The 54550-nt window shown below is 63.3% G+C and carries 63 protein-coding genes and 2 riboswitches (1 of these 65 cut by a window edge); of the genes, 31 read left to right on the top strand and 32 right to left on the bottom strand.

The annotated features are described in order from the left end of the window. From A3840_RS00295 to A3840_RS19530, 10 genes are all read left to right on the top strand, one after another. A protein-coding gene (locus A3840_RS00295; RefSeq protein WP_067450111.1) for a RelA/SpoT family protein crosses the window boundary here: on the top strand, positions 1-1934 show its 3' portion. Its footprint begins 352 nt before the window's first position; the window shows 1934 of its 2286 coding nt (coding positions 353-2286); its start codon lies off the left edge, out of view; its stop codon occupies positions 1932-1934. Beyond that, complete coding sequence (pyrE, locus tag A3840_RS00290; protein WP_067450108.1) at positions 1921-2511, top strand: orotate phosphoribosyltransferase; 591 nt, start codon at positions 1921-1923, stop codon at positions 2509-2511. The genes A3840_RS00295 and pyrE overlap by 14 nt, the downstream gene beginning before the upstream one ends. Positions 2512-2659: 148 nt before the next feature. Continuing rightward, a complete protein-coding gene (gene acpS / locus A3840_RS00285; RefSeq protein ID WP_067450105.1) occupies positions 2660-3088 on the top strand; it encodes a holo-ACP synthase in 429 nt (142 codons plus the stop codon). 29 nt (positions 3089-3117) lie between these two features. After that, positions 3118-3939: a signal peptidase I gene (lepB, locus tag A3840_RS00280; protein ID WP_067450102.1), complete on the top strand. Its 822-nt coding sequence runs from the start codon at positions 3118-3120 to the stop codon at positions 3937-3939. Beyond that, on the top strand, positions 3936-4643 hold the full coding sequence (gene rnc, locus A3840_RS00275; protein WP_067450099.1) for a ribonuclease III: 708 nt from the start codon (positions 3936-3938) through the stop codon (positions 4641-4643). Before lepB ends, rnc begins: the two co-directional genes overlap by 4 nt. Further along, positions 4640-5563 carry a GTPase Era gene (gene era / locus A3840_RS00270; protein WP_067450096.1) on the top strand — a complete coding sequence of 308 codons (924 nt, stop codon included), beginning with the start codon at positions 4640-4642 and terminating at the stop codon, positions 5561-5563. Before rnc ends, era begins: the two co-directional genes overlap by 4 nt. A gap of 193 nt (positions 5564-5756) precedes the next feature. Further along, positions 5757-6461, top strand: a complete 705-nt coding sequence (gene recO, locus A3840_RS00265; protein WP_067450093.1) for a DNA repair protein RecO — start codon at positions 5757-5759, stop codon at positions 6459-6461. Positions 6462-6600: 139 nt separating this feature from the next. After that, complete coding sequence (gene parC, locus A3840_RS00260) at positions 6601-8901, top strand: DNA topoisomerase IV subunit A (protein WP_067450090.1); 2301 nt, start codon at positions 6601-6603, stop codon at positions 8899-8901. A 151-nt stretch (positions 8902-9052) separates the two neighbouring features. Next, positions 9053-9307 (top strand): Dabb family protein, encoded by a 255-nt coding sequence (locus A3840_RS00255; RefSeq protein WP_425388826.1) that lies wholly within the window; start codon positions 9053-9055, stop codon positions 9305-9307. 49 nt (positions 9308-9356) lie between these two features. Further along, a complete protein-coding gene (locus A3840_RS19530) occupies positions 9357-9500 on the top strand; it encodes a hypothetical protein (protein WP_165603095.1) in 144 nt (47 codons plus the stop codon). Between the two features lie 35 nt (positions 9501-9535). Here A3840_RS19530 and A3840_RS00250 read toward each other — a convergent pair whose 3' ends face one another. Both A3840_RS00250 and A3840_RS00245 read right to left on the bottom strand, forming a co-directional pair. Beyond that, positions 9536-10267, bottom strand: a complete 732-nt coding sequence (locus A3840_RS00250; protein WP_067450086.1) for an arginyltransferase — start codon at positions 10265-10267, stop codon at positions 9536-9538. A gap of 62 nt (positions 10268-10329) precedes the next feature. Next, positions 10330-10854: an RDD family protein gene (locus A3840_RS00245; protein WP_067450084.1), complete on the bottom strand. Its 525-nt coding sequence runs from the start codon at positions 10852-10854 to the stop codon at positions 10330-10332. 154 nt (positions 10855-11008) lie between these two features. Between A3840_RS00245 and A3840_RS00240 the strand changes: the two genes are divergently transcribed. Continuing rightward, a complete protein-coding gene (locus A3840_RS00240; protein WP_067450373.1) occupies positions 11009-11947 on the top strand; it encodes a DMT family transporter in 939 nt (312 codons plus the stop codon). A gap of 312 nt (positions 11948-12259) precedes the next feature. On the opposite strand, the gene hemB is transcribed toward A3840_RS00240, so the two are convergent. Beyond that, positions 12260-13273 carry a porphobilinogen synthase gene (gene hemB / locus A3840_RS00235; protein WP_067450371.1) on the bottom strand — a complete coding sequence of 338 codons (1014 nt, stop codon included), beginning with the start codon at positions 13271-13273 and terminating at the stop codon, positions 12260-12262. 118 nt (positions 13274-13391) lie between these two features. Between hemB and A3840_RS00230 the strand changes: the two genes are divergently transcribed. Continuing rightward, positions 13392-13778 (top strand): DUF6163 family protein, encoded by a 387-nt coding sequence (locus A3840_RS00230; RefSeq protein ID WP_067450081.1) that lies wholly within the window; start codon positions 13392-13394, stop codon positions 13776-13778. Here the strand turns inward: A3840_RS00230 and A3840_RS00225 are convergent. Next, complete coding sequence (locus A3840_RS00225; RefSeq protein WP_067450077.1) at positions 13775-14515, bottom strand: MmyB family transcriptional regulator; 741 nt, start codon at positions 14513-14515, stop codon at positions 13775-13777. The two genes, A3840_RS00230 and A3840_RS00225, sit on opposite strands and share 4 nt — an antisense overlap. Before the next feature lie 125 nt (positions 14516-14640). Between A3840_RS00225 and A3840_RS00220 the strand changes: the two genes are divergently transcribed. The 9 genes from A3840_RS00220 (at position 14641) to A3840_RS00180 (ending at position 22351) form a co-directional block, all read left to right on the top strand. Next, the gene (locus A3840_RS00220) at positions 14641-15051 is read left to right on the top strand and encodes a hypothetical protein (protein WP_067450368.1); all 411 of its coding nucleotides are present in this window, start codon (positions 14641-14643) and stop codon (positions 15049-15051) included. Between the two features lie 191 nt (positions 15052-15242). Further along, positions 15243-15752, top strand: coding sequence for a transcriptional regulator LdtR (gene ldtR, locus A3840_RS00215; protein ID WP_067450074.1), 510 nt, complete (start codon positions 15243-15245; stop codon positions 15750-15752). Between the two features lie 265 nt (positions 15753-16017). Beyond that, positions 16018-17274, top strand: a complete 1257-nt coding sequence (locus A3840_RS00210; RefSeq protein ID WP_165603094.1) for a L,D-transpeptidase family protein — start codon at positions 16018-16020, stop codon at positions 17272-17274. A gap of 260 nt (positions 17275-17534) precedes the next feature. Continuing rightward, the gene (locus A3840_RS00205; protein WP_067450071.1) at positions 17535-17747 is read left to right on the top strand and encodes a DUF6898 family protein; all 213 of its coding nucleotides are present in this window, start codon (positions 17535-17537) and stop codon (positions 17745-17747) included. 278 nt (positions 17748-18025) lie between these two features. Then, positions 18026-18108: riboswitch (ZMP/ZTP riboswitch) on the top strand. 120 nt (positions 18109-18228) lie between these two features. Then, positions 18229-19527 carry a serine hydroxymethyltransferase gene (glyA, locus tag A3840_RS00200; protein ID WP_067450068.1) on the top strand — a complete coding sequence of 433 codons (1299 nt, stop codon included), beginning with the start codon at positions 18229-18231 and terminating at the stop codon, positions 19525-19527. A gap of 21 nt (positions 19528-19548) precedes the next feature. Beyond that, positions 19549-20028 carry a transcriptional regulator NrdR gene (nrdR, locus tag A3840_RS00195; RefSeq protein ID WP_067450066.1) on the top strand — a complete coding sequence of 160 codons (480 nt, stop codon included), beginning with the start codon at positions 19549-19551 and terminating at the stop codon, positions 20026-20028. 115 nt (positions 20029-20143) lie between these two features. Beyond that, positions 20144-20617 carry a 6,7-dimethyl-8-ribityllumazine synthase gene (gene ribH, locus A3840_RS00190; RefSeq protein WP_067450063.1) on the top strand — a complete coding sequence of 158 codons (474 nt, stop codon included), beginning with the start codon at positions 20144-20146 and terminating at the stop codon, positions 20615-20617. After that, on the top strand, positions 20610-21095 hold the full coding sequence (nusB, locus tag A3840_RS00185; protein ID WP_067450060.1) for a transcription antitermination factor NusB: 486 nt from the start codon (positions 20610-20612) through the stop codon (positions 21093-21095). The genes ribH and nusB overlap by 8 nt, the downstream gene beginning before the upstream one ends. 65 nt (positions 21096-21160) lie before the next feature. Beyond that, positions 21161-22351 (top strand): MFS transporter, encoded by a 1191-nt coding sequence (locus tag A3840_RS00180; protein ID WP_067450058.1) that lies wholly within the window; start codon positions 21161-21163, stop codon positions 22349-22351. 55 nt (positions 22352-22406) lie between these two features. Here the strand turns inward: A3840_RS00180 and A3840_RS00175 are convergent, their stop codons facing one another. Continuing rightward, positions 22407-22844: an outer membrane protein assembly factor BamE gene (locus A3840_RS00175; RefSeq protein WP_067450055.1), complete on the bottom strand. Its 438-nt coding sequence runs from the start codon at positions 22842-22844 to the stop codon at positions 22407-22409. A 165-nt stretch (positions 22845-23009) separates the two neighbouring features. Between A3840_RS00175 and A3840_RS00170 the strand changes: the two genes are divergently transcribed. The 8 genes from A3840_RS00170 to A3840_RS00135 all read left to right on the top strand — a co-directional run bounded on the left by A3840_RS00170 (position 23010) and on the right by A3840_RS00135 (position 29485). After that, positions 23010-23537 carry a ubiquinol-cytochrome C chaperone family protein gene (locus tag A3840_RS00170; RefSeq protein WP_067450052.1) on the top strand — a complete coding sequence of 176 codons (528 nt, stop codon included), beginning with the start codon at positions 23010-23012 and terminating at the stop codon, positions 23535-23537. Further along, the gene (locus A3840_RS00165) at positions 23534-24085 is read left to right on the top strand and encodes a YceD family protein (protein ID WP_082903525.1); all 552 of its coding nucleotides are present in this window, start codon (positions 23534-23536) and stop codon (positions 24083-24085) included. The genes A3840_RS00170 and A3840_RS00165 overlap by 4 nt, the downstream gene beginning before the upstream one ends. Positions 24086-24160: 75 nt before the next feature. Beyond that, positions 24161-25231 (top strand): phosphate acyltransferase PlsX, encoded by a 1071-nt coding sequence (gene plsX / locus A3840_RS00160; protein WP_067450049.1) that lies wholly within the window; start codon positions 24161-24163, stop codon positions 25229-25231. A 5-nt stretch (positions 25232-25236) separates the two neighbouring features. Continuing rightward, positions 25237-26205, top strand: a complete 969-nt coding sequence (locus A3840_RS00155; protein WP_067450359.1) for a beta-ketoacyl-ACP synthase III — start codon at positions 25237-25239, stop codon at positions 26203-26205. Positions 26206-26392: 187 nt separating this feature from the next. Then, positions 26393-26704, top strand: a complete 312-nt coding sequence (locus A3840_RS00150) for an integration host factor subunit alpha (protein WP_067450356.1) — start codon at positions 26393-26395, stop codon at positions 26702-26704. 27 nt (positions 26705-26731) lie between these two features. Beyond that, positions 26732-27187 carry a MerR family transcriptional regulator gene (locus A3840_RS00145; RefSeq protein ID WP_067450033.1) on the top strand — a complete coding sequence of 152 codons (456 nt, stop codon included), beginning with the start codon at positions 26732-26734 and terminating at the stop codon, positions 27185-27187. A gap of 700 nt (positions 27188-27887) precedes the next feature. Continuing rightward, on the top strand, positions 27888-28925 hold the full coding sequence (iolG, locus tag A3840_RS00140) for an inositol 2-dehydrogenase (protein ID WP_067450353.1): 1038 nt from the start codon (positions 27888-27890) through the stop codon (positions 28923-28925). Positions 28926-29014: 89 nt separating this feature from the next. Continuing rightward, positions 29015-29485: a hypothetical protein gene (locus tag A3840_RS00135; RefSeq protein WP_131798194.1), complete on the top strand. Its 471-nt coding sequence runs from the start codon at positions 29015-29017 to the stop codon at positions 29483-29485. Here the strand turns inward: A3840_RS00135 and iolB are convergent, their stop codons facing one another. The 7 genes from iolB to A3840_RS00100 all read right to left on the bottom strand — a co-directional run bounded on the left by iolB (position 29486) and on the right by A3840_RS00100 (position 37664). Then, the gene (gene iolB, locus A3840_RS00130) at positions 29486-30286 is read right to left on the bottom strand and encodes a 5-deoxy-glucuronate isomerase (protein WP_067450026.1); all 801 of its coding nucleotides are present in this window, start codon (positions 30284-30286) and stop codon (positions 29486-29488) included. After that, positions 30231-30482 carry a hypothetical protein gene (locus A3840_RS00125; RefSeq protein WP_067450023.1) on the bottom strand — a complete coding sequence of 84 codons (252 nt, stop codon included), beginning with the start codon at positions 30480-30482 and terminating at the stop codon, positions 30231-30233. The genes iolB and A3840_RS00125 overlap by 56 nt, the downstream gene beginning before the upstream one ends. Before the next feature lie 59 nt (positions 30483-30541). Then, entirely contained in the window at positions 30542-31459 is a 918-nt protein-coding gene (gene iolE, locus A3840_RS00120) for a myo-inosose-2 dehydratase (protein ID WP_067450020.1), read from the bottom strand. 168 nt (positions 31460-31627) lie between these two features. Next, the gene (gene iolD / locus A3840_RS00115) at positions 31628-33475 is read right to left on the bottom strand and encodes a 3D-(3,5/4)-trihydroxycyclohexane-1,2-dione acylhydrolase (decyclizing) (protein WP_067450017.1); all 1848 of its coding nucleotides are present in this window, start codon (positions 33473-33475) and stop codon (positions 31628-31630) included. A gap of 247 nt (positions 33476-33722) precedes the next feature. Further along, on the bottom strand, positions 33723-35642 hold the full coding sequence (locus tag A3840_RS00110) for a bifunctional 5-dehydro-2-deoxygluconokinase/5-dehydro-2-deoxyphosphogluconate aldolase (RefSeq protein ID WP_245676523.1): 1920 nt from the start codon (positions 35640-35642) through the stop codon (positions 33723-33725). 97 nt (positions 35643-35739) lie between these two features. Beyond that, positions 35740-36576 carry a MurR/RpiR family transcriptional regulator gene (locus A3840_RS00105; RefSeq protein ID WP_067450350.1) on the bottom strand — a complete coding sequence of 279 codons (837 nt, stop codon included), beginning with the start codon at positions 36574-36576 and terminating at the stop codon, positions 35740-35742. 137 nt (positions 36577-36713) lie between these two features. Then, on the bottom strand, positions 36714-37664 hold the full coding sequence (locus A3840_RS00100; RefSeq protein ID WP_067450010.1) for a DMT family transporter: 951 nt from the start codon (positions 37662-37664) through the stop codon (positions 36714-36716). 96 nt (positions 37665-37760) lie between these two features. Then, positions 37761-37902: riboswitch (FMN riboswitch) on the bottom strand. A gap of 223 nt (positions 37903-38125) precedes the next feature. Here A3840_RS00100 and A3840_RS00095 point away from each other — a divergent pair. Next, a complete protein-coding gene (locus tag A3840_RS00095; protein ID WP_067450007.1) occupies positions 38126-39544 on the top strand; it encodes an MFS transporter in 1419 nt (472 codons plus the stop codon). A gap of 256 nt (positions 39545-39800) precedes the next feature. Here A3840_RS00095 and A3840_RS00090 read toward each other — a convergent pair whose 3' ends face one another. The 5 genes from A3840_RS00090 to A3840_RS00070 all read right to left on the bottom strand — a co-directional run bounded on the left by A3840_RS00090 (position 39801) and on the right by A3840_RS00070 (position 46030). After that, positions 39801-41804 (bottom strand): aldo/keto reductase, encoded by a 2004-nt coding sequence (locus A3840_RS00090; protein WP_067450004.1) that lies wholly within the window; start codon positions 41802-41804, stop codon positions 39801-39803. A gap of 26 nt (positions 41805-41830) precedes the next feature. Further along, entirely contained in the window at positions 41831-42910 is a 1080-nt protein-coding gene (locus A3840_RS00085) for an ABC transporter ATP-binding protein (RefSeq protein WP_067449997.1), read from the bottom strand. 12 nt (positions 42911-42922) lie between these two features. Then, complete coding sequence (locus A3840_RS00080; protein ID WP_067449994.1) at positions 42923-43741, bottom strand: carbohydrate ABC transporter permease; 819 nt, start codon at positions 43739-43741, stop codon at positions 42923-42925. Next, positions 43738-44568, bottom strand: coding sequence for a carbohydrate ABC transporter permease (locus tag A3840_RS00075; protein ID WP_067450347.1), 831 nt, complete (start codon positions 44566-44568; stop codon positions 43738-43740). The genes A3840_RS00080 and A3840_RS00075 overlap by 4 nt, the downstream gene beginning before the upstream one ends. Positions 44569-44755: 187 nt before the next feature. Continuing rightward, complete coding sequence (locus A3840_RS00070; protein ID WP_067449990.1) at positions 44756-46030, bottom strand: ABC transporter substrate-binding protein; 1275 nt, start codon at positions 46028-46030, stop codon at positions 44756-44758. Between the two features lie 167 nt (positions 46031-46197). Between A3840_RS00070 and A3840_RS00065 the strand changes: the two genes are divergently transcribed. After that, positions 46198-47046: a helix-turn-helix domain-containing protein gene (locus A3840_RS00065; RefSeq protein WP_082903523.1), complete on the top strand. Its 849-nt coding sequence runs from the start codon at positions 46198-46200 to the stop codon at positions 47044-47046. A gap of 71 nt (positions 47047-47117) precedes the next feature. Here the strand turns inward: A3840_RS00065 and A3840_RS20090 are convergent, their stop codons facing one another. From A3840_RS20090 to A3840_RS00005, 15 genes are all read right to left on the bottom strand, one after another. Continuing rightward, positions 47118-47243, bottom strand: a complete 126-nt coding sequence (locus A3840_RS20090; RefSeq protein ID WP_281180520.1) for a hypothetical protein — start codon at positions 47241-47243, stop codon at positions 47118-47120. 313 nt (positions 47244-47556) lie between these two features. Beyond that, entirely contained in the window at positions 47557-48678 is a 1122-nt protein-coding gene (locus A3840_RS00060; RefSeq protein ID WP_067449983.1) for a tyrosine-type recombinase/integrase, read from the bottom strand. Further along, complete coding sequence (locus A3840_RS20220) at positions 48564-48860, bottom strand: helix-turn-helix domain-containing protein (protein ID WP_165603093.1); 297 nt, start codon at positions 48858-48860, stop codon at positions 48564-48566. The genes A3840_RS00060 and A3840_RS20220 overlap by 115 nt, the downstream gene beginning before the upstream one ends. 250 nt (positions 48861-49110) lie before the next feature. After that, complete coding sequence (locus A3840_RS20085; RefSeq protein WP_281180518.1) at positions 49111-49242, bottom strand: hypothetical protein; 132 nt, start codon at positions 49240-49242, stop codon at positions 49111-49113. Beyond that, the gene (locus tag A3840_RS00050; RefSeq protein ID WP_067449977.1) at positions 49239-49568 is read right to left on the bottom strand and encodes a hypothetical protein; all 330 of its coding nucleotides are present in this window, start codon (positions 49566-49568) and stop codon (positions 49239-49241) included. The genes A3840_RS20085 and A3840_RS00050 overlap by 4 nt, the downstream gene beginning before the upstream one ends. Before the next feature lie 203 nt (positions 49569-49771). Next, entirely contained in the window at positions 49772-50542 is a 771-nt protein-coding gene (locus A3840_RS00045) for a nucleotidyl transferase family protein (RefSeq protein ID WP_067449974.1), read from the bottom strand. After that, on the bottom strand, positions 50539-51255 hold the full coding sequence (locus A3840_RS00040) for a hypothetical protein (protein ID WP_067449971.1): 717 nt from the start codon (positions 51253-51255) through the stop codon (positions 50539-50541). The genes A3840_RS00045 and A3840_RS00040 overlap by 4 nt, the downstream gene beginning before the upstream one ends. Next, on the bottom strand, positions 51252-51695 hold the full coding sequence (locus tag A3840_RS18905; RefSeq protein WP_082903520.1) for an HNH endonuclease: 444 nt from the start codon (positions 51693-51695) through the stop codon (positions 51252-51254). Before A3840_RS18905 ends, A3840_RS00040 begins: the two co-directional genes overlap by 4 nt. Beyond that, a complete protein-coding gene (locus tag A3840_RS00035) occupies positions 51692-52117 on the bottom strand; it encodes an HNH endonuclease (RefSeq protein ID WP_131798193.1) in 426 nt (141 codons plus the stop codon). The genes A3840_RS18905 and A3840_RS00035 overlap by 4 nt, the downstream gene beginning before the upstream one ends. Beyond that, a complete protein-coding gene (locus tag A3840_RS00030) occupies positions 52110-52346 on the bottom strand; it encodes a hypothetical protein (RefSeq protein ID WP_067449965.1) in 237 nt (78 codons plus the stop codon). The genes A3840_RS00035 and A3840_RS00030 overlap by 8 nt, the downstream gene beginning before the upstream one ends. Then, entirely contained in the window at positions 52343-52765 is a 423-nt protein-coding gene (locus tag A3840_RS00025; protein WP_131798192.1) for a hypothetical protein, read from the bottom strand. Before A3840_RS00025 ends, A3840_RS00030 begins: the two co-directional genes overlap by 4 nt. Before the next feature lie 38 nt (positions 52766-52803). After that, complete coding sequence (locus tag A3840_RS00020) at positions 52804-52989, bottom strand: hypothetical protein (RefSeq protein ID WP_067449959.1); 186 nt, start codon at positions 52987-52989, stop codon at positions 52804-52806. Next, positions 52986-53318, bottom strand: a complete 333-nt coding sequence (locus tag A3840_RS00015; RefSeq protein WP_067449956.1) for a hypothetical protein — start codon at positions 53316-53318, stop codon at positions 52986-52988. Before A3840_RS00015 ends, A3840_RS00020 begins: the two co-directional genes overlap by 4 nt. A 70-nt stretch (positions 53319-53388) precedes the next feature. Then, positions 53389-54030: a lambda exonuclease family protein gene (locus A3840_RS00010; protein ID WP_067449953.1), complete on the bottom strand. Its 642-nt coding sequence runs from the start codon at positions 54028-54030 to the stop codon at positions 53389-53391. Next, the gene (locus tag A3840_RS00005; RefSeq protein WP_067449950.1) at positions 54027-54485 is read right to left on the bottom strand and encodes an ERF family protein; all 459 of its coding nucleotides are present in this window, start codon (positions 54483-54485) and stop codon (positions 54027-54029) included. The genes A3840_RS00010 and A3840_RS00005 overlap by 4 nt, the downstream gene beginning before the upstream one ends. Positions 54486-54550: the final 65 nt, after the last annotated feature.

The raw sequence follows: 54550 nt of genomic DNA, 5'->3' as shown, positions 1-54550 counted from the left end.
ACCTGCGCAAGCTGCTGCTCGCCATCAGCCAGGACGTGCGCGTGCTGCTGGTCAAGCTGGCCGACCGCCTGCACAATATGCGCACCCTGCAATTCATGGCGCCCGAGAAGCAGCGCCGCATCGCGCAGGAGACCATGGATATCTATGCCCCGCTGGCCGGACGCATGGGTATGCAGGATATGCGCAACGAACTGGAAGATTTGTCCTTCCGCATTCTCCAGCCCGATCATTACCAGGCCATCATCGACCGCCTCGAGCAGATGCAGGCGGACAACCAGGAAACCATAGAGACCATCACCAGCGAATTGACCGAGCGCCTGGCCGATGCCGGCATCACCGCGCGGGTCAAGGCGCGGGTGAAGTCGCCCTATTCGATCTTCTCCAAGATCGAGCGCAAGTCGATTGCCCTCGAACAGCTCTCCGACATGATCGGCTTCCGCGTCGTCGTCGGTTCGGTGGAGCAATGCTATCGTACGGTCGGCCTCATCCATACCCAGTGGAAGGTCGTGCCCGGCCGCTTCAAGGACTATATCTCGGTCCCCAAGCACAACGATTACCAGTCGATCCACACCACCATTGTCGGGCCCGGCCGCCAGCGCGTCGAGCTGCAGATCCGCACCGAGGACATGGACCGCATCGCCGAATTCGGCATCGCCGCCCATGCGCTCTACAAGGATGGCGCCTCGGCCAATCTGGGCCGCATCGAGATGGAATCGCACGCCTATGGCTCGCTGCGGCAGACCATTTCCCACCTGACCTCCGGCATCGCCTCGGAGGATTTCCTCGAATATACCAAGCTTGAGCTCTTCCAGGACCAGGTCTTCTGCTTCACCCCGCGCGGGCGCCTTATCGCCCTGCCGCGCGGCGCGACCCCCATCGATTTCGCCTATGCCCTGCATACCGATATCGGCGACACCTGCGTCGGCGCCAAGATCAACGGCCTCATCCTGCCGCTTGTCACCCAATTGCGCTCGGGCGACGAGGTGGAAATCCTCCGCGATCAGAACCATCGGCCGCCCTCCAACTGGATCGGCATCGCCGCTACCGGCAAGGCCCGCGCCGCCATTCGCCGCGCCGTGCGCCAGGCCGCCGCGCAGCGTGCCTATGCCCTGGGCGAACACGTGCTCAACATGATGCTGGAGCGCGAAGGCGTCATGCTGGATGAGGCCGAAGCCAAGATGCTGGCCGAGGCGCTGGAACAGCCCAGCAAGCGCGAGCTGCTGATCGCCCTGGGCGAGGGCAAGGTCGGCTCCGAGCCGCTGGGCAATGCGCTCGCCCAGGTCAAGGGCCTGCGCAAGCGCCGCCGCAAGCTCGACCTGCCGGTGGCCGACACCGCCGATGGCTGGTTTGCCCTGCGCGCCACCGATCAGTTCCGTTTCCGCGTGCCGGGCGGCCAGCGCTCCGGCAATCAGGCCAAGGCCGCTTTGGCCCAGCTCGATTTCCACACCCCGGTCAATCTCTCCGGCGAAGGCGTCGTGCCAGGCGACCGGCTCGTGGGCATCCTGGAAGCCGGCATGCCGCTCACCGTCTATCCCATCCATTCCGATGCGCTGATCGCCAAGCATGACAGCGATGTCGCCTGGGTCGATGTGCGCTGGAACCTGGCTGGCAGGGAGGACAAGCTCTATTCGACCGTGATCTCCATGGAATCGGTCAACCGGCCCGGTTCGTTGGCGCAGATTTCCTCGGCCATCGCCGCCTGCGATGCCAATATCAACAATCTGGTCATGCGCATGATTTCGCCGGACTTCCACCAGATGATCTTCGAAATCGAGGTGCGCGATCTTGCGCAACTCACCGATGTCCTGCAAACGCTCAAGCGCAGCCCGGGGCTTTCCGCCGTCCAGCGGGCTGGCCTTCGAGAGGCCGGGATGATTTCCACTCTCGAATGGGACGGCAGGGTCGACAGGAGTTTGCGCGATGACGAGAGATGAGGTCCTGGATATCTTCCGCGAATGCGGCGCCATGTTGGAGGGGCATTTCATCCTTTCCTCGGGCCTGCGCTCGCCGATCTTCCTGCAGAAGGCCCGGGTATTCCAATATGCCCACCAGACCGAAAAGCTCTGCAAGGCCCTGGCCGAGCGCATCCGCGCCGAAGTACCCGGCGTCACCAAGGTCGTGTCCCCCGCCATCGGCGGCATCATTCCCGGCTACGAGACGGCCCGCCAGCTCGGCGTTCCGGCGCTCTATACCGAGCGTGTCGACGGCCAGTTCGAACTGCGCCGAGGCTTCGAGATCGCGCCCGATGACGTGGTCGTCGTGGTGGAAGACATTGTCTCCACCGGCCTCTCCATCCGCGAATGCGTCGCCGCCCTCCAGAAGATCGGCGCCAATGTCGCCGCTGCCGCCTGCCTCATCGACCGCTCCGCCGGCGAAGCCGAAGTCGGCGTGCCGCTGGTGAGCCTCATCGAATTCAAGGTCCCCGCCTATCCTGCAGATCAGCTCCCCCCCGAACTCGCCGCCATCCCGGCCGTAAAGCCCGGCAGCCGCGGCATTCAGGGGGTGAAGTGATCAATTTCGTTGCCACACACGCGATGCTCCCTTCTCCCCTTGTGGGAGAAGGTGCCCCGAAGGGGCGGATGAGGGGTGGGGACAGTGCGGTATTCCCCTCATCCGACGGCTTCGCCGCCACCTTCTCCCACAAGGGGAGAAGGGAAGAATGATCATCGGCCTTGGCTCCGACCTCATCCAGATCGACCGCGTCGAACAGACCCTTGCCAAATATGGCGAGCGCTTCACCCAGCGCTGCTTCACCGAGATCGAGCGGAAGAAGTCCGATCGCCGCGCCCAGCGCGCCGCGTCCTATGCCAAGCGCTTCGCCGCCAAGGAGGCCTGCTCCAAGGCCCTGGGCACCGGCATTTCCTGGGGCGTCTATTGGCGTGACATGGGCGTGGTCAATCTGCCCTCCGGCAAGCCGACCATGCACCTGACCAATGGGGCGGCCAGGGCTTTGGCCCGCCTTGTTCCCGCCGGGCACGAACCCCATATCCACCTGACCATCACGGACGATGCCGGGCTCGCTCAGGCCTTCGTGATCATCGAGGCCCTGCCTATCAAGTCCGTTGACCCGGCTGGGACAAACGCCTAACCCTTCCGCACCGCCAACCGGGGAAGATCATGACCCAGCCTGCCGACAAGACCGCCAAGAAATCCGCCGCCAATGAGTGGGTCGAAACCTTCGTGGTCATCGTCGAAGCGCTGCTCATCGCCATCGTCATCCGCTTCTTCCTCTATCAGCCCTTTTCCATCCCTACCGCCTCCATGCAGCAGACGTTGATGATCGGCGACTATTTCGTCGCCAACAAATATGTCTGGGGCTACGGCAAGCATTCCTTCTCGCTCGGCCGCTATGGCGATTTCGCCCTGCTCGATTTCGAACTGCCGATCAATAACCGCATCCTGGGGCGCGATCCCAATCGCGGCGACATTGCCGTCTTCCGGCCCGTCCCGCAGAACATGGAATATATCAAGCGTATCGTCGGCCTGCCCGGAGACCGCATCCAGATGCGCGAAGGGCGCCTCTACATCAACGATGTCATGGTCGAGCGCGAGGAGATCGGCCGCAAGCTGGATACCGACAGCAATGGCGACACCCGCGAGGTCATCGTCTATCGCGAGACCTTCCCCGAGGGCACGACCCACATCATCCAGGAGATCGGGGACAATCTCTCGCTCGACAATACCCCTGAATACCAGGTGCCGGCCGGCCATTACTTCATGATGGGCGACAATCGCGACCGCTCCGCCGATAGCCGCGTGCTGAGCCAGGTCGGCTATGTGCCTGCCGTCAACCTTATCGCCAAGGCCGAGGCGCGCTTCTTCTCCATCAAGGACAATCTGCCGCCCTGGCAGATCTGGCAATGGCCCGCCAATGTGCGCTGGGACCGCATGTTCCAGTCGGTCTATGGCGACACGCCGTACGACACGGAAGCGCCGTGAGCCGCCGCGACAAGACCCACGAAAAGCTCCAGTTTCGTCTCGGCTACCGCTTTGCCGACCTCGACCTCCTGGAGCGGGCGCTGACCCATTCCAGCGCCATCTCGCCGGCAAAGCGTATCGATCGCTCCTATCAGCGGCTGGAATTTCTGGGCGACCGTGTCCTGGGGCTCGTCGTCGCCGACATGCTCTATCGCCGCTATCCCAAGTCCAATGAGGGCGATCTCAGCCGCACCCTCAATACGCTCGTGCGCAAGGAAACCTGCGCCGAAATCGCCCGCCAGCTCGATCTGGGCCGGGAGATGATCCTGGGCGACAGCGAGGCCCGCTCCGGCGGCGCCGACAAGGATGCCATTCTCGGCGACATTACCGAGGCGATCATTGGCGCCATCTATCTCGATGGCGGCCTGGAGCCCGCCCGGGCCTTCATCGAGCGCAATTTCGAGGACGTCTTGGCCGGCGGCCAAGCCAGCCGCGCCGATGCCAAGACCACCTTGCAGGAATGGGCCCAGGCGCGCGGTCTCGAGCCGCCCGCCTATGTGCTGGTCGGGCGCACCGGTCCCGATCATGCGCCCGAATTCACCATCGCCGTCGACCTTTCCGGATACGATCGGCTGGAAGCCACCGGTTCCTCCAAGAAGATCGCCGAACACAAGGCCGCCCAACTCTTCCTGGTCCGCCAGAAGGTCTGGAAGGAAATGCCATGAACACGCCCGACGAACGTACCGACACTTCCTGCGGCTTCATCGCCCTGGTCGGCGCCCCCAATGCCGGCAAGTCGACGCTGCTCAATTCTCTCGTGGGCACCAAGGTCTCCATCGTCACCCACAAGGCGCAGACCACCCGCAGCCAGGTGCGCGGCGTGCTGACGCTCGATTCCGCCCAGCTCGTCTTTGTCGATACCCCCGGCATTTTCGCGCCCAAGCGCCGGCTGGATCGCGCCATGGTGGAAAGCGCCTGGGGCGGGGCAGGGGATGCCGATCTGGTCGCCTTCATCCTCGATGCCGAGCGCGGCATCACGCCCGATATCGAAACCCTGCTCGAAGGCCTCGAAAATATCCGCCAGCCCAAGGTGCTGATCCTCAACAAGATCGATGCGGTCAAGCATGAGAGCCTGCTGGCCCTGTCCCAGACGCTCAATGAGCGCCTGCGCTTCGAGGCCACTTTCATGCTCTCCGCGCTCAAGGGCCATGGCGTCAAGGACTTCATCGATTGGTGCGTCAAGCACATCCCGCCCGGTCCCTGGCATTTCCCCGAGGATCATCTCACCGATCTCACCATGGCCATCACCGCCGCCGAGATCACGCGCGAAAAGCTGTTCCTGCGCGTCCACGACGAAATCCCCTACAATTCCACCGTCGAAACCGAGAGCTTCAAGATCCAGAAGGACGGCTCCTACAAGATCGATCAGGTCGTGTACGTCGCCCGCGACAGCCACAAGAAGATCGTCCTGGGCGCCGGAGGCCAGACCATCAAGGCCATCGGCGCCGAGGCCCGAAAGGAATTGATGGAGATGTACGAGGTGCCCATCCACCTCTTTCTCTTCGTCAAGGTCCGCGAAAAATGGGCCGAGGACCCCGAGCGCTATCGTGAGATGGGGCTGGAGTTTCCGAGTGGGAAGAACTAGCGGCTCGCTCTTCCCTTCTCCCCTTGAGGGAGAAGGTGCCCGAAGGGCGGATGAAGGGTTCTTTTTTCGGTTCTATCGTCATTACCCGGCTCGTCCGGGTAATCCATGCGATGCGGTAGATGGATTGCCGGGACAAGCCCGGCAATGACGTGGTGGACGGACTGCGTTATGGTCCTTCCACGGCGAGGTGCTCATGGAATGGACCGGTGAAGCCCTGCTGATCGGCGTGCGCCGCCATGGCGAATCCGGCGTCATTGCCGAGGCCATGGTGGCTGGTCGCGGCCGCTGCCTTGGCCTGGTGCGCGGTGGGCGCTCGACCAGGCTCGCCGCCACGCTCCAGCCCGGCAATATTGTCCAGCTCACCTGGCGCGCACGCCTCGAAGACCATCTGGGCACCTTCACCATCGAATTGCTGCGCGGTCGCGCTGCCGAGCTTATCACCGACCGCAAGCGGCTCTATCTTTCCCAGCTCGTCTGCGAGCACCTGCATCTGCTGCCCGAGCGCGATCCGCACGATCGTCTCCTCGGCATGGCCATCGATCTCATCGACCATGCTCCGGATGGTGCCGCGCTCGCCCGCTTCGAACTCGCTCTGCTCGACGAGCTTGGTTTCGGTCTCGATCTCGAAAGCTGCGCCGCCACCGGCGTCACCGAGGACTTGACCCATGTGTCGCCCAAATCCGGCCGCGCCGTCTCCCGCGCCGCCGCCGAGCCCTACAAGGACCGCCTCCTGCCGCTCCCCAGTTTCCTCCACGCCCGCGGCAATGCCTCCCCCGACGACATCCGTGCCGCCCTCCACCTCACCGCCCATTTCCTTCGCCAGCATGTCTGGCAAGCCCGCGACGTCGACCCGCCCACGGTTCGGGAGCCGCTGATCGACATGCTGAGCAAGGTGTAATCGACAAAAGGCCCCTCGCGACCGGTCCGATATGCCGCCATAGCCCGGAACTCCTGGGCAAAACACGATTCTGCAACCTGATTAAGTACCCTCGCCGCTATACTCTGCTCCTGATTCGTTCTCATGATTTGAGCCGCCCATGTCCGACGCCGATACTCTCCCGCCGCCAGACGATCAGCGCATCGTCGATCTCAAGCAGGCGCTCGAAGAGCGGTATCTGTCCTATGCGCTCTCCACCATCACCCAGCGGGCGCTGCCCGATGCGCGGGACGGCCTCAAGCCGGTTCACCGCCGCATTCTCCACGCCATGCGCCTGCTCAAGCTCGATCCCAATCAGGGCTACAAGAAAAGCGCCCGCATCGTCGGCGACGTCATCGGTAAGTTCCACCCCCATGGCGATCAGTCGATCTACGACGCCCTGGTGCGCCTCGCCCAGGATTTCGCCCTGCGCTACCCGCTGGTCGACGGCCAGGGCAATTTCGGCAATATCGACGGCGATAGCCCGGCCGCCATGCGCTATACCGAAAGCCGCATGACCGATGTGGCCACGCGCCTGCTCGAGGGCATCACCGAGAACGCCATCGACTTCAAGCCGACCTATGACGGCGAGGACGAAGAGCCGGTCGTGCTCCCGTCCAACTTCCCCAATCTGCTCGCCAATGGCTCCACCGGCATCGCCGTGGGCATGGCCACCTCGGTGCCGCCGCACAATCTGGTCGAGCTCTGCAACGCCGCGCTCAAGCTCATCTACAATCCCGCCGCCACCACCGATGACCTCGTTCATCCCGATCCGTCCGCGCCGCCGAGCATGGACGATCTGGTGCGCGGCCCCGATTTCCCCACGGGCGGCCAATTGGTCGAAAGCCGCGCCTCCATCGTCCATTCCTATGAGACAGGACGGGGCTCCTTCCGCCTGCGCTCTATCTGGGAAAAGGAGGAAAAGGGCAGGGGCGTCTATCAGATCGTCGTCACCCAGATCCCCTATGGCGTGCAGAAATCGCGCCTGGTGGAAAAGATCGCCGAACTGCTGCTGGCCAAGAAGTTGCCCCTGCTCAAGGACGTTCGCGACGAGAGCGCCGACGATATCCGCCTCGTGCTCGAGCCACGCGCCGGCACGGTCGATGCCGTCATCCTCATGGAGCAGCTCTTCAAGCTGACCGAGCTCGAAGTCCGTTTCAGCTTGAATCTCAACGTCTTGGACCACGGCACGGTCCCGCGCGTCATGAGCCTGGCCGATACGCTTCGCGCCTGGCTCGATCATCGCAAGGTGGTGCTGGTCCGCCGTTCCGAGCACCGCCTCGAACAGATCGCCAATCGCCTCGAAGTGCTCGAAGGCTATATCATCGCCTATCTCAATCTCGACGAGGTGATCCGCATCATCCGCGAGGAGGACGATGCCAAGGCCAGCCTCATCGCTGCCTTCAATCTCACCGACAATCAGGCCGAAGCCATCCTCAACATGCGCCTGCGCTCCCTGCGCAAGCTCGAGGAAATCGAGCTGCGCCAGGAACATGCCAAGCTGACCGAGGAAAAGGGCCGGCTCGAGGCCCTGCTTGGCTCCGACAAGCGCCAATGGGGCGAGATCGCCAAGCAGGTCGAAGCGCTGAAAAAAGCCTATCCGCTGTTCGAGGCCGATGGCGTGACGCCCCATGCCCTGGGCGCCCGCCGCACCATTTTCGGCAATGCGCCGGTGGCCGACGCCGCCGAAATCACCGAAGCCTTCATCGAGCGCGAGCCGATCACCGTCATTCTCTCCGAAAAAGGCTGGATTCGCGCGCCCAAGGGCCACAATGCCACGATCGACGAGAAGGGCTTCAAGACCGGCGACCGGCTGAAACTCGCCATCAATTGCGAGACCACGGACAAGCTGCTGATGCTCACCACCGGCGGCAAGGTCTATACCCTGGGCGCCGACAAGCTCCCCGGCGGCCGCGGCCAGGGCGAGCCCGTCCGCATCATGGTCGATATCGAGGAGGGACAGGACATCGTCGATCTCTTCGTCTTCTCGCCCGGCAAGCAGCGCATCATCGCCTCGTCGGCGGGCTACGGCTTCATCGTCAACGAGGATGACCTGATCGCCAATACCCGCAAGGGCAAGCAGATCCTCAACGTGTCCGCCCCCGAGGAAGCTCGGCTCATCGTGCCCTGCGAGGGCGACCGCGTGGCCGTCATCGGGCAGAACCGCAAGCTGCTCGTCTTCCCCATGGCCCAGCTCGCCACCATGGGCCGGGGCAAGGGCGTGCGCCTGCAGCGCTACAAGGATGGCGGCATTTCCGACATCAAGACCTTCTACGCCGCCGATGGCCTCACCTGGACCGACAGTTCCGGCCGCACCTATTCCAAGCCCACCGAGGAACTGGTCGACTGGCTCGGCGACCGCGCCGCCGCCGGCCGGCAACCGCCGACCGGCTTCCCGCGAAACAACAGGTTTGTTGGGTGACGACGGACCGCGCAGCGGAAAAACGCTCGCGTGGAACCGCCTCTTTACCTCTCCCTTGGGGGAGAGGGCGGCGCGCAGCGACGGGTGAGAGGGCCTTTTGATGAATCAAGATATCAAACCTTCCCGCTAACCAACTCGAGCGACTCGCAAAATGATCCGCCACTGCGTCTTCGTCCGCTTCCGCTCCGACATCCCCGATGCCGAGCGCAGCGCCATCTATCTGCAGCTTGCCGATCTGAAAAATGTGATCGAAGGCTTCCTCGCCATCGCCTATGGCCCCAATGTCTCGCCCGAAGGGCTGCATCAGGGTTTCACCGATGGCTTCATCATCGACTTCGTCGATGAAACGGCCCGCGACGCCTATCTCGTGCACCCCGATCACAAGGCGGCCGGTGCCGTCTCGTAGCCGCCCTGGATGGCGGCCGCGATGGCCTCGTCGTCTTCGATATCGTGGTGTGAGCGCTGCCTTCCGCTTCACCATTGAGCTGAGAGGGCTGTCTATCCATCCCATCGTCACCACCGGGCTTGTCCCGGTGGTCCATGCCCACGGCAAGATGGATTGCCGGGATAAACCCGGCAATGACGACAAGCTCAGGTGAGAGCGGACGCCGTTTTAATCAATGAGTGAAATGTTCTATTCCGCCAGCCGCTTCCAGCCCTGCGGCCCGCATTGCACTTCGAGCGGCCGATAATCGCCCTTATAGGCCATTTTCGGCGAATCCGGCACCCAATAGCCCAGATAGACATAGCTCAGCCCGGCCGAGCGAACCTGGGCGATATGGTCGAGAATGAGGAAAGTGCCGAGGCTCCGATGGGCAAAATCGGGGTCGTAGAAGGAATAGACCATGGAAAGCCCGTCGGGCATCACGTCGGTCAGCGCCACGGCCACCAGCTTCTGGTCCGGCGTGTCCCGCAGCCGGTATTCCACCAGCACCGACTGCACCGGCGTATCCTCGACCATGTATTCATAGTCCTGATAGCTCATCTGCGTCATGCCGCCGCCATCGTGGCGGGCCTCGAGATAGCGCTTGAACAGGTCGTATTGCTCCAGCGTCGCCGCCGTCGGCCGCACGGCGATCCCGATATCGTCATTGCTCCGCTGCACCCGGCGGAAGCGCCGGGAGGCGGTGAATTCGCGCGTGACGATCCGCACCGATTGGCAGGCATTGCAGCCCTCGCACGCCGGGCGATAGATCAGGTTCTGGCTGCGGCGGAAGCCGTTGTCGCTGAGCAATTGATGCAGCATGGAAGCCCGCCGCCCGGATAGGTGCGTGAAGAGCTTGCGCTCCATGCGGCCCGGCAGATAGGGGCACGGCATGGCGGCGGTCAGGAAGAGCTGGGTGGTTTCCGGCGTCTGGTCGGTCATCGAGGACCTAAGCTGAAGCGAACGCCCCCAGTCTAGCGCCGAGTCCCGGGCCGGGCAACGCCTCACTCGCCGTCGTGATAATCGTCCGGCTGGCGGCTCCGCCGCCAGTGCCGCATCATCGGCGAACGGCGCACCATCAGCGTGCCCATGATCAGGTCATGGATCATCTGCCGGCGCGGCGTGAACAGCGCGAACAGGATCGTGACCGGCCAGGAAATCCAGAAGGTCAGCCAGAACAGCAGCGCATGAAAGATCGCCATCCAGCCGTCGAGCGGCTGCGCGCGCGTCGGCGTCAGCACGATATCCATCATCTGCATGCCCACGGTCGCGCGCTTCGGCGAGCCCAGGGTCAGCGCGTAATAGATGACGATCGCCGCCGGCACCACGAAGAGGAGGGTCAGCCAGGCCAGTCCGAAGGTGAGGAAGCCCAGGATCAGGCCCAATATGGCCAGTGCCAGCGTCAGCACGCCGATCAGCACGAGGTCGATGAGATAGGCGGTCACCCGCCGCGTCAGCAGCCCGTCGAACAATTCGGGGGCGGTCGAAGGGTCGGGCAGATAGGGGCGTGCGGCAAAATCCTGGCTCATGGCCCACAAATTGTCACGGCATCCGGCCATTGCAAGAGGGACGGGCACAGATTTGTCACTGCATCTGTCCCCGCGCGCCCGAGGGGACTACACTGGCCTATTGTAAGCCTTGCCCGAGTCGCCGTATCTGCCCGGCGCCCTTCCGGAATTGTTCATGTCTATTGCCGCTTCCCCCGCGCCGCTGACGCATCAGCCTTTGCGCGGTCTCGTCCTCATCTTGGGCGCGACATTGCTCTTTGCCTATAACGACACCACCAACAAGCTGCTCATCACGGAGTACAATGTGCCCATGGTGACGGCCATTCGCTATATCGGCCACTGCCTGTTGATGCTGGCCATCGTCGCCCCGCTCCATGGTCGCGAAATGGTGCGCACGCAGCGCACCGGGCTCGTCCTGCTCCGCGCCGGCAGCCTGGCGTTCGGCTCCTTCCTCGTCAGCCTGGCCTTGCAGCGCATGCCCGTCGCCGAAACCACGGCCATCGTCTATCTCTGCCCCGTCCTCGTCGTGCTGCTCTCGGGCCCGATCTTGAAGGAAAAGGTCGGCCCGGCGGCCTGGATCGCGGCTCTCGTCGGCTTTTCCGGCGTGCTGCTGATCGCCCGGCCCGGTGGCGGGCTCGATCCCTGGGGCGTTGCCTTCGTGCTGGGCAATGTCGTCCTCGCCACCGCCTATAATCTATTGTCCCGCGTGCTCGCCCATACCGAGCGCACCATGGCCATGCTGTTCTATTCGGCGCTGATCGGCGCCATCGCCTTCGGCATTTTCCTGCCCTGGACGCTGCATGGCGCGGCGCCCACGCCGCTGCAGGTCGTGCTGTTCATCGGCCTGGGCGTCTCCGCCTGGCTTGGGCACTACCTCTTCACCCAGTCCTATCGCTATGCGCCGGCGGCCCTGGTAGCCCCCATGACCTATATGCACCTGGTTTGGGCGGGCATTCTGGGCTGGCTGGTCTTCGGTCACGCCCCCGAGCCGATCGCCTTGGCAGGCATGGTGCTGGTGGCCTGCGCCGGCATCATCAGCGCCATTCGTCCGCGCCGGGGCAAGCGCCCCGCCCAGCTCGCCGCCGAAGATGGCACCACCGAGCGCGCCGGCTAGAGCGGTTCAGGTTTTGAGGGAAGCGGCCCTATCGCCCCCTCCCCCTTGAGGGGAGGGATGGGGAGGGGTGGTTTGGCGAGCCACTGATGACCCCCTCCCTCAACCGCTCTTAAGGGTGAGCAAAGCAAAAGAGCCGTGATTCCAACGCAATGTGGATTGCTTTAAGGGCATCTAACCCAATCCGGATCGTCACCCTCGGGCCTGACCCGAGGGGTCTTTGTTTTGGGTCTATCGCAACCGCTTTTGGTCGAGCCCGAGGGTGACGAGCGGTGGGTGAGGGTGGTTCGGTTATCCAGCCAAATGTGCACCGCCCTAGCCGCCCAGCTTGCGGGCCATTTCCAGCGCGTAATAGGTGAGCACGCCATTCGCCCCGGCGCGCTTGAAGGCCCAGAGGCTTTCCAGCACCGCCGCATCGCGATTGATGGCGCCCGCCGCGCCCGCCATCTCGATCATCGCGTATTCCCCGCTCACCTGATAGGCGTAGATCGGCACGTTGAACGCATCCCGGGCCCGGCGCACCACGTCGAGATAGGGCAGGCCCGGCTTGATCATGATGCTGTCCGCGCCCTCTTCGATATCCTGTTCGATCTCGCGCAGCGCCTCGTCGGAATTGGCATAATCCATCTGATAGGTCAGCTTGTCGCCCTTGAGCCGGCTGCCCGAGCCGACCGCCTCCCGGAACGGCCCGTAGAAGCACGAGGCATATTTGGCCGCATAGGACATGATCTGCACGTGGTCGAACCCCTCGGCATCGAGCGCGGCGCGGATCGCGGCCACGCGCCCATCCATCATGTCCGATGGCGCGATGACATCTGCGCCAGCCCGCGCCTGCACCAGCGCCGACTTCACCATCACGGCCACGGTCTCGTCGTTGAGGATTTGCCCGTCGCGCACCAATCCGTCCTGCCCGTCGCTGGAATATTCGTCCAGCGCCACATCGGCGATCAGCCCGATTTCCGGCACCGCCGCCTTGATCGCGCTCAGCGCCTGGCACATCAGGTTGTCGGGATTATACGCTTCCTCGGCATTCTCGCCGCGCAGATGGTCCGGCGTATTGGGGAACAGCGCCAGCGCCGGAATGCCGGCATCCCGCGCTTGTCTCGCCGCTTCGACCAGCAGGTCGACCGACAACCGCTCCACGCCGGGCATGGTCTTTATCGACGTCTTCTCGTTCTGCCCCTCGATCACGAAGAGCGGCCAGATCAGGTCGCGCGGCAGCAATTGCGTCTCGCGCACCATGGCCCGGCTCCACTCGGCCTGCCGCAAGCGCCGCAGCCGCCTTCCCCCGAGAAAAGACATATCGTGCTTGGGCCAGCCCTGACTCATGATCTCTATCCGTTTTTCGGTCGGGAAGGGGCCTGCGCCCCGCATCGGTCCTAGCAGACAGGCAGCGCCCCTCCAAGGCAAAGCTTGTCGCAGCGGGCCGGTCGTATTATCAAGCCGCATGCTCTTCCAGGCGCCCGGTTTCGCACTCTATATCCGCATCATCGCCGTGATTGCCCTGTTCCTGGGGCTCAGCGATGCCGCTCGCCTGCTCGGCGTCAATATGGGCTCGGCCAGCCCCGTCGCCGTCATGGGCTTTTCCGGCTTTGCCTATCTGGCCGTGTTCTCGCTGGCCCGGCTCTTCGCCGCCGTCGGCCTCTGGATCAAGGCCTCCTGGGGCGCTGTCCTGCTTGTCGCCGCCACCATTCTCGAGCTGGGCCTCTATCTCTCCGGCAATCCTGATATCCGCATCACCACGTTCGGCCTGGTCCTGCGCGCCGCGATTCTGATCGCGCTCCTCGTCATCTTCGTTCTCGGCCTCCGCATCAGGCGCGCCCAGGCCGATTAACCCGCCTTGACCGGGTGAAACTGCTCGATGGTAATCTCCTCGGCCAACGCATCCTGCGGCCCGCCAAAGCTCGTGACGGTGGTGAACCAGCGCGTCACCTCGTCCCCGATACGGAATTCCAGCGGCAGCAGCACGGTGTTGCGTGCGCCGCCCTGCCTTCGTTCCAGCGCCGCCGCGCCGTCCTGCCGCATGGCCCGCATCAATGTTTGCGCCACCGCCGATTGCGGGCCATGCCGCCTTGTCCCGTCCCGCAGCCGGTGCAGCAGATAGAAGGCCACTTCGTCCCAATTGACGATTGCCGCTCGCACCGGACCCGGCAGGAACACCAGGTCGCAGAGATTGAGCGCTCCGCCATCCGGCCGCTTGCCGCCGAGCAGCGCCCAGGCTGCCGGATTGGCCTCCAGAATGTCGAAGCCGGCATTCAGCACCAGCGCAGGGTAGGGGGCATGCGCCACCAGCAGCAGTTCCGCCGCCTGCCGCACCTCGGCCATTTGCGGGCTCAGCCAGTCGCTGTCGCCGAATTGCGGGGCGAAGCCCGCTGCCACCAGCAGGCCGTTCCGCTCGCGCAGGGGCAGGTCCAGCGCCTCGGCCAGCCGCATCACCATGCCCGGGCTGGGCCGCGCCCGCGCCGATTCCAGAAAGCTCAGATGCCGCGGCGACACGTCGGCCGCCAGGGCCAGCGCCATCTGGCTCATTCCGCGCCTGTTGCGCCATTCTCGCAGGGCTGTCTCGAACATGCCGGCCTCCTTGCCGCCGACATTGCCGCAAGGGCGCCGGCAATTCCATTACCTCGGAGGGAATTGAGGCGATGACCTGCCGGCGGCAGCATGGGTCCATCATCAACACAGCCGAGGACCTCGCCATGACCGACCTATCGCTCGCCGCTCAGGCCCGCTCGCCAAAAGCCTTCTACACCATCGATGCCGCCATCTCGGGAATCCTGGGCATTGCCCTGCTCGCAGGCGCCGGGCCCATTGCCGATCTGGCCGGCATGCCTGCGGCCGCCGGCTTCCTCATGGCCGTCGGAGCCTTCCTCCTCCCCTGGGCGCTGTTCAATTACGCCATCGGCACGGCGACTGGCCCCGCCTGGTCCGCTATCCTCGCCAATATCGCCGGGGACGCTGCCTGGGTGGCGATCAGCATCCTCCTGCTGGCAACGCATTGGACCGCGCTCAACGGTCTCGGCCAGACCCTCCTGGCCGGCCAGGCGCTCTTCGTCGCCATCGTCTTTCTCACCAAGCTGCGCGGCGCGCCATCGCTTCGCCGCTCGTGACGGCAACCCGCTTTACCCCTTGGAAAGGTTACAATTTTCTGACCCCGCGTAAGGCCCCGTTAAGCCAAATTCTCATTGCTTTCCAGTAAGATAGTTTTAAGCGTGTCGCTTAGGGCGATCTTAGCCCGACCGCCGTAGTTTGGCCTCATGAGATGCGAAAAATCGCACGCAAGTTTTACAGTGAGGCACAAATGGCAATGAAATCGAACGCGGCCGAGGCGCTTACTCCGGAACGGAACGAAGGGCTCAAGCCACTCTATCTCGAAGCGGTTTCCCGCGTGGAGCGCCTGCATCGCCGTCTGCTCGATCTGATCAAGGACGAGTTCGACCGCATGGGCTGGGACGATATCAACCCCGTCCAGGCTCTGCTGATGTTCAACATCGGCGATGCCGAGCTCACCGCCGGGGAACTGCGTTCGCGCGGTTACTACCTGGGCTCGAACGTGTCCTACAACCTCAAGAAGCTGGTCGAGACCGGTTACATCTTCCAGGAGCGCTCGCGCACCGATCGTCGTTCGGTCCGCATCCGCCTGACGCCCAAGGGCGAGGAAGTGGCCGAAGTGATCGACGAGCTCTATGACCGTCACCTCAAGTCCATCGACAAGGTCGGCGGCCTGGGCGACGACGAGTTCGACAACCTCAACAAGGCGCTGGCCCGCCTCGAGCGCTTCTGGGTCGACCAGATCCTCTACAAGCTCTGACCGGAGCCAACCGGCGGAAAACTCGGCACGTGGTGGCGTGTTGCCTCCATGCCACAACTGCTGACGCGACGCCGGCCTTCGGGTCGGCGTTTCTTATTTGCGCCGCAAACTGGGAGCAGCGCCATTACCGGTTGGAAACCATTTCCTGACAAAGGATGTGGTTGCCCGGACCATTCACATCGCGTTGACCATGATTGTGAGTCCGGGCCAAGCAATGGTATCGCCCGCTGGGATGGCGGCTGGTCTGATGGGTGACGACATGCGGTTGAACAGACGCAAGTTTTTGGGTTCCGTGGCGCTCCTGGGCGCCAGTGCAGCACTGCCTGCGGCGCGCGCACAGGATGGTGGCTCGCTTTTCGACATGTTTGGCACCGGCAGGGTGCTGCGCGAAACTGATCGCGCCGGCAACACGGCCGCCGCCCAGGCCCTGATCGCCACCAACGAGCCGATCCTGTCCTATGACACGCTGAACAATCTCCAGCTCGCCATCGCGCAATACGAGCCCTTCGTCGCCGCCGGCGGATGGGAAGAAATCCCGCAGCAGGCCTACCAGCTCCAGCTTGGCGCCTCCTCGCCGGCCGTGGTGCAGGTCAAGCGCCGCCTGATTTCCTCGGGCGACATGCCGCTGGTCGAATATGCCAACGACATCTTCGATGCCGATGCCGATCGCGGCGTCCGCTCCTTCCAGGCGCGCCACGGCCTGGTCGTCAATGGCCAGATCGACGAGGCCACCTGGTATGCGATGAACGTGCCGGCCGCCACCCGCCTGCAGCAGCTCTATCTCAACTATACCCGCGTCCAGCAGATGGCGCCGACGCTCACCGACCGCTATGTGGTCGTCAACATTCCGGCCGCCACCATCGAGGCCGTCGGCGGCTCCATGGTCGAGCAGCGCCACACCGCCGTTGTCGGCCGCGTCGATCGCGCCACCCCGATCCTGGCCAGCAAGATCCACCAGATCAATTTCAATCCCTATTGGCACGTGCCCAAGTCGCTGGTCCGCCAGGACCTGACCAAGTACATGCTGGAAAACCCCAATTACCTCGCCGAGCAGAATATTTTCATCTACGACGGCAGCGGCAACACGATCGATCCGGCCACGATCGATTGGGCGAACATCACCGATGCCCAGGTGAACTACATGTATCGCCAGGAGCCGGGCGCGGCCAATTCCATGGGCCATTGCAAGATCAATTTCTACAACAAGCACGACGTCTACCTGCACGACACGCCCACCAAGGCGCTGTTCGGCGAGAATGCCCGCTTCCATTCCTCCGGCTGCGTCCGCGTCGAAGGCGTCAACGAATTGGTGACCTGGCTGCTGCGCGACAATGGCGACTGGGATCGCTCCCGCGTCGACCAGACCTTCGATTCGCTGCAGCGTCTCGATGTGGCCATCAGCAACCAGGTGCCGATCCACACCACCTACATCACTGCCTGGGCCAACAGGCAGGGCACGGTCAGCTTCCGCGACGACGTCTACCAGTTCGACGCCCAGGGCAAGATCACCTTCGAAAGCTAGACGCGGTGCCGAAGGCAAATTCGCTCCAGTGGAGCGAATTTACGCGGCTAGGCCATGAGAGCTACGCTCGAATGGCACGAACCCTCCACAAACGCGATCTCCCCCTCGCCCCTTGCGGGAGAGGGACAGAACAATCTGCGTCCAGCAGATTGTTCAGGGTGAGGGGGGCTCTCCACGCACGCAGTGCTTGAGAGACCTGGCGGTAAGCCGGGCTTCCCGCCTCATCCAAAATCCGTTAGCCTCCACCCATCGGAGGGCTCATGAGCAACGGCGCAGTTCTGTTCGAATTCGTCCAGATCGGCCAGCAGATGCGCGTCGCCGCCATCGACGAGGCCACGGGCATCGAAGTCGTGGTCATCACCCCGCTCAACGCCGCCCGCGAACACATGCAGCGCCTCGCCATGGCCAAGCTGCAACGCCGCCTCGCGTCCGAGGCTGCCCCCGCGCCGCCCACAAACGGCAAATTCGCCTGAGCCTCCCTTGGGAGGCCCGGCGAGGGGAATAAACCTCGCCTCATACGGGCTGCGGTCCCCCTTGGAGGGGCGTGTTCCCTTTGGACGCTTTCCTCACCCACGGCGTCATTCCCGCGAAAGCGGGAACCTCTGTTCGCGGCCTCTATATCGGGGATGACATCGTGAAATCCGCCGCTTTGCCCTCGGGTCAGGCCCGATGCAAAGCCATGCGTGGGCCGCCATATCGACCCTGAAACCCGCTACCCCCTTTCCCTCGCGCCCGTTCTGCGGCATAACCGTCTCGTTCGCGCGACTGGCGAGAAAAGATGGGGAACCATCGGGGAACGCGAACCTGAGAGAGCCGCTCGCCTGGGCACCCATTCGTCAACCAGGGGAGCCCCATGACATCATCCCGAACCTGTCGCTCTTGGAATCGCGCTTTGCGCCATGATATGAGCGCGTCCAAGCCTGTTTGCTCCGTCTTTTGCGAGGTCTTTTTCTCATGAGCCCCACGTCATCCTCGCTGTATCCGCAGTTCTTCTCCAACACCCTGGCCGAGACCGATCCGCAGATCGCCGAGGCGATCGAGCTGGAGCTGGGCCGTCAACGCCATGAAATCGAGCTGATCGCGTCCGAAAACATCGTGTCGCGCGCCGTGCTGGAAGCGCAGGGCTCGATCATGACCAACAAATATGCCGAAGGTTATCCCGGCAAGCGCTATTACGGCGGCTGCCAGTTCGTGGACATCGCCGAAAACCTGGCCATCGAGCGCGCCAAGGAATTGTTCGGCGCCGGCTTTGCAAACGTGCAGCCCAATTCGGGTTCGCAGATGAACCAGGCCGTGTTCCTGGCGCTGCTCCAGCCCGGCGACACCTTCATGGGCCTCGATCTCAATTCCGGCGGCCACCTCACCCATGGGTCGCCCGTCAACATGTCGGGCAAGTGGTTCAACGTCGTCTCCTATGGCGTGCGCAAGGATGATCACCTGCTGGACATGGACGAGGTCGAACGCCTCGCCCACGAGCACAAGCCCAAGCTGATCCTCGCCGGCGGCACGGCCTATTCGCGCATCTGGGACTGGAAGCGCTTCCGCGAGATCGCCGACAGCATCGGCGCCTATCTCATGGTCGACATGGCGCATATTGCCGGCCTCGTCGCCGGTGGCGTTCACCCCTCGCCGGTGCCCCATGCCCATGTTGTGACCACCACGACCCATAAATCCCTGCGCGGCCCGCGCGGCGGCATGATCCTCACCAATGACGAGGACATCGCCAAGAAGATCAACTCGGCCGTGTTCCCCGGCCTGCAGGGCGGCCCGCTCATGCATGTCATCGCCGCCAAGGCCGTGGCCTTCAAGGAAGCGCTGCAGCCCGAGTTCAAGGCCTATGCCCGGCAGGTGGTGGACAATGCCCGCGCCCTGGCCGAAGCGCTCAAGGCCCATGGCCTCGATGTGGTCTCGGGCGGCACCGACAACCATCTGATGCTTGTCGATCTGCGCCCCAAGAATGCCACCGGCAAGCGCGCCGAGCAGGGCCTGGGCCGCGCCTATATCACCTGCAACAAGAACGGCATTCCCTTCGATCCGGAAAAGCCCTTCGTGACCTCCGGCATCCGTCTGGGCACCCCGGCGGGCACCACCCGCGGTTTCGGCGTGGCCGAATTCCAGGAGATCGGTTCGCTGATCGTGGAAGTGCTCGACGGCCTGCGGGAAGCCAATTCCGACGAAGGCAATGCCACGGTCGAAGCCGCCGTGCGCGAGAAGGTGAAGGCGCTCACCGCGCGCTTCCCCATCTACGCCTAAAAGCGAGACGAAAGGGTAACAATGCGCTGCCCCTATTGTGGCAATGACGATACCCAGGTGAAGGATAGCCGCCCGACCGAGGATTCGGGCGCTATCCGCCGCCGCCGCGTGTGCAATGCCTGCGGCGGCCGCTTCACCACCTTCGAGCGCGTGCAATTGCGCGACCTCACTGTGGTCAAGAAAACCGGGCGCAAAGTGCCCTTCGATCGCGAGAAACTGGCCCGGTCCGTCAATACCGCACTGCGCAAGCGCTCGGTCGATCCCGAGCGCGTCGAGCGCATGATTTCCGGCATCGTTCGCCAGCTCGAAAGCCTGGGCGACGTCGAAATCACCTCCGATCAGATCGGCGAATATGTCATGGAAGGCCTCAAGGGGCTGGACGACGTGGCCTTCGTCCGTTTCGCCAGCGTTTACAAGAACTTCTCCGCTGCCGACGATTTCCGTTCCTTCCTCACCGAACTGGCCGAGGACCAGCGGGAACTGCCGGGCGAGGACGATTGATCGCGCCCTTCGCGCGGCGGGAAACATTCCTTCATCCTGCCGGAAACCATCCCTGCCGCCCGCGCCGAACATGCGCTATCATGCCCATATTGGCCTTGGCGCAGGGAGAGTGCTGATGGATTCCTATGGCGTGCGTTTCCCGGTGCCGGAAGGCGCGGGCCGGGGCCTGCATTTCCTCGTCGTGGAAGGGCGGGCCTATCCCCGCATCGCCGATGAGATGAAGCGCGGCGCGCTCGCCGCGCTGGATGCCGCCGGCGCGAGCCACGAGGTCATTGCCGTGCCCAGCGCCATGGAAGTGCCCGTTGCGCTCGCAATGGCCATTGAAACCGGGCGGTTTGACGGCTATGTGGCCTTGGGCTGCGTCATTCGCGGCCAGACCAATCATTACGTGGCGGTGGCCGGCGAGAGCATTCGCGCTCTGGCCGAGCTGGCCGTTGTCGATGCTCTGCCCCTGGGCATCGGCATCCTCACTGTGGAAACCGAAGCACAGGCCTGGATCCGGGCCAATGTACAAGATCAGGACCGGGGAGGGGATGCGGCCCGCGCTGCGCTCGTTCTGTCCGGCATAAAAGCGAAGCTGAATGACTGACCATCCGAAACGCGATTCCGCCAAACCCCGCGTCGCCAATCAGCGCGGCGCCGCGCGTCTGGCCGCCGTGCAGGCGCTTTACCAGATGGATGTGGGCCGCGCTTCGCTCGAAGATACCCTGGCCCAGTTCGGCAGCTTCCATCTCGGACGCGAGATCGAAGGCGAGCAATATCTCCCCGCCGATGCGGATTTCTTCCGCCAGATCGTCAGCGGCGTGGCCAGACATCAGCTTGAGATCGATCCCTCGGTCGACAAGGCCCTTGCCGAAGGCTGGCCCATCGAGCGCGTCGATGCGACGCTTCGCGCCATTCTGCGCGCCGCCGCCTTCGAATTGCTGCGTCGCCGCGATATTCCGGCCCGCGTCGTCATTTCCGAATATGTCGATGTCGCCCGCGCCTTCTACGAAGACGACGCCTCCGGCCTTGTCAACGCGGCGCTGGATGCCATGGCCCGCAATGCCGGCGCCGATCTGGCCTGAACCGGATATCCATTGACGCGGGGGCAGGGCGGCCGTCACATGGTCCTCCCTTCCGGAATCGCGCCATGAACACCAGCCGCAGCCAATCCTACCGCAATATCGGCCTGCTCTCCGCCGTCCAGGCCCTGGGCGGCTCGTCGTCCTCGATCATCATGTCCGTGGCGGCCCTCGCCGCGGTCGGCTTCGCGCCCGATCCGAGCGCGGCGACCCTGCCCACCACGGCCATGATCATCGGCCTGGCCCTGGCCACCTCATTGGCCACCATGATCATTTATCGGCTCGGGCGCAGCCGCGGCCTCATGCTCGGCGCCGCCATCGGCATTCCGGCGGCCCTGCTGGCGACCTTGGCCGTCGTGCTGGGCAATTTCTATCTCTTCGCGGCCGCGCTCTTTCTCGTCGGGGTGTCCGGCGCCTTCATGCAGCAGGTGCGCTTCGCCGCCGCCGACAGCGTTGATCCGGACCTCAAGAGCCAGGCTATTTCCTGGGTCCTGTTCGGCGGCGTGGCCGCCGGTTTCCTCGGGCCGCAATTGAGCGTCACCACCCGCACCTGGATTGCCGGCGCCGAATATGCCGCCAGCTTCCTCGTCATAGCCGTGCTCTCGCTGCTGTCGGTCTTCGTGGTGGCCTTCACCCGCCTCGCGCCCACGCGCGTGCCGGGCGCGCCCGCCGGGCGAGGCCGCCCGCTTTCCGTGCTCCTGCGCCAGCCGGAAATCGTCACGCCCATGATCGGCGCCGCGCTCACCTATGCGCTCATGACCCTCATCATGGTCGCGGCGCCCCTGGCCATGGTCCATTTCTGCGGCCATGCCCCGGCCGAGGCGGCGGGCGCCATTCAATGGCACGTCGTCGCCATGTTCGCGCCCAGCTTCGTCACCGGCGCCATCATCAAGCGGCTCGGCGCCCATCTGGTGACCGCCATCGGCCTGCTGCTCATCATCGTCTGCGCCGCCGTGGCGCTCAACGGCATCAGCGTCGGCCATTTCACCGTCACGCTGATCCTGCTCGGCGTGGGCTGGAATTTCGGCTTTATCGGCTCCACCACCATGCTCGCCACCAGCTATCGTCCTGAAGAGGCCGGCCGCGTCCAGGCGGTCAACGAGCAGGTGGTGTTCGGGAGCAGCGCCCTGGCCTCGCTCGGCTCGGGCTTCCTGTTGCAGGTGCTCGGCTGGGAGGCCATCAACATGTTGGCCATTCCCCTGGCTGGCGCGGCGATCCTGCTGCTCGCCCTCGGCGCCTATCGCCAGCGCCTCGCCTGAAACGAAAAGCCCCGGCGCGGGGCCGGGGCTTTCTCAATTCTCTGCGCGATGACGATCAGAAGGATTCCAGGATCGACTCGATGAACGTCTTGTCCTGCCCGAAGGACGGCGTGCGGCGCGTCTCCACGTCGATGGCGCGGCCGTCCTCGAGCGTATAGATCGAGCGCTCGGTAACGCGCTTGTTACGGTCGAAATAGACCGCCAGCACCGTGCGCTCCTGCACCATGGTCAGGCCGAACGAGGTCTGGTTCACCTTGGTCTCGATATAATACCAGGCCGTCTGCTCGCCGAACGTATTGGTCGATTGCGGCGAGCCCAGCACGGTCTGCACCAATTGCTGGCTCTGGCCCGGGCGGATTTGCTGCAGCGCGGAAGCGGGGATTTCATAACCCTGGGTGCGCTTGGACACGAGCGACGTGCTGCTGGTGCAGCCGGCGAGCGCGACCGCGAGAAGTGCAGCGGCGACGGAGGCTTTGGCAAGACGCTGGGGCATGAATTTGACTTTCCCGATGGCTCTCGACTATAGGCGTGGCAACAAGGCGCGTGCCCGTTGGGCGCCGGAATGTGTAGCGGTCAACTTGGCTGTCTGGCAAGCTGGCAATGATCCGGCATCCAATCCCGACCGTGTTTGACCGATACCGACGCTGAGTGCAATCCCATGATATTGTCTTTGTTCCGCAAGAACACTGCCACAGAGCCGGTTTACGCCGTCTATAATTCCATTGTGGCGCAATCCCGGCAGCCTTTTTTCTATGCGCAATGGCACGTGCCGGACACCGTGACCGGCCGCTTCGACATGATCAGCCTGCACATGGCGCTGCTGTTCCGGCGGCTGCGCAACGAGCCCAAGGACGTCAAGGCCTTCAGCCAGGCGGTTTTCGACCTGTTTTTCAAGGACATGGACCGTTCCCTGCGTGAAATGGGGGCAGGGGATCTCGGCGTGCCCAAGAAAATCCAGAAAATGGGCAATATCTTCTTCGGCCTTCTGGCCGCCTTGAATGAAGCGCTGGACCGCAACGATCCCGACGCTTTGGCGGCGGTGATTTCCCGCAATATCTTCGATGGTGCCGACAGTCTGGACGTCCGGGCCCTGGCCGCCTATGTCGCCGAGCGCGATGCCGCGCTGGCCGCGCAATCGGTCCGCTCCATCACCGGCGGCGACGTGCGCTTCGAGGCCGCCGCGTGAGCCGCGCCCCCGAGCCGATCTTCGATGCGGTCGTGCGCATCGACAAGTTGCCGGCCGCCGGCCGCTCGGTGAATGTCGAGGCCGACGAGGCGACCCGCGCCGCCATCGCCGCGGCTATGAACATCCTCTCTGTCGAGCATTTTTCGGCCAGATTGACCGTCACGCCCCTGCGCGGCGGCCTGCGGGCGCTGGGACATCTGGATGCCGCGGTCACGCAGGCCTCCATCGTCAGCTTCGAGCCCGTGGCCCAGCGCATTGCCGAGGATATCGACCGCGTCTTCCTGCCGGCCCCGCGCGATCACACGCCGCCGGCGCCGGGCTCGGAAGTGTTCATCGACCTCGAGGACGAGGATTTTCCCGACCATATCGATGGCCCCGAGGTTGACCTCAGCGCCTTGCTGCTGGAAACCCTGGCTCTGGCGCTCGATCCCTATCCCCGCCGGGAAGGCGAATCGCTGGAGGCGCTCGACCTCACCCTGGACGAGCCGGAAGCGGGGCCTTTCGCCAAGCTCGCCGCGCTCAAGGGCGGCCAGGACGACAAGGACTGACCTGCGGGGCTTGCGCCGCAGAGTTGATGTTATATGTTTGCGAGCCTGCCCTGACGGGCCGAAATACGGGCTGAAATGACCGATTATATAACGATTTCCGTGGACGCGATGGGCGGAGACAATGCCCCCCGCGCCGTGATCCACGGGGCCCATCTGGCCCTCAAGGAGCGCAAGAACACGCGCTTCATCTTCCATGGCCTCAAGGACCGGATCGAGCCGCTCTTGGATGAATTTCCGGCGCTCAAGCCCGTCTCGCAGGTGCGCCATTGCGAAACGGTGATCGCCATGGACGAAAAGCCCAGCCAGGCCCTGCGCAAGGGCAAGGGCACCTCGTCCATGTGGATGGCCATCGAGGCGGTCAAGAACAAGGAAGCCGATGTCGCCATTTCCGGCGGCAATACCGGTGCCCTCATGGCCATGTCCACCTTCTGCCTGCGGCCCATGGACGGCATTTCCCGGCCCGGCATCGCCGCCATCTGGCCCACCCTGCGCAGCGATATTATCGTGCTCGATATGGGCGCGACCATCGGGGCCGATGCCCGCCAGCTCGTCGATTACGCCATTCTGGGCTCGGCGCTCGCCCGCGCCCTGTTCGATTCGGACAATCCCAGCGTTGGCCTGCTCAATGTCGGCACCGAAGAGGTCAAGGGCCTCGAATCGATCAAGGAAGCCGGCAAGATTCTTTCCGAGGCCAGCGGCGCCGGCTTCACCTATCACGGCTTCGTCGAAGGCGACGATATCGGCAAGGGCACGGTGGACGTGGTCGTCACCGAAGGCTTTGTCGGCAATATCGCCCTCAAGACCGCCGAAGGCACGGCCCGTCAGGTGGGCTCCTATCTGCGCAGCGCCCTCAAGGCTAATCTCATGAGCCGCATCGGCGCGCTCTTCGCGTCCTCGGCGCTCAATGCCCTGCGCCGCAAGATGGATCCGCGCACCGTCAATGGCGGCGTGTTCATGGGCCTCAATGGCATCGTCATCAAATCCCATGGCGGCACCGACGAGATCGGCTACAAGAGCGCGCTGGGCCTCGCCTATGAAATGGCGCGCAGCCGGCTGATGGACAAGGTCGGCGACACCATGCAACGCTTCCCCATTCACACGGCGGCGACCGAGCCGTCCACCGAGACCGAGGCCAAATCGGCGTGACCAGAATCCGTTCCGTCATTCGTGGAATCGGCAGCTACCTGCCGGCGAGAATCCTTACCAACGAAGAACTGGCCAAGACCGTCGATACGTCCGACGAATGGATCCAGCAGCGCGTCGGCATCAAGGAACGGCACATTGCCGCCGAGGGGGAATTCACCTCCGATCTCGGCGTGGCCGCTGCCCGGGCGGCGCTCGACAATGCGGGCCTGGCCATCGCGGATATCGATCTCATCGTGGTGGCCACCACCACGCCCGATTATACCTTTCCCTCGGCCGCTACGCTGATCCAGATGAAGCTGGGCATGCATCACGGCTTTGCCTTCGACATCCAGGCGGTCTGCTCCGGCTTCGTCTATGCCGTCACCACGGCCGATACCTATATCAAGGCGGGCCTGGCCAATCGCGTCCTGGTCATCGGCGCCGAAACCTTCTCCCGCCTGCTCGACTGGACCGACCGCACCACCTGCGTGCTGTTCGGTGATGGCGCCGGCGCGGTGATCATGGAGCGTGCCGAACTGGCCGACGGCGAGCCCGAGCGCGGCGTCCTCTCCTCCGCCCTGCGCTCCGATGGCCGCCATTGGGACAAGCTCTATGTCGATGGCGGTCCCTCGACCACCGGCACCACCGGCGTCGTTCACATGCAGGGCCCGGAGGTCTTCCGCCATGCCGTGGGCAAGATCACCGACGTGGTCTATCAAAGCCTCGAACAGGCCGGCTATTCGGTGGACGATCTCGACTGGTTCGTGCCGCACCAGGCCAATAAGCGCATCATCGACGGGGCAGGGGCCAAGCTTGGCCTGCCGCCCGAAAAGGTGGTCACCACCGTCGATCTGCATGCCAATACCTCGGCCGCTTCCGTGCCGCTGGCGCTGAGCGTGGCGGTGGCCGATGGCCGGATCAAGCCCGGCGATCTCGTCATGCTCGAAGCCATGGGCGGCGGCTTTACCTGGGGCGCCGCGCTCATTCGCTGGTAGCGCATGGCTGCGCATTGACCTTAAGCGTTTCAAGGCGTTAGTGTCTTCGATGGGTGGAGGAACCCGGCGTGGCATTCACGGGCGAAGACCTTTTTGCCGCGTCGTTCTGGGGAAGCTATTCCCGCTAGATCAGCCAGGCCCTTCGGGGCCGGGGAAGTGCATGACCCAAACCAACAAGGGGGTGCGAATGACGCAGAAGACGGTAACGCGGGCGGACTTGGCCGAAGCGGTTTATGGTTCGGTGGGTCTTTCCCGTACTGAGTCGGCCGAATTGGTGGAGCGTGTGCTCGAACTGATTTCCGACGCTTTGGTGACGGGCGCCAATGTGAAGCTCTCGTCTTTCGGCTCCTTCCAGGTGCGGTCCAAGAACGAGCGCATCGGCCGCAATCCCAAGACCGGCGAGGAAGTGCCGATCCTGCCGCGACAGGTTCTTGTGTTCAAACCGTCCAATGTGTTGAAGTCCAAGATTAACAAGTCTATGGTCTCCGCTGGAAAGTAAGGTTTTCTTACCCGGGAGATCTGTGGTTTGGACAAGTCGCCAGACGCGTTCCGCACCATATCGGAAGCCGCGGAGGAGCTCGATCTTCCCCAGCACGTCCTGCGTTTCTGGGAAACCCGCTTCGCCAATATCAAGCCGCTGAAGCGCGGCGGCGGCCGCCGCTATTATCGACCTGAAGACGTGATGCTCCTGCGCGGCATCCGTCATCTTCTTTACGATCAGGGTTTTACCATCAAGGGCGTCCAGCGCATCCTCAAGGATCAGGGTCCGCGCTATGTCATCGCCGTGGGCGAGGGCAAGGGCCTGGACGAAATCCTGCCCATGATCGAGGAAGCCGAAGCGGCCAGCGACGAGGCCGAAATCGAGGAAGCCGTGATGCTGGCCAGCCCCGCGCTGGACCAGGAATCGCGCGACAAACTCTCCGAAGTCCTCCGCGAACTGCTGGAATGCAAACGCATCCTGGAACGCGCCCGCGAGCATTGACGTCAAGCGCGATGCCCACCTCCCCCTTGACGGGCTTCGAGCCGTCCCGCAGGGCAGATCGCGCCAGTGGCGCGATCTGAGGCGAGAAGGCCATGAGCGCTATGCGCGAATGGCATGCGGGCGCGGCAAACGCGATGCCCACCTCCCCCTTGACGGGGGAGGTAGCGCAGCTTGGCCGACAGGCCTAGCGAAGCTGGGAGGGGGTGCTCCCGCGCACCGGCGCCTGATTTCAGCACCCTGCCGCCCAACCCCCACCCCAGCCCTCCCCGCAAGGGGGAGGGTGCCGCATCGCGTCTGAGGCAGCGTCCTCCCATAGCCTGTCACTTCGCGCAGGCCGGGGCCCACCTCCCCCTTGACGGGGGAGGTAGCGCAGCTTGGCCGACAGGCCTAGCAAAGCTGGGAGGGGGTGCTCCCGCGCACCAGCGCCCTACACTTGGCCCCACCCGTCTCCGCCCTCAGCCGATCCACCCTCTCCCCGACGGGAAGAGGAACAAGAGGCGTGCACCGGCCCATTCTTCTCCCCCTCGGGGAGAAGGTGGCCCGAAGGGCCGGATGAGGGGGATGCCTCCACCCGCACAGAACTTGGCAAACCGCCCCCCTTTCCTGTGGAATTCACGTTCCATCCACCGCAAAAATCGTCTATTCATTCCATCACATGTCCGGCCGGCTCGCTCCGGCCCATCCGGTGGAGTTTCCCGCAATGATCGTCCGTTTTGGCCTTCTCGGCGCAGGCCGTATCGGCAAGGTTCACGCCAAGGCCGTGACCGCCAATCCCAAAGCCCGGCTCGTCGCCGTCGCCGATGCGATGCCCCAGGCCGCCGCCGACCTGGCCGGCCAATATGGCGCCGAAGTGCGCACCATCGAGGCCATCGAAGCCGCCGCCGATATCGACGCCGTCATCATCTGCACCCCCACCGACACCCATGCCGATCTGATCGAGCGCTTCGCCCGGGCCGGCAAGGCGATCTTCTGCGAAAAGCCGATCGATCTCGATGTCGAGCGGGTCAAGGCCTGCCTCAAGGTCGTCGATGCCGAGGGCGCCACGCTGATGGTCGGCTTCAACCGCCGTTTCGATCCGCATTTCCAGGCCGTCAAGGCCGCCATTGCCGAAGGGCAGATCGGGGCGGTGGAAATGGTCACCATCGTCTCCCGCGATCCCGGCGCGCCCCCGGCCGATTACGTCAAGCGCTCCGGCGGCATTTTCCGCGACATGACCATCCACGATCTCGACATGGCCCGCTTCCTGCTCGGCGAGGAAATCGATACCGTGTCCGCCCAGGCCTCGGTACTGGTCGACAAGGCCATTGGCGCCGCCGGCGACTATGACAGCGCCTCGCTCATGCTGTTCACCGCCTCGGGCAAGCACGCCACCATCTCCAATTCCCGCCGCGCCACCTATGGCTACGACCAGCGCATCGAGGTGCACGGCTCCAGGGGTGCCGTCGCCGCCGAGAACCAGCGCCCGGTCTCCATTGAAATCGCCAGCGCCTCCGGCTATACCCGCCCGCCGCTGCACGATTTCTTCATGACCCGCTATACCGAGGCTTATGCCCGCGAAATCAGCGCCTTCATCGATTGCGTTGAATCGAAATCTCCGGCCTCGCCCAGCGGCGCCGACGGCCTGATCGCCGTGGCGCTGGCCGACGCGGCGCTGAAATCAGTGGAGGAGGGCAGGGCGGTCAAGGTCAGCGAAATCACCGGGCCACTGGCCGACAAATCGGTCTTTCAGGGCCGCTGAGCGCGTCCTGTGACGGCAATGATCCAAAGGGCGCCATGACGGCGCCCTTTTTCCATCACGCTATGCACGATCCAAACCCCGATGATCCCATGAAATTCCTGCCCCTGATCGCCAGCCTCATGCTTGTTCCCCCCGCCTTTGCCCAGACCGCCGAGCCCCATTCCGTGTTCAGCCTGCGCGGCGAATGCCAGCAATTGAGCATCGGCGACGAGGACATCCGGGACATCTGCGGCGATGAAATCATGCAGGTGGTCTACACCGACAGCACGATGGAACTGGCCATCTGGACCACCGATCCGAGCGGGCGGTTCCTGGTGTTCGCCGGATCGGTCGAGCGAACGGCCGAGGGCCTCGCCCAGCAGATCGATCGCGTCATCGAGGGCAGGGACGGCAGCGGCGACAACAATGTCGAGCAAGCCGCAACGGGCCGGTGCGAATTGATCGGCAACCCGCAACACGGCCCCGCCCGTTATCTCTGCGAGGCCATCGGCAAGGATGGCACTCGCTATGGCTTCGCCTTCCTCACCGACGGCCAATTGCCGGAAAGCATGCTGGACTAGCTATTTCAGCATCCACTCGTGTTCGGGCGCATTGTGGAATTTCCACACCCGCTTCGGCCCGGCCATGACATTGAGATAATAGAGATCGTAGCCCGCCGTGGTCGCCACCGGATGATAGCCGCGCGGTACCAGGGTCACGTCGCCATCCTCGATGGCCATGGCTTCGTCGAGGCTCCGGTCATCGGTATAGACCCGCTGGAAGCCGAAGCCCTGGGGCGGGTTCATGCGGTGATAATAGGTCTCTTCCAGCTGGCTTTCATGCGGAAGATTGTCCTGGTCGTGCTTGTGCGGCGGATAGGACGAGGTATTGCCCTGCGGCGTGATCACCTCGACCACCAGCAGCGCATGGGCCGCGCCGTCATCTTCGGGCATGATATTGTAGACGTGCCGCACATTGGCGCCCTTGCCGCGCGTGATGCGCGGATGCGTGCCCGGCGGGATCGCCCGGGCGTGGAAATCCCCGCCGCCCGGCGCCGAGCAGATCGCCAGTTCCAGGTCTGTGCTCGCATCCACCGCCCAGTTCCGCCCCGCTGGCACATAGAGCGCCCATGGCGCGCCCTCGAACGGGCTCATCCGCTCGCCCAGTTCGCCGAAATCCTCGCCATCCACGGCAAAGCGCCCCTTGCCCGAAACCAGCACCAGGCACACTTCCCGCTCGCCCGTGGCCTCGCCATAGGCTTCGCCCGGCGCCAGCCGGTGCAGCCCGAAGCCCACATGCGTCCATCCCGCCGAGGCGGGGGTTACGTCATGGATCCTGCCGGTCTTGCTCGTCGGCCGGACGAGGAGGGGGGATTTGCTCATCGGAAGTCTCCTCCTTGGGGAAGGTGTAGAAGAAATTATAGGCCACATAGGCCAGCGCCGCGCCCACCAGGATCGCCCAGAACATGTCCTGGGTGAACAACAGCTCCCAGCCCAGCCACAGCGCCAGGAACACGGCCACCGCCACGCGCCGCCATAGCGGCCGGAACCATTTGAGATCGTTTTCCTTGAGCGCCATCCCGCCGCCTCCCGCTTGCTTCAATCCGGCAAGGCTTTAGCACAGCCCGTTCAAAAGATTCAGTCTTTCGGAAAACCCTGCGTCTCGACCTCGTATCCGGCCGCCTGCATCACCCGCATCAATTCGGCATGCCCCACCTGCGCCATTCTGAGCGGCGGATTCCTGACCGGGTCCTGCTCGGCCTCGACCACGAACCAGCCTTCATAGCCATGATCGGCAAAGCGCTGCACGATGGCCCCGAAATCCAGCGACCCGTCGCCCGGCACCGTGAAGGCCCCCAGCGCCACCGCATCGAGAAAGCTCTGCCGGCGCCGGTCCAGCCCGTCCACCACCGCGCGGCGGATATCCTTCACATGCACATGGTTGATGCGCTTGTGGTGCCTGTCGATGGCGCCCAGCACATCCCCGCCGGCAAAGGCCAGGTGCCCCGTATCGAGCAGCAGCGGAATACCCTCACCGGAAGCCGCCATGAACGCATCCAGCTCCGCCTCCGTCTCCACCACCGCCCCCATGTGATGATGGTAGGACAATGGCATGCCCTCATCGGCACACCATTCCCCGAACGCCGTCACCTTGCGCGCATAGGCCTTCATCTCGTCATCGGACAGCTTCGGCTTCCGCGCCAGCGGCACTTCCCGCTTGCCCTGGATGGAGCGGCCCACCTCGCCATAGACGATGCAGGGCGCGTCCACCGCCTTGAACAATTCGATCATCGGCGCGATCCGGTCCTTATTGGCCGAAAGCTCCTCGTCCACCAGCGTGCCCGAAAACCAGCCCCCGCACAGCGTCACGTCGGCCGCCTTGAGAATAGGCAGCATCACCGCCGGATCGTCCGGAAACCGCCGCCCCTTCTCCATGCCGGTAAACCCGGCCGACCGCGATTGCCGCAGGCATTCCTCCAGCGACACGTCATCGCTCAATTCCTTGAGATCGTCGTTCCACCACGCAATGGGCGACATGCCGAGTTTGGCTTTCACTTCGTCTTCTCCTGCGCCGCGGCGCTAAATCCCTCACCCGTCTCGGCCTTTGGCCGATCCACCCTCTCCCACAAGGGCAGAGGGGTGAGCCGGTGGTTGATTGAACTCGGTGCCCCCTTCTCCCCTCGTGGGAGAAGGTGCCCGAAGGGCGGATGAGGGGGGCTTTTCTCACCCCGCCCGTTGCGCCCGCAATGCCTTCACATAAGCCTCGCGCGCCGCGTTGACGCTGGGCCGCTCGCTCACCTCCGGCACCGCCACGTCCCACCAATGCCCGCCGGCCTCGGTGGTGATCAGCGGGTCGGTATCGATGACGAAGACATGCACGCCCGCCGCGCCCTCGCTTTCCGCCAGGGCCGCCTCCAGCTCGCCTACCGAGGCTACCTTCCTGGCCTTGGCGCCCATGGCGGCGGCATGCGCCGCGAAATCCACATTGGGCAGGTCCATGTGATAGGTGTCGCGGAACAGATTGTTGAAATTGGCCCCGCCGGTCGCCATTTGCAGCCGGTTGATGCAGCCGAACCCGGCATTGTCCAGCACCACGATGGTGAGCCGCACGCCCATCATCGCCGCCGAGACGATTTCCGAGTTCATCATTAGGTAGGAGCCGTCTCCCACCATCACCACCACGTCCTGGTCGGGCCGCGCAATGGCCACGCCCAGCCCGCCGGCGATTTCGTAGCCCATGGTCGAAAACCCGTAATCGAGATGATACGAGCCTGGCCCGTCGGCGCGCCACAGCTTGTGCAATTCGCCCGGCAGCCCGCCCGAGGCGCAGACCAGCACGGCCTTGCTCCGCCCGCGCTGCACCGCCCCGATCACCTGTGCGTCCGAGGGCAATTCGGCATTGGAAGAAGCCCGCGCCGCATCGGCATCCACGAGCCAATCCTCTTTCAATTTCAACGCCTTCTGCGTCCAGGCGGAATCAACCTGCCAACCCATCAGCGCCGCATCCAGCGCTTCCAGCCCCACCCGCGCATCGGCAACCAGCGGCAGGCCATTATGCTTGTGCGCGTCGAAGGCCTGCACATTGAGCCCGACGATTTTGATGTCTTCGTTCTTGAACAGCGCCCAGGAGCCGGTGGTGAAATCCTGCAACCGCGTCCCCACGGCCAGCACCAGGTCGGCCTCTTCTGCCAAGAGGTTCGATGCCGAAGTCCCGGTCACCCCCACCGAGCCCATATTGAGCTCATGCACGTGGGGCAGGGAACTCTTGCCCGCCTGCGTCTCCATCACCGGAATGCCATGCTCCTCGGCAAAGGCGGCCAGGCTGTCGCTGGCCTGCGAATAGAGCACGCCGCCCCCCGCGATGATCACCGGTTTCCTGCTCAGCTTCAGCGCCGCCGCCGCCTGCGCGAATTCGTCGGCATCCGGCATGATCCGGCGCGGCACCCAAACTTTTTCGGCAAAGAAGCTCTCCGGATAGTCATAGGCCTCCGCCTGCGTATCCTGGCACAGCGACAAGGTCACCGGCCCGCATTCGGCCGGGTCGGTAAGCACCTGCATGGCGCGGCGCAAAGCCGGAACGATCTGTTCGGGCCGCGTGATCCGGTCGAAATACCGGCTCACGGGCTTGAAGCAGTCATTGGCCGAAATGGTGCCGTCGCCGAAATCTTCCACCTGTTGCAGCACCGGGTCGGGCAGGCGATTGGCAAACACGTCGCCGGGCAGCAGCAGCACCGGAATGCGGTTCACATGCGCCAGGGCCGCCGCCGTCACCAGGTTCAGCGCGCCGGGTCCGATCGAGGTCGTCGCCGCCATGAACCGCCGCCGGAAATTGGCCTTGGCATAGCCGATTGCGGCATGGGTCATGCTCTGCTCGTTCTGCCCGCGATAGGTCGGCAATTCGTCCTTGACCCCATGCAGGGCCTCGCCGATCCCGGCCACATTGCCATGCCCGAAAATCGCCCAGACCCCGCCGAAGATCGGCACCGTCTCACCATCGATAACGGTCTTCTGTGCCGTCAGAAACCGCGCCACGGCCTGCGCCATCGTTAGTCGAATTGTCTTCTGGCTCATTGCCGTTTCCTCAAACTTTCGTTCTGTCGAGGGCCCTGAACCCCCTCCCAAGCTGCGCTAGGACCCTAAAAGGGTCCAGCTGCGCTACCCTCCCCTCAAGGGGGAGGGTGATTTGCGCCTGAGGCACTGTCTCGCCACACTCACCACCTTCACCCTCCCCCCTTGAGGGGAGGGTAGCGTCGCTAGGCCGTAAAGGCCGTAGCAAAGCTAGGGAGGGGGTTCGGGCTCACCCGCATGCCGCCAAGGTTCAATTCCCTTCCCATATCTCCACCAGCGCCCCGAAGCGCTGCGCCATGTCGGCCACCGCCTCCTCGTCGCTCATCCGTCCGTCCAGCCAGGCCCGCGCCGCCTCCGCGAAGATGGTGCGGCCCACGGCAAAACCCTTGACCGTGCGCGCCGATCTGGCGGCGGCAAAGCCGCGTTCCAATTCCTCCTGCGGCGCATCCAGCCCCAGCAGCACCACGCCGCGGCAATAGGCATCGCGAGCCTCGATCACCGCATCGGTCTCGGCCCAGGCGGCCGCGTTGGGCTGCGGCTCCAGCTTCCACCAGTCCGGCTTGATCCCGGCATCGTAAATCTCGGTCAGCGCCCTGGCCACTGTGTCATCGTGCAGCGGCCCATGCTTGCCGGCAATGATTTCGACGAGGATTTCGCGGCCGATCTTGCGCGCTGCATCGAACGCCGCGCGCAGCTTTTCGATCTGCTCGTGCCGCAGCGCCTCGGCATCGTCGGGATGGAAGAAGCACAGCACCTTGATGCAATGATCCACCGGCCATTCCACCAGCCGCGACCCCAGGTCCTGGGTGAATTCGAATTGCAGTGGCCGCGAGCCGGGCAGTTCGATCGGCTTGGCCACCCAGAAATCCTTGAGCGCGCTGGCGGCATAAAGCGCATCGCGCCCATATTTGTCATCGATCAGCATGCCGAAGCCGTCGCGGCCATTGGCCACCTGTGCCGCCGCCTGCACCGCCAGCACCTTGAATTGGGGCAGCCGCGCCAGCTTCTGCGCATCGCCGCCGGCCATCTCTTCCAATTGCACGCGATGGTCCACCGCCAGCGCCATCAGGCTCGGAAACTCCCGCCGCCGCGTCGTGGCCCAATGCACGTGGTTGATGGCCTCGTCCTTGCGCAGCGCCCGTTCGCGGCTGCCGTTTTCGAGGAAGAATTGCAGCTCCGTCCAGGTGGGAATTTCCGGCGCACAGAGCAGGCGGCTCACCGCGAAGGCGCCGCAGGCATTGGCCCAGGTCGCGCTGGTCGCGTGGCTTTCCCCGCGCAGCCAGCCGCGCAGGAACCCGCTCATGAAGGCGTCGCCGGCCCCCAGCACGTTATAGACCTCGATGGGAAAACCCTTGCCGACAATGCCGTCCTCGAGATCGTCGGGGATCGGTCCGTCATAGACGATGCAGCCCATCGGCCCGCGCTTCAGCACGATCACGGCGGCGGAGAGCGACCGGATTGTCCGCAGCGCCGCATGCAGATCCTCGGCGCCGGCCGCGATAAGCACCTCTTCTTCCGTGCCCACGATCAGGTCGCATTCGGGCAGCACAGTCTTGAGATGGGCCGATACCATGTCGGAGGCGATATAGCGGCTGTCGCCGGCATCATGCCCGGCCAGGCCCCAGAGATTGGGCCGGTAATCGATGTCGAACACCACCTTGCCGCCATGCGCCCGCGCGATCTGCATCGCCTTGCGCTGCGCCTTGTCGCTGTGTGGCTTGGCAAAATGGGTGCCTGTCACCAGCACGGCCTTTGCCCTGCGGATGAAGGCGTCCTGAACGTCCTCTTCGTTCAGCGCCGCATCGGCGCAATTGTCGCGATAAAAGATCAGCGGAAAGGATTTGTCGTTCTCGACCGAGAGCAGCACCAGCGCCGTCAACCGTTCGGGATCGGTTACGATTCCCGCCGTCTCGACGCCCTCGCGCTCCAGCTGTTCGCGGATGAAGCGGCCCATCTGCTCGTCGCCCACCCGGGTGATCAAAGCCGATTTCAGCCCCAGCCGCGCCGTGCCTACGGCGATATTGGTGGGGCAGCCGCCGACGGATTTGGCGAAGCTCCCCACATCCTCCAGCCGGGTGCCGATCTGCTGGCCGTAAAGGTCCACCGAGGCACGCCCGATGGTGATGACGTCCAGTTCCCTGTCCGTGGCATTGCTCTGGCCGGTGGGCACCACCATCCCTCCCTGCGACTGCGTTCCGAATGATGTCACAATGAAACATGAATTCCACTGTATCACAAGATAGAACGTACGTTCTATTTGCGCGCAATCACCGGAATTGCCGCTTCTCCGCCACCGAAACCGTCAGCGCCATGGCGAAGGCCATGCTGGCCGAGAGCGAGCGGAACCCGCCATGGTCGGCCTCCACCAGCTCGAACCAGATATCGGCATGCTCGGCCAGCGGCGAAAGCGCCGAATCGGTCAGCGCCACCAGCGGCACGCCATTGCCCGCCAGGGTCCGCGCCTGGGCCGCGCTTTCCGAGGCATAGGGCGAAAAGCTGACGGCAAAGCCGGCATCGTTGGGCCCGGCCAGCGCCAGCAGGTCATCGTCCACCCCGGCCGCGCTGCCCGCCAGTTGGTAGCGGACCTTCAGCTTGCCGAAGGCATAGGCCATATAGGCCGCGATGGGGTAGGAGCGCCGCTTGGCCACCAGGTAGATCGTGTCCGCTCCGGCCAGGATATCCACCGCCCGCTCGAACGCCGCCGGGTCGATGGCGCTGGACAGCGCATCGAGGCTGGCATGGGCGGCCGCCACGAAGCCGGTGAAGATCGCCGCGCTCTCCTCCACCGCCAATCCATCCGCCGCCAGCTTGCGCAACCGTTCCTCGTAGGAGGCGTTCCGCTCCCGCAACCGGGCCCGGAAGATTTGCTGGAGGCCCGAAAATCCCTCGAAGCCGAAGGACTGGGCGAAGCGCACCAGGGTCGAGGGCTGCACCCCGGCCGAATGGGCGATGCTGGCCGCGGTGCCGAAGGCGATCTCGTCGGGATGGTCCAGCGCATAGGCCGCCACCTGCACCAGCCGTTTGGGCAGGTTCGCCTTGCGCTCCAGGATGGCGCTGCGCAGGCTGTCGAAATCTTCCGCGGCGCTGATGATGGCTTCGGGCATGGCCGTCTCCATGGAATGTTCGTTCCAGATTTGGAACAGATCGGCGGCGCGTGCAAGAAAAAGGCGAGATCGCTCACGCGATCCCGCCTTTTGCGAGGGTCGGGGGTAACAGTCTGTTAACCAATTGCCTGCCGGCGTCAGGCCGTAGCCAACCCTTGAGGCGCCTTATTGTTCTCCGACCAGAAGATATAGGCGGAAGCCAGGACGATGAGGATGGCCCCCGGCCAGAACCAGACGGAAGGCACCTGGCCCAGCGCGATCCAGCCGACGATCCCGCCCAGCAGCACCTTCACATCCGAGAAGGGCTGGAGATAAGTGGCGTCGGCATCGCGATAGGCGAAGGCCAGCAGATATTGCGCCGCCGCGGTCAGCGCGCCCAGAAACAGCAGCAACCACAAGCCGTTACCTTCCGGCAGCGCGAAGGGGAAGCCGGTCGCCAGCCCCGCCGGCAGCACGCCGCCCAGCGCATTGACCAGCAGCAGGATGGCCAGATGGTTCGGCGTCATCAGCACCAGCAGCGACACGGTCAGCGTCTCCGGCCGCTCCCCGCGCAGGACGAGATATTTGGTCAGGATATCGGTCGTCGCCCACAGCGCCGACGCCAGGATGGGCACGAAAGTATGCCAGCCCAGCCCTTCCGTCCCGACGCCCGAAATGATGATCGCCCCCGCAAACCCCAGCAAAGCCGCCAGAATCCGGGCCGTCGAGACCTTTTCGCCCAGGAACAGCACCGAGCCGACAATGATGAAGAGCGGCCCGGTGGCCAGCAGCGTCACCATCTGCCAGATCGGCACGCCGGAGGCGAAGCCATAGACGAAGACATGCACGCCCAGCGCCGAAACGAAGGCGCGGATTTCGTGCGCGACCGGATGGCTGGTCCGCAAATTACCAAGCCCGATCCGTAGGATAAGAGGCGGGGCCAGCACCGAGGCGATGACATATTGCCAGAAGGCCATGCCGGTCGAGCTCATGCCATACTGCCAGGGCAGCACCGATTGCAACGTATTGGCGCCGGCAAAGGCAAGGCTTGCCGCCAGCATGAACGATGCGCCCGAAACGGCGCCGTTCGAAGAGGAAATCTGGTTCATTCGTCGTCCTTTCCGTAACCAGTTTCCCCAGGGTTACGGGAGACGACAGGCCGCAATGACGCGGCCCAAAGGCCACGCGCGCCGGCCGGCGCTTGATCCCGTTCTCTTTCATCCGGACTATGACCGTCGGCTCCGGAATCACACCGGATCTGCTGACCTCCCGAACCGGGAGCGCTCGCGGGCTCGACATCGCTGCCTTACCGCCGGTGGGGAATTACACCCCGCCCTGAGAACAATGCAGGCGAACCTGCAACGACGAACTTAGGCAAGGCGGCCCCTCTCCGCAAGTACGCACAAAGGTGTAACTGTGCGCGATCAGCGAACGGTGAAGAGAATTTGTTCGTTTTAGTCGGCAGGGTGTTGCGCTTGGTGGTTGGCTGCCTGTCGACCACACCAAAATTGCATTGCTTTCCGTATTGAAGCGAATTAAACAAGCGAACCCTTGTTTAATATGTTTCCCCATGTCCGATCTTGTCGAAGGCCGCTGGGCCGAGATTTTTGGGCCGCGCTATCTGCCGGTCACCACCATCCTTGCGCTTGGTGTCACGCTGTTCGCTTTCAACGCCTTTCTATCCGCTGCCGCCCTGCCTTCGGCGGTGCATGAACTGGGCGGGGTGGAGGTCATTTCCTGGGCGACCACGCTCTATCTGGTCTTTGCCATCGTCGGCGGCGCTGCGGCCGCATTGCTCAAGCGTCGCCTGGGCTCGCGCGGTTCATTGGTGGGGCTGGCCATCGTCTTCCTGATCGGCACGCTCATCGCCGCCATCGCCAACGATATGACTCAGGTTCTGGTCGGCCGCGCCGTTCAGGGCTTCGGCGAGGGCGTCGTCGCCGCCCTCTGTTTCGCGCTGATTCCCGAGCTGTTCCCCAGCCGCCTGGTGCCCAAGGTCTTCGGCATGCAGGCCGTGGTCTGGGCCGTGGCCGCCTTTGGCGGGCCGGCCGGGGCAGGGGCGCTGACAGAGTTGATTTCCTGGCGTGCCGCCTTTCTCATCAACGTGCCCTTCGTACTGATCTTCGTGGCCATGGTGCTGCTGGTGGTGCCACGCGGTGAACGGCCGGTGGAGGCCCACGGCTTTCCGGGCCTGCGGCTGCTGACCATCGGCGCGGGCACCATGCTTGTCGCCCTGGCGGCCGTGACCGAGCCAGCACAGGCGGCCCTGCTGCTGGTGGGGGCTGCCGTGCTGCTGACGGCGGCGGTCTGGCTGGACAGGCGGGCCGATCAGCGCCTGATGCCGCCCGATGCCTTCTCGCTGCGCAGCGCGGTCGGCTCGGGGCTTTGGGTCTTTCTGCTGATGCCGGTGGCCGGCGCGGCGACGGCGGTCTATCTCATCATGCTGCTGCAGCAGCTCTGGGGCTATGGGCCGACTCAGGCTGCCATTACCGGCGCGGTCATGGCCGTTGCCTGGAGCCTATCCTCGGTGACGGTGGCCAATGTGCGCCAGCGCGCCACCCGGCGCATCCTCATCCGCAGCGGCCCGCTCTTCCTGGCTGGCGGCCTGGTCCTGGTGCTGTTGGGGCTGGAATGGACGCTGCTGCCGGTCCTACTGGTGGGGCAGGTGGCCATCGGCATGGGTTTTGGCATGTCCAATGGCTACATCATGCTGACCATCATGGAGGCCAGCACCGCCGCCGAGCGCGACCGCACCTCGGCCCTGCTGCCCACCACCCAATCGGCCGGCAATGCCCTGGGCGCGGCCCTGGCGGGCGTGGCGGCCAATGCCGCCGGCTACCCCCACGCGGTGGGCAATGCCGATGTGCTCGCCTCGATCGTGCCGCTCTTCGTGATGGGGGCCCTGTTCGCGGTCCTCGCCTTCCTAGCTGCCCTACGGCTGACGCAATTGGCCAAGGTGACGCCGCTGGCGACCTTTGCCGAGGAATAGCGGGCCTTCAAAGCAAAAGTAGACCTCATCCTGAGCTTGTCGAGGGGCGAGGTCGTGGCACCCAAGCCTCAGCATGCCCGACCTCGTGGTTCGACAGGCTCACCACGAGGTCTCCTGGATAGCGCGTGAAACGCTCCCCTGCACTTGCTTTCCGACGTCATTGCCGGGCTTGTCCCGGCAATCCAGTTTGCGCGATGCATCGAATGGACCACCGGGACAAGCCCGGTGGTGACGATGGGGGATGGGTGGGCGCGCCTCAGCCCTGTTCCAGCCACTGCAGCTGTTCCGGTGTCAGCTCGATTTCGAAGGCCTTGAGGCTGTCTTCGAGCTCCACCAGGCGGCGGGGGCCGATCAGGGGCACGCTAGGGAAGGGCTGGGCCAGCACATAGGCCAGGGCCACGTGGATTGGGGAATGGCCCAGCTGCTGCGCCAGTTCGATCGCCCGGTCGCGGCGGCCGAAATTCTGGTCATTATACCAGACCCGAACCAGTTCCTCATTGTCGCGCTTGTCCCGCCCGGCCAGGTCGGTGAAGAAGCCGCGCGCCTGGCTCGACCAGGAGAAATTGGTGACCTGACGATCGATGAGCCATCGCTTGAAATCGGGGGTGGAGGCGGTGACGCAGCCGGCCCAGATCGGATCGAGCATTTCGGCCAGGGCGAAATTGTTCGATAGCGCCTGGGGTGGCGTCTTGCCGTTCGCCCTAGCATAGGCGATCGCCTCGTCCATGCGCTCGTTGGTCCAGTTGGAGCCGCCGTAAGGTCCGCGAATGCGGCCGGCTTTGACCTCGGCATCCATGGCATCGACGAATTCGCCCACCGGCACGTCGAGATTGTCGCGATGCATGAAATAGACATCGACATAATCGGTCTGGAGGCGATCCAGCGACTGGGTGAGCTGTTTGCCGATGACGTCGGGATAGACCAGCGGCGAATGGGCGCCCTTGCCGATCAGCACCGCGTCTTCGCGCACGCCGCGACTTTTCTGCCAGTCGCCGAACAGCTTTTCGGTATAGCCCCCCGCATAGATATAGGCGGTGTCGAAGACATTGCCGCCGCGCTCCCAGAAGGCGTCGAGCAGGATGGCGCCGGAGGCGAAGGTGCGGAAATCCTCAAAGCCCAGCGCCACGGCCGAAGCCTGCTTGGCGAGGCCCGGAATGGCGCGCTTGGGGATAATGCCCTGATTGGGGCCGAGCGGGCGATTGTCGAGCGTGCGGGTGCGCACCGCGGCCTTTTCGATGGAGAATTCGATCCCCGCATCGGCACGCCATTTGTCGAGTACGCGCAGATTGCCCAGCGTGTCGTTCCAGCTCATGCCCGGGGCGTCGAATTCCTGTTTGCCCGCCAGAATGGCCAACGAAGCGGCCTCAGCCTCGAAGGAATAGACATGCGCCGTCTCGTTGACGCTGACACTCTCGGTCTTGCCGCCCTTGACGATGTCGATGCGGCCCAGGCCCTGGTCGCGATTGCCACCGGCGAACCAGAAATCGGGCACCTCGATCCGTCCATCGGAGCCGTGGATGCGCAGCACATTGTCGAGATTGACCATAACCGCGCAGGCGACCTGGGCCACGAGTCCGTTGTCGAAGGTGAGCAGGGCAGCCGCCCAATCGTCCGTGCCCTCTGCATTGAGGCTGGCCGTGCCGGCAACCTTGACCGGCTCGGCAAAGGGCTTGCCGGCCACGGCCCCGGCCAGCAGCCGTGCCATCGACACCGGATAGCAGCCCACATCCATGATGCCGCCGCCGGCCAGTTCCGAGGCGAACAGGCGGTGCTGCGGCTGGAAACGGCCCATGCTGAAGCCGAAGCTCGACTGGATCATCCGCACCTCGCCGATGGTGCCGGACTTCACCAGGTCGAGGATTTTCGCAGTCTGCGGATGCAGTCGGTACATGAAGGCCTCGCCCGCGAAGGTGCCGGCCTTGCGATGGGCATGGAATACCGCGTCGGCTTCGTGGGCCGAAAGGGCGAGCGGCTTTTCGACCAGCACATGCTTGCCTGCCTCGGCCGCCTTGATGGCCCATTCGGCGTGGCCCGTATGCGGGACGGCGACATAGACGGCGTCGATGTCCTTGTCGGCCAGCAGGGCGTCATAGCCATGCACGATGCGAGCGCCCGGGAAATCAGTGACCAGGCCCGGCCGGTCCGGATTGCGGGTGGCGATGGCGGCGAGCTCACCGTGCTGGCTGCCCTTGAGGCCGTCGCGGAAGGCTTTGGCGATGCTGCCGGGCCCGATGATGCCCCATCGTATTTTCGAAGTCATTTTGCAGTCCTGTCAGGGAGGGAAGTCTAGCGGAGCCGTCGGCCCTGCTTGTCGAAAAGGTAGGCCTTGGCCGGATCGATGGAGACGGTGATGGTCTCCGCGCCGTCCTCGTTGCGCGATTCCTCGCGCTCGATGATCAGTGGATCGCCCTCAGTGCGGGCATAGACGTAGCTGGTCGTGCCCAGATGTTCGGCGACGTCGACTTGCACGCTGAGATCGGCGCCGCCGGCGCCCGAGGGCCCGAAATGCTCCGGCCGCACGCCCAGCACGACCTCCTCTCCCAGCTCAGCCCCGCTCACCGGCAGCACCAGCTTGATATCGTCGTGCTGCGTCAGCGCGATGGTGATGCCAGCCGGTGATTTCTCGACCACCCTGGCGGCCAGGAAATTCATCTTTGGCGAGCCGATGAAGCCGGCGACGAACTGATTGGCGGGGTCGTCATAGAGGTCGAGCGGCATGCCTGCCTGCTCGATGACCCCGTCGCGCAGCACCACGATCTTGTCGGCCAGCGTCATCGCCTCGACCTGGTCGTGGGTCACGTAGATGATGGTGGTCTGCAATTCCTTGTGCAGCCGCGCGATCTCGATACGCATATGTACACGCAATTCGGCATCGAGATTGGAAAGCGGCTCATCGAACAGGAAGACCTCGGGCTGGCGCACAATGGCCCGGCCGATGGCGACGCGCTGGCGCTGCCCCCCGGAAAGCTGCCGGGGCAGGCGGTCTAGCAACGGCTCGAGCGCCAGGATGCGCGCGGCTGCATTCACCTGCCGGTTGATCTCCTCTTTCGGCACCCGGGCGAAGCGCAGGGCGAAGCCCATGTTCTCGCGCACTGTCATATGCGGGTAGAGGGCATAGGTCTGGAACACCATGGCGATGCCGCGCCGGGACGGATCGACATCGTTCATGCGGGTGCCGCCGATTTCGAGGTCGCCGGCGCTGATCGTCTCCAGCCCCGCGATCATGCGGAGCAGGGTGGACTTGCCGCAGCCGGAGGGACCGACAAAGACGACGAATTCCTTGTCTTCGACCGTGAGGTCGACGCCCTTGATGACTTCCAGTGCGCCGAAGGACTTGCGAACGCCGCTAAGCTTTACGCTGCTCATGGATGGTGCACCTTATTTGACCGCGCCCAGCATGCCTTCGACGAAGCGGCGCTGGAGCAGGAAGAAAATGATGAGGGTGGGCAGGGTGGCGAAGATCGAGCCGACCATCACGACCGCGAAGTCCGGCGTATAGCCCTGGCTGAGCGTTGCCACGACGAGCGGTAGCGTCTTCATGTCATTGGTCTGCAGCACGATGAGCGGCCACAGATAATTGTTCCAATGCGTCATGAAGACGATGATGGTCGCTGCCGCATAGGTGGAGCGCATCACCGGCATGTAGACGAACAGGAAGATCTGCCATTCCTTCAGCCCGTCGATCCGCGCGGCATCGCGCAGCTCGTGCGGAAACGCTTTCGTCGCCTGGCGGAAATAGAAGATGATGAAGATCGAGGCGACCGATGGCAGGATGATCGCCTGATAGGAATTCATCAGCTTCAAATTCGCCATCAGGATGAAGAGCGGGATCATCAGCGCCGCGAAGGGCACCGAGAGCATCAGCAGCATGACCGCGAACACCCTTTCGCGCGTCCGCGAGCGGAACACTTCGAACCCGTAACCGGCGAGTGACGACACCAGTAGCGTCAGCACGGTGCCGACCCCGGCGATGAAGAAGGAATTGAAGACCACGCGCGGCAAGTCCGCCGACGTGAAGAACACCTCGATATTGCGCCAGAGAGCATCGCCGGGCGTTGCCTTGCCGCGAATGAGATCGGCATTGGTATTGGTCGATCCGATGACCATCCAGAAAAATGGAAAAACCGATACGAAAGCCGCCAGGCTGAGCGCGACATAGGTGGCGCCACGGCCGATCAGGGCGAGGGGATTGCTCATGCGCGACGATCCCTTACTGCCAGGAACTGCAGGAAGCTCAGGATGGCGACGAGGATCACGATGACATAGGACACCGTGGCCGCGTAGCCGAAGCTCGGCATGAACTTGAAGCTCAGATTGTAGATATACATCGAGAGCGTGAGCGTGGAATCGGACGGGCCGCCTTGGGTCAGAAGGTTGGGTTCGTCGAACAATTGCAGCGTGCCGATGGTCGAGATCACCGCGGTGAACAGGATGACCGGCTTCAGCATCGGCACGGTCAGATACCAGAACCGCGCCCAGGCCGGCACGCCGTCGATCCTTGCCGCTTCATAGATCGAGCGGTCGATGTTCTGCATGGCGGCCAGGTAGAAGATCATGTTGTAGCCGGTCCACCGCCAGGTGATGGCCGCAATCACCACCACCTTGGCCCAGAACGGATCGGCCAGCCACGGGATGGGCGAGCCGATGATATGCAGGCCCATCAGCATCTGGTTGATGATGCCGTCCGCCGCGAACATGGCCTTGAAGGTCACAGAGTAGGCGACCAGCGACGTGACACAGGGCAGGAAGATCGCGGTGCGGAAAAAGCCGCGCCCCCAGATGTTTGGATTGTTGAGCGCATTGGCGAATAGAAGGGCCAGGACCAGCATGATCGGCACCTGGATCGCCAGGAAGATCAGCGTATTGGTCAAGGCCCGCATGAAGATCGGGTCCTGCGTGAGGCGGATGATATTGGTCAGCCCGCCAAAACTGAATTGCATGCCTCGCCCGACCTGGAAACTCATCCAGAGCGACCAGATGATCGGGTAGATCATGAAAATGCCGATAAGGATCAGGGCGGGCATGACGAAAGCCCATCCATTGATCCGTTCGTTGCGCGCCAGATGCGATTGCGCCACGCTCTCCTCCCCTGCCAATTCCCAATACCCCGGTACCGATGATCCAGCGTGATGCCGCATCATCGATGACCCCCGCCCATGGGCGGGGGCCTCGGGGAGACCGGAAGCGGACGAACCGCCTCCGGATACCTTGTTACTGGGTCTGCTGGCGCACCTGAGCGTCGATCTGGGCAACGATCTCGTCGATATTGCCACCGCCGGTGATGGCGGGGATTTGCGCGACCACGGCGGCGTCGGCCTCTTCGGTGAAGATGCCGTAATTGACCGGCGGGATTTCCGCGAGCCAGGTGGAGAAGTTCTGCCAGACGGGTTCGCCGCCGAAGAATTCGTCGCTGGCCTGGTAGGCCTCGCCTTCGCGCGCCGCCAACAGCGACCCGAGGGCGCCTTGGTTGACAAGGATCTTCTGATAGAAATCGACGTCCTGGCCCCAGACGCTGGCGAGGAAGTCGATTGCGGTTTCCTTTTCGGGAGCCGAAGACAGCACGTACCAGCTCGAGCCGCCCAGATTGGAGGCGTTGACCGAGGCGTCGATGTCACCCAGGCGCGGTATCGGAGCCACGGCCCACATGCCGGACTGGTCCGGATTGGCCTTGATCGTGGCGGTCATCCACACGCCGGTCGGCGTTGCCAACGTGTCGCCGGAGGTGAAGCTGCCGGTATATTCGGTCCAGCCGGCAACCGGCTTGGTGATGTCGGCGGTCAGCAGACGCTGATAGGTCTCGAGCGTGCTCTTGAAGACCGGATTATCGGCAATCGTCGGGTTACCGCTGGCGTCGAAATACCAGGAGCCGGCGGACTGCATCATGATGCGGAACAGGTCGGAGGCGTTGGGGTCGATCGGCAGCAGGGTCTTGCCGGTCTTTTCCTTGACGCCCTTGCCGATCTCGATGAGCTGGTCCCAGGTGATGTTTTCAAGGTCGGCGGCGCTGTACCCGGCTTCGGCCAGCGCGTCGGAACGATAAAACAGACCCGTCACGCCGGAATCGAAGGGCATGGAATAGGTCTGGCCGTCCACGGTGGAGACTTCCACCTTGTAGGGCGCAAAGGCCGAGTAGTCGATCTTGCCGGTCAGCGGCTCGAATGCGCCGGGGAACGACAACAGGTATTTCTGAGCGCGATAATCCTCGACGAGCACGATGTCGGGAAGGCCGTCGGTCGAGCCCGAAGCGAGCTGCGCCTGCAATTTCTGCTCCATGGCCGCCTTGTCGAAGACCTGGATGTCGATTGTGGCGTCGGGATGTTGGGCCTGATAGCGCGAGAATGCCTCCTCCATCGTCGCGCCATTGAAATTGGGGTCCCAGCACCAGACGGTAATCTGCTGTGCGGCGGCCACCGAAATGCTGAGCATGCTGATGCCCGCGAGGGCGCCGGCGAGCTTGAAGCCCCGCCGAGTCGTGTTGCTAGACATAGAGTCCTCCCTTTTTATTTGCTCTTCCTCCGAGCGCTACATAAGTTAGTCGTCCTGTAGGTACCGTCACTCTCATTGGGTATGCGGATTTGGCGGAAAGTAAGATTAGTCGTACTTATTATGTCCCCGAAGCCAACGGGGTCGAACGCCTGCCGACGGCTCTCTCCATGTTCCATACTTCACCGGCCATCATGCGCGCGCCGCACTGGCATGCCCAAGTGGAGGTGAACTACATTTCCCGAGGCTGGGCGCATTACAATATGAGCGGCCATGAGGTGACCTTCACCGAGGGTGATCTGGCCCTGTTCTGGGGTGGATTGCCGCATTGGCTCGACGATGCCTCGGATGATCTGATCTATGCCGGCGGGCATCTGCCGCTGGTGCATTTCTTCCGCCTGCGCCTGCCATCGGACGTGCAGGCCCGGCTGATGCAGGGCGCAACCCTGGTGACGCAGGCCACCGACGGGGCAGATCCGATCAATTTCGCTCGATGGCATCTCTATACGCGCTCCGGCGATCCGATGAAGGCGAGCCTGGCGGTGGATGAGCTCCTGTTGCGCATCGAGCGCATCCGCTTTTCGCCCTATAGCCTCTTGCCCGACAGCCGGCCGGTGGCCGATGCCGGCGGGCTCGACCATCACGCCTCGCCCATCGTGGTGCGCATCTGCGAATATATCGCCGACAATTTTCGCGAGGACATCGATTCCGTCGACATTGCCGTGGCTGCCGACGTGCATCCGAAATATGCGATGACGGTGTTCAAGAAATCCACCGGCATGACGCTAAACGATTATATCAACCTCATGCGCCTGTCCTATGCCCAGGCCATGCTGATGCATGACGATGCCAGTGTGCTTGCCATCGCCATGGAGAGCGGTTTCGGCTCGCTCAGCGCCTTCAATAAATCGTTCCGCAAGGTTGCCGGCATGTCGCCCAGCGATTTCCGCCGCGATGTCAGGGGGCGGCCCGCCGTGCAGATGGCTGTCCAGTCGGCGCCGGACAGGCCCTATAATTGAATGCCGCGCGGGGGCAGGCGGCCCCCGGGGCGGTGCGATGGAATCGCCGGCCGTCGCGGCCGGGGCATTCTTCAGACCCGGCTCTGGCCGAGCACCACCATGGTCAGCAGGGCGGCGGCGCCGAGAACCCACAGGGCAGCGGCGAACAGGCTGAAATTGCCGATGAAATCCAGTTCCTTGTCGTTGTCATTGGCCATCGCGGCCTCCCTTTTTCATATTGTCCGGATCATGACCTAGCAGCCCCCCGCTCGAGGCGCAAATTTGGCCCGCGCTATCCCCTGGGAATGCTGCCTCCCTTATAGGCGATCTGCTGGTTCATCGGACGCCGCTGCGCCGGAATCTCCAGCCTCGCTCGGATTTTCCCGCGCTTTGTGCGCGTCAGGCGAATTTTGGGGCTTGCCTCAAAAGCCCCCTTTGCCTATGTGTCCGGCAGTCGGGGCGTAGCGCAGCCTGGTAGCGCATTTGTCTGGGGGAAGCATGCCCAGAACAGAAATCTCCGAAACACCCCAATCACTTAGCATGTTTCTTTCCTCGTGTCGCGGGACTTCTCGCGGGACTTGATGCTTCGAGCGCTGCACGCACATCTTCGGCCATCGCATGCGCGTATTTCGTCGTCGTTTTGATGTCCTTGTGGCCCAGGAGCACTTGGGCAACGCGAAGGTTCGACTTCCTGAGCACACGGGTTGCGGCAGTGTGCCGGGTATCGTGAAAGCGAAAGTTCTCGACTCCAGATTTTGCGACGGCGCGCCGCATGGCCGTCTTTAGCCCGTGCTCCGTCATAGGGTAGCGCTTGCCTTTCACCAGGTCCCGCGCGCCATGCCTACGGGTGCGCTTCGCCTCGAAGGTGAACACGAATTCCTCGTGCATGCCCCGCTGCGCCCAGAGCAAATCAAAGGTCCGCTGGTTCATTGGGATCGTGCGCTCTTTGTCGCCCTTGCCTAGAACGGTGAATTGGCGCCCAAAGAAATCTACTTTCGGCCACCGAAGGCCGATGATTTCCATGCGCCGGCATCCATTCACGAATGCGAACTCGACCGCAGCGTCATATCCGCGTTCGAGCTGGTCCATGATCTTGCTCTCTTCGCCCCGGCTCGCCTCGCGCACGCGTTCTTGGGGCTCCGCCAGCATGTGACTGCCCCAATCGACTTCGCCGGTGCGCACCTTCCAAGTCTTCGCAGCGCGCAACATGACTTTGCGTAGAGGCTCCGTGCAGGTCCGGTTTACAGTCGCGGCACCGACGGTCTTCGTGCGGCTCTCCGCCTTTCCGACTTGCCGAATTTCGCCTCGGCGTTTTGCAACCAGGGCAGCAACGCGGTTGTCGTCAATGTCGATCAGAAGGGTGGTGCGCCCTATTGCCTTCGTCAGCCAATCGAGAGCAGCGGCGGTGACGTGCGCGTTTTTATGGTGCTGGCCGACCTCTAACCACCAGCGGGACGATGCGAGTTCCCAAGTTCGGGGCGCATCCATTGCCTCTTCCGTGGCAACGGTAGCGCGAGCCTCTTCCTTCTTGGTCCGTTCTACGGCCTCGGCTGCTCGCTTGTTTTTCTCTTCCGTGCTGCCGAGAAATCGACGACCCTTAATCCAGAAGTCGTAAGAGTAGATTTCGGAGCCTTTGCGCTTGAAGACGGACATGCGGTCATCCTCTGCGCCATCATGAAGGCGCTCAAATCATCCGGGTCGTATCGGCGGGATGGCCGTTTCTGGCCAAGGCCAACATTGATGAATGGCAACTTGCCGCGATCAGTGAGCTTCAGCAACTGATCAGTCGAAACTCCCAAGCGCTCGGCGGCCTCTTTCGGGGTCAGCAAAGCCATGGCATTCTCCCTCCATGACCCCATCCCAAGCCGATCAGCGCATTATGCTCTCCCGCCGAACCCTGCACCGGTACAGGGCGATGATAGACGCTGGCACTATCCCGAGTGAGGATATTGCCCTGATTGGAGCAGAGATCGACCGATTGGTGGACATCGCCAGACTGGTCCCTGACAAGGCCGCAAAGATTGCCACACTCATCGGGCAGTGGCGGGATTTGCTGGTGGCCATCCGAGGGAAGCTGAACTAGCATCACTTCCCCTCCTTGGCGGCTTGGATTCCCGACAGGACTTTGCCGAGATGTTTCCCGAACGACACCGGGAAGAGGATGAACCACAGAGAGATTGCGAAAGCGAACGACGCCGCCAGTGATACGGTCATCATTCCCCGCCTCCCTGAGATAGAGCAGCGCGAGGCGTGAACGATAAGTCTATGAAGCAACCCGGCGCAGCTATTGTCAGCGAATAGACGATGCGGCCATGCTCTCTGATCTTGGGGTCTCCAGGGATGCGCTGGATAGCGAACTCAGACGTTATGGCATCGACTACTGCGTGAGGGTCGGCAGCATCGTCAGTCCACGGCACACAGATCAGATCCGCATCCTTGGCGAAACTGCCGTGGACTGCCATTGCATAACCGTGGTTGCGCGCGATCTCCGCAAGCTCGGGATATAGGCCGGCATAGACTGGTGCATAGTTGGCGGCCTTCATGTCAGGGCTCCGCCCCGCAGTGAATGCAGGATGGCACGTGGACCCCCGTGCGGTCATATTCGTGACCAGCTTCTCCGTTCTCGTGCTCAGCGAACCCGCAACAATCCATGCAGATTGCCTTCTCCGGCTTCTCAGCATCCCATATCGCAACCCACCTGCTATTTCCGCAAACGCGGCAGGGCGGGCTTTTCATCTCTTCTATCTTACCCATCTGCCTGTTCCTTCTGGAGAGTGGTGCGGGCGGCTCGGATTGCAGTTGTGTATTCAGCCTCGTCTTTGGCCTCTGCCTCAATAACGCAGTGGCGTCCGCACCCAACAGTGTCGGACACACGGCTAAGTACGTCGCCGAGCGCCTCCTCAAGGGCTTTGATGCGGACCTCTGCGGCTTCGCGCTTCTCCATCTCTTCGCGCGCAATTCTGCCGAGTTCGTCAGCTAGATTGACAAGCCTCTGTTCAGCAATCACTTCGCCAAACCGGTTGCAATCGCACTCGTCGTCTCGGGTCACCGTGCCGCAAGATTGGCACCACATGTCGGGTCCAGTACGCTTCCTCAGCGCTTCATTCTCCTCGGTAAGGCGAAGGACTTGGGCTTCGGCAGTTTCCGCGCGGGCGACGGCGCGATCAAAGTTCCGATCCATTTTAAAGAACCGTTGCTCCCAACGATCCCTTTCCGCCCGCATAGCCGCAAGGGCTGATTGGGCTTCCCGCATGATCGCGGCGGCGGTTTCACCGTCTGGATTGACCAAGCGCCAGTCCTCGCCCGAGTGGTCGATGCGGTGCAGAAACGCTCGCTCTATGTCTGTTGCGGCCGAAAGCAGTCGCTCGGAAAGTTCGTCCATCTCCGAGGGAGAAGGAGAGGCTGCGTCAGTCATCGGCTGTTCCTCCGGGTATTCCCCTGGCTTCATTGTGGCGCGTTCTGCGGAGATGCGATCTAGGAGTGCGCGGAGTTCGTCGTCGTCCAGTTCCCTGCTCATGGCTTATCGCTCCCGCTCTGTGGCTTCACGGAAAGGGCGGCGGTGAGGGCGGCGCGCATGGCGATCTTATTGCGCGGGTCGCTTAGACCGTCAGGCCAAGCCTGTACCGCCCGCTCCACCATCTCATCCGTTACCGCCACCGGCTCTTTATTGGATGGAGAGGCGTAGAGGGGTTGGACGTTGGGATGATCGGCCCATTCGTCAGGAACCTGCTTCCAAGCTCCATCGCTTTTGCGGAAAAGGCCAACCGGCTCTCCCTCTGCTGATGAGAGGTCAGGCCCATAGCCTCCAGCCTTTTCCCAACACGGTTCCGAGCAAGTCCAGCGGCCATCCTCTAGCTGGCATTCCGTGCCGCCGTCGCCTTCGATGGTGGACAAGCCTGTTTTTCCGCACATGCAGCACTGCGTGTCTGCTGGTGAGAGGTCGAGGGCAGAGAGGATGCGGCGCTCGTAATCGGCTTGGGCGGCGGCTTTGGCTTCTTCTTCCGAGTTTGCCCAGCCCTTGACAGCATAGCCGACAACGAACCAATAGAATGTGCCCTTACATCCTTCGCCGGACGCGGTTGCCACAACGTACCAGTCGATTGAGGTCTTGGCGTCCCAAGCCCAATTTACCTCGTGGATTGCACGACGTTCGCCCCAATCAAGCGCCTTCACCCTCACCCCCACGCCTCCGGGTATAGAGGCGCGGAGGGATTCGTCGTTCACACTCATTGGATTGCACTCCAATTCTTGCCTCGGCCTGCTTGGCGGAGTGTGCCGTCGCTCACCCCAAACTCTGCGGCCATCGATGCGTAGGTTTCACCGCGCGCCTTGCGCTCTCGGATCTGTCGCACGGCCTCGCCCGATAACTTCCGATTGGGCGCACGGTTTTTGCGCACCATGTCATCGGTGTTGTCCTTAGCAGACCCTAGAAAAAGATGGTCTGGGTTGATGCAGGAGCGATTGTCACACCGGTGCAGCACCATTTGGCCATCAGGGATCGGGCCGACATTCGCCATCCAGGAAGCTCTATGTGCCTTAGCTTTCTTGCCGCGAAACTGGACTTGACCGTATCCACGATGGTTCACGCTCTGTAGCCAAATCCAACAACCAGAGTTTGGCTCCGGGATGCTGGCGCTCCATAGGCGCTCTGCTTCAGATATCTTGGTCATGATTGCCTCCGGGCCATGATATCGCCCTCGAATTTCGGTTTGGGTGGTGTGGTGGCCCGACGCTGGTTATTCCCGCTGCCGAGGCGCTGGGTGGCCCATTGATGCTTCTGCCGGCCGATGTTTTTGGCCTTATCCGAAACACGCTTGGTCTTTGCCTGAACCGGAATATCCAGCGTGGCGGTCTTGTGCTTGTGGCAAGGGACGCAGCAGACGACGCAGTTTTCCAGGACGTCGCTTTCTTCCATCGTCGCCGGAAGCGGGTAGTGGTCATATTCCTTGCGCTTGCCATCCAGAGGCGTGTTGCAGCGTTGGCCCGGTTGCAGGCCATAGGCAACGCCAACCGCCTCGCAGAAGCCGCCGGATCGTGCGAAGGCTTCGCGCATAGTGGATTTCTTGAACTCGTAGCGGCGGGATCTAGCCATTGGCCGGCCCTTTCCTGCCGAGGGCGATTTCCAGGAGGTCGCGCACGGCCTTGGCTCGTGTCTCTACGCGGTTCCGGTATCGCCATTCATCTATGGCCTCGACTTCTGCATCGTTGACCATGACGATTAGGCGCCGGTCCCGGACCTGTTCAACAGTCTCGCCGTATCGGTTGAAGCCCTCGCGGTGATGCGTTCGATCTGCGCGCTCTTGGTCTGTGAGCTTTCTCATGCAGCCATCCTCCGGTCAGGGTCATAGGCAAACCGATCCGGCGGGATGGTCAGCACGATCCCGAACTCGGAATGGCGCCGGAACATGAGGTCCAGATACTCGGTCATCTGCTTGACCTTCATCAGGCTTGTGACTGGCATTTCGGTGTCGCGGATCAGGTCGAGTTTGTCGGCATGGGGCAGGGGCCGCACGATGCGGTCATAGGTCCCGCAGAACTTCTCGGAATCCCTGCGCATGATCGGCACGCCGATTTCCAGCTTGCACCGCGCGCGTACGTCCTCAATGTCCTCGCCGGTCTGCTCAGAGATTTCGCCGTACCATTTGAAGGCGAGGCGGTTCTGCTCGGCGCTCCGGTCCAGACCTTCGGTAATGTCCACGGTGAAGGGCAACTTCCGACCGTCGAGGAAGGTCTTGAGCATGGCCAGGTCTTCGGGGGTACGGATTATCCGGTGGCTCATCACCCGGCCCTCATAACCGACAGCACCCGCGTAGAGTGCTTGGCCGCGATCTCTTTAAATCGTACCTCGTCCTCAGCGTCTGGATTGGTGAGCGCGAACCGCCGTTCCCAATAGACCACCCGATCAGAGAGCTTCTGAAAGTCGGTGTATGCGGAAAGGTCTTTGTCCATATCGGGGAGGGTCATGGCGCCGGCTCCACATAGGGGCCGAGGTCAGACACCTTCAATAAGGGCAGGTCCATTGTCTGGACGCCAAGTTGGCCGTTCTTTTTGAGGACGCGACCGCTTACATCATCGGAGCGCCAGCCTTTGCGAAACTCTTCAACCAGAATGGTATACTCGGGTGAACCACTCCATCGGCTCCCCTTGACTAGGTGACCCTTCAGGCCCGTCGCATCGAGGCGGGCTTCTTTTAGCCGCGCCTCCGCTTCCTGCACCGCCCGCGTGGCTTCCGCCCTTCGGCCCTCAGCGGCCTTGAGCTGCCGTTCCAGTTCTTCAATGCTGTGTTCACTCATCAATTAATCGGCGGTTGGCTCTTAACCACCATTGCCCGGAAGCAATGGCCCGCCGTCCCTTCGTGGAGAATTATGCGGCCATGGCGTCGGGAAGCCCGTACTTGCGGGTCAACTCGGCAACCGTGGCGTCAATTTCGGTGAGGAAGGCCGACACTTCGGCTTCCAGTTCGGCAATGCGGGCGTCGTCCCGTGGGAGGCGCTTTACGAACAGCCGCATGTTTTCCGGCAGGCGCGGATCATAGGATGCGAAGTCGCACCACTGGCGGCCCGTGCAGGCCATCTGCCAAAGCATCTGGCTCTCGTACTTGCCGGGGATGGTTTCGCTGCGCAGCGTGTCGAGATGCGTTGCCGTGTTCGGGCATTTGATCTCGATAAGGCCGTCGATGCCGATCAGGCCATCTGGGCTGGCGCCAGACATGGCAATCGTCGGGTGATCGACAAAGGCCACCTGTTCCACTTCCACGTCATGACGAAACTCATAGGCAAGCCGGGCATCCGGCTCCTGTTCGGTGCCCCACTGCATTGCGGCGTTGGAAAAGCTCTCGGCAACGTCGCCAGTCAGCCGCTCGGCAATGAGCTGGGCGGCATAGTTGGCGCGGGAGGCCGAATAGCCGGTTTTGGTCTTGGCGATGACTTCCGCAACGCGGGAGGCGGTGACCTTTCCGAGGCGCATTGCGAACCAGTCAGCGGAGCCTTGTTCGATCTCGCTCATGACCGCGCCCCTTTCGAGCGGATCATGGCTTCGGCCTCTTTCAGCCGGGATTGCGGCAGGTCATCAAGGTATTGAACCTTGAGGCGCTGGCACAGCAGCTTGGCATTTGCGCCGTATTCTTCGACCAACGCTTGCAGGTCTAAGATTTGGTCTTCGGTGAGCGGGGGGCTCGCCGCGGCTACGTTGCCGTCATTGTCGCCTTCACCCACCGATACGTTGAAGATCATCCGTAGCAGGTAGCGCATTGCGTAGGATTGAGCCGCGCCGACCGCATGGGTCTTCGTCATCACGTCGCCGCCCTTGGCGCCCTTGCCATCGGCAGGCATATCCTTGTGATAAATCCGGGTGTGGCCGGAATTGGTCACATGGCAGACGATACGGACCCAATCCGCCGGAGCGCCTTCGCCATCATTGAAGCTCAGAGCGAAGCCGTGCTTGGTGTAGATAGGTCGCAATACCCTATCGAGCTGCGCATAGTCGGTGACCTGAGCCCCAAGTCCCCTCCGGTTTTATGGAGAGT

Source organism: Devosia elaeis (assembly GCF_001650025.1).
In the GTDB taxonomy this organism is placed as follows: Bacteria; Pseudomonadota; Alphaproteobacteria; order Rhizobiales; family Devosiaceae; genus Devosia; species Devosia elaeis.
This window is presented reverse-complemented; position numbering and strand designations above follow the sequence as displayed.

Excerpts from the sequence above, each read along its gene's own strand:
- A3840_RS00035 (WP_131798193.1), bottom strand. The coding sequence starts at position 52,117 with ATGGCTAGATCCCGCCGCTACGAGTTCAAGAAATCCACTATGCGCGAA.
- iolB (WP_067450026.1), bottom strand. The coding sequence starts at position 30,286 with ATGAGCAAATCCCCCCTCCTCGTCCGGCCGACGAGCAAGACCGGCAGG.
- A3840_RS00090 (WP_067450004.1), bottom strand. The coding sequence starts at position 41,804 with ATGACTTCGAAAATACGATGGGGCATCATCGGGCCCGGCAGCATCGCC.
- A3840_RS00020 (WP_067449959.1), bottom strand. The coding sequence starts at position 52,989 with ATGACCCTCCCCGATATGGACAAAGACCTTTCCGCATACACCGACTTT.
- A3840_RS00030 (WP_067449965.1), bottom strand. The coding sequence starts at position 52,346 with ATGAGAAAGCTCACAGACCAAGAGCGCGCAGATCGAACGCATCACCGC.
- A3840_RS00025 (WP_131798192.1), bottom strand. The coding sequence starts at position 52,765 with ATGCTCAAGACCTTCCTCGACGGTCGGAAGTTGCCCTTCACCGTGGAC.
- A3840_RS00225 (WP_067450077.1), bottom strand. The coding sequence starts at position 14,515 with ATGTTCGAGACAGCCCTGCGAGAATGGCGCAACAGGCGCGGAATGAGC.
- lepB (WP_067450102.1), top strand. The coding sequence starts at position 3,118 with ATGACCCAGCCTGCCGACAAGACCGCCAAGAAATCCGCCGCCAATGAG.
- A3840_RS00175 (WP_067450055.1), bottom strand. The coding sequence starts at position 22,844 with ATGCCCCAGCGTCTTGCCAAAGCCTCCGTCGCCGCTGCACTTCTCGCG.
- A3840_RS00150 (WP_067450356.1), top strand. The coding sequence starts at position 26,393 with ATGACGCAGAAGACGGTAACGCGGGCGGACTTGGCCGAAGCGGTTTAT.
- A3840_RS00205 (WP_067450071.1), top strand. The coding sequence starts at position 17,535 with ATGAGCAACGGCGCAGTTCTGTTCGAATTCGTCCAGATCGGCCAGCAG.
- A3840_RS00105 (WP_067450350.1), bottom strand. The coding sequence starts at position 36,576 with ATGCCCGAAGCCATCATCAGCGCCGCGGAAGATTTCGACAGCCTGCGC.
- A3840_RS00245 (WP_067450084.1), bottom strand. The coding sequence starts at position 10,854 with ATGAGCCAGGATTTTGCCGCACGCCCCTATCTGCCCGACCCTTCGACC.
- A3840_RS00050 (WP_067449977.1), bottom strand. The coding sequence starts at position 49,568 with ATGAAGGCCGCCAACTATGCACCAGTCTATGCCGGCCTATATCCCGAG.
- A3840_RS20220 (WP_165603093.1), bottom strand. The coding sequence starts at position 48,860 with ATGGCTTTGCTGACCCCGAAAGAGGCCGCCGAGCGCTTGGGAGTTTCG.
- A3840_RS00250 (WP_067450086.1), bottom strand. The coding sequence starts at position 10,267 with ATGACCGACCAGACGCCGGAAACCACCCAGCTCTTCCTGACCGCCGCC.
- A3840_RS00045 (WP_067449974.1), bottom strand. The coding sequence starts at position 50,542 with ATGAGCAGGGAACTGGACGACGACGAACTCCGCGCACTCCTAGATCGC.
- A3840_RS00135 (WP_131798194.1), top strand. The coding sequence starts at position 29,015 with ATGAAATTCCTGCCCCTGATCGCCAGCCTCATGCTTGTTCCCCCCGCC.
- pyrE (WP_067450108.1), top strand. The coding sequence starts at position 1,921 with ATGACGAGAGATGAGGTCCTGGATATCTTCCGCGAATGCGGCGCCATG.
- A3840_RS00125 (WP_067450023.1), bottom strand. The coding sequence starts at position 30,482 with ATGGCGCTCAAGGAAAACGATCTCAAATGGTTCCGGCCGCTATGGCGG.
- A3840_RS00180 (WP_067450058.1), top strand. The coding sequence starts at position 21,161 with ATGAACACCAGCCGCAGCCAATCCTACCGCAATATCGGCCTGCTCTCC.
- A3840_RS00015 (WP_067449956.1), bottom strand. The coding sequence starts at position 53,318 with ATGAGTGAACACAGCATTGAAGAACTGGAACGGCAGCTCAAGGCCGCT.
- A3840_RS00060 (WP_067449983.1), bottom strand. The coding sequence starts at position 48,678 with ATGTCCGTCTTCAAGCGCAAAGGCTCCGAAATCTACTCTTACGACTTC.
- A3840_RS00070 (WP_067449990.1), bottom strand. The coding sequence starts at position 46,030 with ATGTCTAGCAACACGACTCGGCGGGGCTTCAAGCTCGCCGGCGCCCTC.
- A3840_RS00100 (WP_067450010.1), bottom strand. The coding sequence starts at position 37,664 with ATGAACCAGATTTCCTCTTCGAACGGCGCCGTTTCGGGCGCATCGTTC.
- A3840_RS20085 (WP_281180518.1), bottom strand. The coding sequence starts at position 49,242 with ATGATGACCGTATCACTGGCGGCGTCGTTCGCTTTCGCAATCTCTCTG.
- A3840_RS00220 (WP_067450368.1), top strand. The coding sequence starts at position 14,641 with ATGACCGACCTATCGCTCGCCGCTCAGGCCCGCTCGCCAAAAGCCTTC.
- A3840_RS00230 (WP_067450081.1), top strand. The coding sequence starts at position 13,392 with ATGCTCTTCCAGGCGCCCGGTTTCGCACTCTATATCCGCATCATCGCC.
- A3840_RS20090 (WP_281180520.1), bottom strand. The coding sequence starts at position 47,243 with ATGGCCAATGACAACGACAAGGAACTGGATTTCATCGGCAATTTCAGC.
- iolD (WP_067450017.1), bottom strand. The coding sequence starts at position 33,475 with ATGAGCCAGAAGACAATTCGACTAACGATGGCGCAGGCCGTGGCGCGG.
- ribH (WP_067450063.1), top strand. The coding sequence starts at position 20,144 with ATGGATTCCTATGGCGTGCGTTTCCCGGTGCCGGAAGGCGCGGGCCGG.
- ldtR (WP_067450074.1), top strand. The coding sequence starts at position 15,243 with ATGGCAATGAAATCGAACGCGGCCGAGGCGCTTACTCCGGAACGGAAC.
- hemB (WP_067450371.1), bottom strand. The coding sequence starts at position 13,273 with ATGAGTCAGGGCTGGCCCAAGCACGATATGTCTTTTCTCGGGGGAAGG.
- A3840_RS00095 (WP_067450007.1), top strand. The coding sequence starts at position 38,126 with ATGTCCGATCTTGTCGAAGGCCGCTGGGCCGAGATTTTTGGGCCGCGC.
- nusB (WP_067450060.1), top strand. The coding sequence starts at position 20,610 with ATGACTGACCATCCGAAACGCGATTCCGCCAAACCCCGCGTCGCCAAT.
- A3840_RS00080 (WP_067449994.1), bottom strand. The coding sequence starts at position 43,741 with ATGAGCAATCCCCTCGCCCTGATCGGCCGTGGCGCCACCTATGTCGCG.
- acpS (WP_067450105.1), top strand. The coding sequence starts at position 2,660 with ATGATCATCGGCCTTGGCTCCGACCTCATCCAGATCGACCGCGTCGAA.
- iolG (WP_067450353.1), top strand. The coding sequence starts at position 27,888 with ATGATCGTCCGTTTTGGCCTTCTCGGCGCAGGCCGTATCGGCAAGGTT.
- plsX (WP_067450049.1), top strand. The coding sequence starts at position 24,161 with ATGACCGATTATATAACGATTTCCGTGGACGCGATGGGCGGAGACAAT.
- A3840_RS00240 (WP_067450373.1), top strand. The coding sequence starts at position 11,009 with ATGTCTATTGCCGCTTCCCCCGCGCCGCTGACGCATCAGCCTTTGCGC.
- A3840_RS18905 (WP_082903520.1), bottom strand. The coding sequence starts at position 51,695 with ATGACCAAGATATCTGAAGCAGAGCGCCTATGGAGCGCCAGCATCCCG.
- glyA (WP_067450068.1), top strand. The coding sequence starts at position 18,229 with ATGAGCCCCACGTCATCCTCGCTGTATCCGCAGTTCTTCTCCAACACC.
- A3840_RS00075 (WP_067450347.1), bottom strand. The coding sequence starts at position 44,568 with ATGCCCGCCCTGATCCTTATCGGCATTTTCATGATCTACCCGATCATC.
- parC (WP_067450090.1), top strand. The coding sequence starts at position 6,601 with ATGTCCGACGCCGATACTCTCCCGCCGCCAGACGATCAGCGCATCGTC.
- A3840_RS00255 (WP_425388826.1), top strand. The coding sequence starts at position 9,053 with ATGATCCGCCACTGCGTCTTCGTCCGCTTCCGCTCCGACATCCCCGAT.
- A3840_RS00170 (WP_067450052.1), top strand. The coding sequence starts at position 23,010 with ATGATATTGTCTTTGTTCCGCAAGAACACTGCCACAGAGCCGGTTTAC.
- A3840_RS00085 (WP_067449997.1), bottom strand. The coding sequence starts at position 42,910 with ATGAGCAGCGTAAAGCTTAGCGGCGTTCGCAAGTCCTTCGGCGCACTG.
- A3840_RS00010 (WP_067449953.1), bottom strand. The coding sequence starts at position 54,030 with ATGAGCGAGATCGAACAAGGCTCCGCTGACTGGTTCGCAATGCGCCTC.
- A3840_RS00065 (WP_082903523.1), top strand. The coding sequence starts at position 46,198 with ATGTTCCATACTTCACCGGCCATCATGCGCGCGCCGCACTGGCATGCC.
- recO (WP_067450093.1), top strand. The coding sequence starts at position 5,757 with ATGGAATGGACCGGTGAAGCCCTGCTGATCGGCGTGCGCCGCCATGGC.
- nrdR (WP_067450066.1), top strand. The coding sequence starts at position 19,549 with ATGCGCTGCCCCTATTGTGGCAATGACGATACCCAGGTGAAGGATAGC.
- era (WP_067450096.1), top strand. The coding sequence starts at position 4,640 with ATGAACACGCCCGACGAACGTACCGACACTTCCTGCGGCTTCATCGCC.
- A3840_RS00040 (WP_067449971.1), bottom strand. The coding sequence starts at position 51,255 with ATGAGTGTGAACGACGAATCCCTCCGCGCCTCTATACCCGGAGGCGTG.